Genomic DNA, 57,671 nt, shown 5'->3' with positions numbered 1-57,671 from the left:
TGCTACAGTAACTCTCTAAAAATAATAAATAAAAGTGTGACAAAAAAACCCATGAACTTACTGAGTAAAGTTAGAAAATATATGTTAGGGAATATTGATTATATTGAATTACTCTCAAGTAGTAATGAAAAAATCATTCAAACGATAGGAGAAAAAATAAAGGGATCAGGAATGGTTGCTCTACGAGGGCATGGGATCGCCAGAACTGACTCTGCTTATACTACACATCATGTTGTTGTTATCACGGATATTTTTATTTGTCATGGTCGAAAAATTGCCTTAATGATTGATACCGATGATACAGTAGAAAATAAATCTTGTGATAATGAAGAGAGTATCCGTCTCGTTGATTTAGAAAATATGATCACTGTTGCTCGTGCAGGAGCAATGAAATTTCTATCTGATAACCATATGAATAATACTGAAGGATTGTTGTCTATCTCATTTATTCATCCACATCTTGTCGCCGAAGAATACAGACTCGATCCTGTTAGCAAAGGATGTATTACGGATTATTTAGAAGAAAGTTGGAAAACCGGTAGTGTTTGTGTTGAATATGCGAATATTGGAGGCACTTTAAATACTTAATAAGAGTAAAAGAGGTGAGTTTTGAAAAAATGCTCACTTCGCTTCTGCCTATCTCCCAAGTGAACCAGTATACAGTTTTATTTATTAAATATTATATAATTTTATAACGAAACATTTTGTTACGGTGTCACTACTATTATCACCAAAGAAAATCCCATATACTGATAGAATTCATAGCCACTGATATGGACCTTTGTATGACTGGGGAAGGGCACTTGATTTTTTCTGTCGCCTGTGTTGTTTTTGCCCAAAAAGCCAGATTAACACCAGAACTTGCACAAGGCGATTGGTGGCATATAATCCCAGCAGCATTGCTGGCGTCTCTGTTACCTGATATAGATCATCCAAGTTCCATTCTTGGTCAGCGATTAAGATGGATTTCGTTGCCTATGGCCAGGCTTTTTGGTCATCGTGGTTTTACCCACAGCTTGCTGGCAATTATTGGTGGTATGGTCTTGTTTCGTTCGGATATTTCTGCTCATTGGTTTTTTCCACCAGATGTATTGCATGCTATGATTATCGGCTATTTCAGCCATCTGTTAGCAGATATGCTGACACCGGCTGGTGTCCCTCTACTTTGGCCTTGTCGCTGGCGTTTTTGTATTCCATTACTCAATACTAGCAAGAATAATCAGTCAGAACGTGTATTCTGTATATTGTTGCTGGGTTGCGCACTTTTTTGGCAATCTGATACCGTTACCTTGTTATTATCTTACATTGAGCAGCTAAGAAATTTTAGCTTCTAATTGCATCACAGAGTGCGACAATCCGACCGTCGTATCACATAAATTTTGGAGGTCTGGGGATGAATCCACCACTTGTGGTTAACGTGCTGGTATTTATTGCATTGTTATTGTTGTTGGCACAAACTCCGCGTAAGCAATTGTGGCATAAGCTTTTTCGACGCAAAACGTCTTATTACCGCCCCTGGAGTTTGGCCAAGAAAGTTTTAATTGGGCTTATTATAGGAACTTTCTTTGGTTTGGCACTCCAGCTTGTTTATGGTGCTGATAACCCGATATTAAAAGAATCAATGAGTTGGTTTAATATTGTTGGTAGTGGGTATGTTCAATTATTACAAATGATTGTAATGCCATTGGTTTTTGTCTCTATTTTAAATGCCATCGCTAAATTACAGGATGCTTCTTCTCTCGGTAAAATTAGCCTATTCACGATTACTACCCTGTTATTCACCACTCTGATTGCTGCTCTGGTCGGTGTGCTAGTGACCAATTTATTTGCTTTGACTGCTGCAGGTTTGGTACCAGGCACAGAAGAAACAGCGCAACTTAGTGTGATTACTCATCATTACATGAATAGGGTCGCTGATTTGACTGCTCCTCAGCTAATTCTTTCGTTTATCCCGAAAAATCCCTTTGCAGATCTGACGGCTTCTAGCCCCACTTCAGTGATTAGTCTTGTTATTTTTGCCACTTTTTTAGGGATTGCTGCTCTGGAACTACTGAAAAGTGATCGAGAAAAAGGCCAACGTGTATTAGTGGCGATTGATACTCTGCAAGTTTGGGTGATGAAATTGGTTCGATTGGTCATGAGATTGACACCTTATGGTGTTTTGGCATTGATGACAAAGATAGTTTCAGGTTCAAATATTCATGACATTATTAAATTAGGGGGCTTTGTTGTTGCTTCTTATGTGGGGCTAGGTATCATGTTTATCGTTCATGCCCTGCTATTATCTCTGAGCGGTGTCAATCCTTTTAGATTCTTTAGGAAAGTGTGGCCGGTATTGACTTTTGCTTTTACCAGCCGTTCCAGTGCCGCCAGTATCCCATTAAGTGTGGAGGTGCAAACCCGTCGCTTGGGTATATCTCAATCCATTGCCAGTTTTGCTGCTTCTTTTGGTGCCAGTATTGGGCAAAATGGTTGCGCGGGGCTGTATCCGGCGATGTTAGCGGTGATGGTGGCACCTACTGTCGGTATTAACCCTTTAGACCCAACTTGGATCCTAACGCTGCTTGCGGTGGTGACTATCAGTTCTGTCGGGGTCGCTGGGGTAGGGGGAGGAGCTACCTTTGCCGCGTTGATTGTGCTGCCGGCTCTCGGTTTGCCTGTCACATTGGTTGCGTTACTGATTTCTATCGAGCCACTAATCGATATGGGGCGCACTGCATTGAATGTCAATGGCTCTATGATCGCCGGAACCATAACCAGTCAATTGATGAAACAAACTGATAAATCCATCATGGATAGCGAAGACGATGTGACATTATCTTCGCATTAACCCTTCTCAGCACTCCGCGCTTTTAGCGCACGTAACCCTGAGAGAGAAGGGTCCACTGTCTTTTAATGGTCTTCCTGCTAGCTCGACATTTTTTCTCGTTTTTTTATTCGGCAGCCAGAATTACAGACTGCCTTTTGCATCAGCTATTAAGATCGATATTGGGTCACCAGTGCTTTTGCAATGGCTTCTGTTTCTATGTCTGGTATCCCAGAAAAATTGGTTGGTCTAAAGTGCATCTGGAACGCACTGATAACTCTTTTTGTTTCGGTATCCAATTTGCCAGTTTGTGGGATGGTATAGCCATATTGAGCCAATATTTTCTGTATGCTACTGACCGAGGTTATAGCGTATTTATTTCTGTTACCGATATATTGTGTGACTAGCGAATCATCCGGCCAAGCACCTATACCCTTTTTAGCCAAGCGGTGCCATGGAAAAAATGGACCCGGATCAAATTTTCTTTGTGGGGCGATATCACTATGACCGACAATATCCGTTGGTGCGATTTTATAACGCTTAACAATATCTTTGGCTAAATATTCGATAAGTTCAATTTGCTGTTCATTAAATGGATACCATTTTTTACCAAAAAAACTTTTTGTAAAGCCTAAATTAACGATTTCAACACCGATAGAAGTGTCATTCAAATTATTACGGCCTTGCCAATGACTCACGCCTGCATGCCAAGCTCTTTCATGTTCAGCGACAAGTTGTAATACCACAGGTTTACCCTGCTTTTTTTGCGGATGGCTAAGCACAAGGTAATGAGCACTGACCTGTCCTTGTGTCAGTATTTTTTTTGAAGCGGTATCATCAACAGCGGTGTAGTGTAAAACCAGGAAACGCACGCGATCATTTTGTGCGACGGCGGACGTATTGGTATCGACTTTGTATTCGCCGCGATCAATTAGCCGATGGCTGCATCCGGTGATAAGTAATGCGAGAACAATTACTGCTAATTTACTCATTATGTTACTTCCCCATTAACCGCTATTAGAACCTGTTCCAAATCTCTTCTCCAGCTGCCTTGACTTCACGTAATGAACTACGGTTTTACTAGAAATCTATTCAACGAAACCTTGATAACGAGTACGAGTAGCAAGTTATTTTAGATACTGACTTGAACGCAAAGCTTCGATACGTTTATCCAACGGTGGGTGTGACATAAACAATTCGCTGAAAGAACGAGATTTACCATTAATGCAAAAGGCCATCATACTACCGGCTTCCTCTGGTTCATGGCTAGTTTTTAATCGTTGCAACGCTGCGATCATCTTTTCACGCCCGACCAATTTCGCAGAACCGGCATCGGCATGAAATTCACGGTAGCGGGAAAACCACATAGTGATGATGCTAGCCAGAATACCGAATACCAGTTCTAACACCATAGATACAACAAAGTAAACTATCGGATTACCCGAACTATTTTCTTCTCCTTCCGCCCGATCACCGGAAAGAAAACCTGCCGCTGCTTGAGCAATCAGCCTCGAAATAAAGATAACAAAGGTATTCACAACACCTTGGAGCAGGGTCATAGTCACCATATCACCATTAGCAATATGACTGATCTCATGTGCAATAACCGCCTCGGCTTCATCACGACTCATATTTTGTAACAAACCGCTGCTGACCGCAACTAAAGAGGCATCCCTGCGTGCACCGGTGGCAAAAGCGTTAATATCCGGTGCCTGATAAATAGCGACCTGTGGCATTGCAATGCCGGCTTGTTGTGATTGTTGCAGAACGATATGCAATAACCAGCGCTCAGTTTCGTTACGCGGTTGTTCTATGACTTCGCCGCCTACTGAACGCAACGCCATCCATTTTGACATCAGCAGCGAGACAATCGAACCGCCAAAACCGAACAGTGCTGCCATAATCATCAGTCCTGGCACACTGCTTGACTGGATCCCTGTCAGGCTGAGAATCAACCCAAAAACTAGCATCACCGCCAAATTGGTGAGAAGGAAAAGAGCTATACGCATCATAAAAGTTATTTCCTTATTGTTTAGCTAACACAACTATTTGGTTAGCGCAATTGTTTGGTTAATAAGAGAGTGCAATTAATACGATCCTTTGGTAAGTACATGGATTTATTACACTCATCCTATGGGCATCTGGCAAATTTTCAAGCTTTTTTCCGTATTAACCCGCTAAATAGATATTCGATTTTTTGCAAAACCTACTATATGTTTGCAAACACGAGCCGCGAATTTTGCGTTACGTGGTGCTCGCAATCCGTACCCTGCAGTTACTTGCTCCAGGCGCTTGACTTCGCATACCAACTACGATTTTGCAAGAAGTCTATTATTTTAGCGTTGGCGGTGAGTTAACTGTGTTTAATACGGTGTTTTTAACCTGATTTTTTTCAAGTTGAGCCAGATCGAGAGCGATACGGACGCTTTCATCCAAATATGAATCGGGTCCCTGATAATTTTTGGGTAAATCCGTCAACATTTTTAGTGGTTTCTTGCCTTGTCGCTTAAAGCGTTCATTAAGGCGTGTCAAGCGGGTTGCATCGTCATCGTTATTTTCTTTTACACGTTGTGCATAATTTAAGGAAACGATATTTTTTTTGTCTTTTAAGCTATTGTAACGAGCAATATCTTTTTCAATATTCTGGAATTCAGGATCAGCAGCAATACGTTCGGCATGTTTCTTTAATAAAGCCGCTTCTAACGATTGCACATTGCCTATTTTCCTATAATTTGTAGCTTTAATGCTATCCCAAGGGAGCGCGTTATCTTCAATGTCTTCACCGCTTGCTGCCGGATCGGTACTTGTTGGCAGCACGATATCGGGTGTCACGCCTTTACGCTGTGTACTGCCGCCATTAATACGATAAAATTTTTGAATGGTATATTGCACTGACCCTAATATGGGCCATTCTGGGCGCAACATTTGATCGTAAATCCGGTTCAATGAACGATATTGCTGCACTGTTCCTTTGCCGAAAGTGGGTTCTCCGACGATGACGGCTCGACCGTAATCCTGCATCGCCGCGGCAAATATTTCAGAGGCTGAAGCGCTGTAACGATCTACCAGTACTACCAATGGATCTTTATAGTAAATTTTGTCATCAGTATCATTATCCTCACGCACTTTACCGTTGTTATCCTTCACCTGGACCACAGAGCCTTTTGGGATGAATAACCCGGAAAGTGACACTGCTTCAGTCAGCGCTCCACCGCCATTACCACGTAGATCAATGACGAGACTGCTGATATTTTTTTTCGCCAATTTTGCTAACTGAACTTTAACATCCTCGGTAAGGCCAACATAAAATCCTGGGATATCCAATACAGCAACTTTCTCTTTATCGACGGTTTTCAGCGACATTTTCACCGCGCGATCTTGCAAACGTATGTGTTCACGAACTAGAGTGACAGTGTTATGTTTACTGCCTTTACCTGCAGATAGTATGTCGAGACGTACCTTAGTGCCTTTGGGGCCTTTGATTAATGCGACAACATCGTCTAGACGCCAACCAATCACATCGATCATCGGTTTACCTGCCTGACCAATTCCGACGATACGATCGCCTACTGCAATCGCTTTACTTTTCATCGCAGGTCCACCCGCAACCATAGAATTGATTACCGTATAGTCGTCCTCCATCTGCAACACTGCCCCAATCCCTTCCAAAGACAGGCTCATCTCGGTATTGAATTGCTCGGTATTGCGCGGTGAAAGATAGTTGGTATGAGGATCGATCTCATGCGCAAAGGCATTAATAATCAGTTGAAATACGTCTTCACTGTTACTCTGTGTCAGACGCTTCATGACTGAATGATAGCGCTTAGTTAGCGTATCTTTAATTTCCTGGTCAGTCTTACCGGCTAATTTAAGATTAAGCTGATCAAATTTTACTCTGGCATCCCAAAGCGTATTTAATTCGGTTTTACTGGTTGCCCAGGGTGCTTTAGTACGATCGAGATCAATACTATCATTACCGTTAAATATCATAGGCTTATCAAGTACAGAGAGTGCATATTGATAGCGTTCAAACCGGCGTTTTTGTGCGAGATTAAATAACGCATAGGGGCTTTCTAGTTGACCAGATTTTAATTCGTTTCCCAAATCGTATTTTTTAGCGGCAAACTGAGCTATATCGGATGCCAGCAACACATTATGACTGTAATCCAACATATTGAGGTAGCGATCAAATATCTGTGCGGAAAATTTATCGTCTAGATAAAATTGCCGATAATGGGAATGAACAAATAATGAGGTTATACGCTCACTGAGTGTCGAGTGTTGACGTTCCTGATGCAATTGCGGCAGTTGATCAATACGATAACCATTATCGCCCGCGTAACCGATAGCCGTTGTAAAAAACAAGTAAGCAATGAGAGTTAGTTTGACTAATTTTTTCATGCGGAGCCTCGTATTAGAACTGTACATGCTCGGCGCGAACAATCATCGCCAGACCAGAAGATAATTGTACTCGTACGCCGTTTTTAGCAATTTCCAATATGATTGCATTCATTGCATTTTTGCCTGCTTTCACTTTAATTTCTTGACCAATTTTTAGGTTAGATATCTCTGTAGGCGGCATAGAATCTGGTAGGTGTGCTTTCGTCGTTGGGTTAGCTGAACTGAACTGCTGTGCAGGGTTTTTCTGCAATGACAGTTTGTTTTCAGCAACAGTGATTTTCTGGGTGTACGGCTCCGCTCTTTTCCCTTCGAAGTGTGCTCGCCGTGATTGCGGGATGTCACCTGTAGCCAATGCAGTTTCACGTTTTTTGACTTTTTGCCCGCGTTGTAACTGGACTCGAGCTTTAGCCTCTGTAAGCTGTTTGCGGGCATGGTCAACATGTTGTTGTTCCAGTACACCACAGGTTTTTCCATCTAGATCAATGCGTTCAGTGCCAACCTTGATTTCATAAAGATAGCGCCAGCTTGAGGTATAAAGCCGTAGCGCAGTACGTAATTTTGTTTTACTGAGCGGATCCAATTGCCGAATACGCTCGACCAAATCTTGAAAAATCCCGATCTTTAGTGGGAATGTTTTGCCTTCTGTAGTGAAACAAAGTGGAAACTGCTCGGCTAGAAAGGCGATGATTTCTTTGCTACTGTTCAACTTAGGTTGATTTTCCATGAAATTTCCTGATTACAACGAGTTTGCCAACCAGCGTAGGCGTGACAGACGCCATTATAATGGCACTATCAATAATTGCTATGTTATCCGAGTATCAACTTGCTGTCTGTTTGACAAAATGTAAACATAAAGGCGGTTATTGGGAGAGAAAGTGCTCCCACTGTGTGATGACATGCGACACGTCTTTACATAATGTGGATTTTTCGGCATGATCCCGCCGGTTAAAAATCGAGGTAGTGACATCTAGAGGATTCGATGGCAAAAAAAGAAGATAATATTGAAATGCAGGGTACCGTTCAAGATACGCTGCCAAATACTATGTTTCGTGTTGAACTGGAAAACGGGCATGTTGTGACCGCTCATATTTCCGGTAAAATGCGTAAAAATTATATCCGTATTCTGACGGGCGACAAGGTTACTGTAGAGTTGACCCCGTATGATTTGAGCAAAGGCCGTATCTCGTTCCGTAGCCGTTGATGAGCTAGTTTTTTGTAAAAGTCTAGACCTCCGTAGACAGCATAATTTCCTAACTGACTGTCGAAGGTCTGGGCGTTTATACTTCCAACGAAATTCCCCGTAGCAAATGTTCCCTCTGTTTTGTTTCTTTTTATAGAGACATTAGGATGCTATTTTGCAGCACATAATAGGTTTTGCAAGAAGTCTAATGAGTCGGAGGAGTTGTGGCCATTAATGTGTTTTATGTATTAGCGGGTTTTTTGCTTAGTGTGCTATTAGGTGGATTGTTAGTGGTCAGTATGACCAAGCTGCAACAACTGGCTCATTGGCGTAATCAGTGTGGGCAACTTAATCAGGAGCTACATACTCAACGTGAAGTGAATAGCACTCAAAAAGCCGAGTTACACGAGGCTAGGGTTCGTTTGGAAGAAACCCAGCTTGCCTCCGATGAAAAACAGCGTTTATTGTTAGACAGTGAACAACGCCTGATAATCCAGTTTGAAAATTTAGCTCATCGTATCTTTGAACAAACGGGGCGTCGGGTAGATGAACAGAATAAGCAGAGTTTAGACCGCCTTCTGCTGCCATTGAATGAGCAATTAAATAGTTTTCGTCGTCAAATTCAAGAGAGCTATGGTCAGGAAGCTCGTGAACGTCATACTTTGACGCATGAAATTCGTAGTCTGCAGCAATTGAACACACAAATGGCAAACGAAGCGATTAATCTGACGAAAGCTCTTAAAGGGGATAATAAAATACAGGGTAATTGGGGAGAAGTTGTACTGAGCAAGGTATTAGAAGCATCAGGGTTGCGAGAAGGTCATGAATACCAAACACAGGTGAGTATTAAGGTGGATAACAATAGCCGTATGCAACCTGATGTTATTGTGCGTTTACCTCAGGATAAAGATGTTGTAATCGATGCTAAAATGTCATTAGTGGCTTATGAACGCTACTTTAACAGTGAAGATGAAGCACAAAGAGAACTTGCACTTAATGAGCATATTGCCTCGTTACGAGGGCATATTAGGGTATTAGGCAAAAAAGACTATCAGCAGCTTCTTGGTTTACGTTCCCTCGATTATGTTTTGATGTTTATTCCTATTGAACCGGCATTTTTAGTTGCTATTGATCGACAACCTGAGTTAATCAATGAGGCATTGCAATCCAATATCATGTTGGTGAGTCCAAATACCTTGCTGGTGGCTTTACGTACCATCAATAACTTGTGGCGTTATCAATATCAAAGTGATAATGCTCAACGGATCGCTGAACGGGCATCCAAACTTTATGACAAATTGCGTCTATTTGTTGATGATATGGAATCAGTGGGGCAAAGCATCAATAAAGCCCAGATAACTTATCACCAGGCAATGAATAAGCTGGTTCAAGGCCGTGGTAATCTAATAAGGCAAGCAGAAAGTTTTCGTTCCTTAGGGGTGGAAATAAAAAAGCCCATTAGCCCAATATGGGTGGAAAAAAGCGGTGTAGAGTATGAGATCGAGAGCGATCCAGATTTATTGAGTTCAGAATAAAGTGTACAAATTTATTAAATAAATTTAACTTGATGTTATATAAGAGTAAATTTAAATTTTATCTAAAACGTTGCGCTGTTTATTAATCTTTTCACGTTGATAGCTCAAAGTTTGGCCTTTCATCTGAGAACAAAAATGCGTAACATACGCGGCCTTACGGATAGAGTATGGTTATCTTTTTTCTATGTATATTGGACACTTACAACTTAAAAATTGCTTGATTGCTACTCCGATGGCCGGTGTTACAGACCGGCCCTTCAGGGCGTTATGTCTTGCAATGGGGGCCGGCATGGCGGTATCCGAAATGCTTTCCTCCAACCCGGAAGTATGGTGGACAGATAAGTCACGTCTGCGTAAGGTTCATAACGATGAAGCCGGAATTCGTGCCGTGCAGATTGCTGGTAGTGATCCGGATGATATGGCGGAGGCCGCCAGAATCAATGTGGCAGATGGTGCCCAAATCATCGATATCAACATGGGATGCCCAGCTAAAAAAGTCAACAGTAAACTGGCAGGATCTGCGTTATTGCAATATCCCGATTTGGTCAAACAGATCATAGAGGCGGTGGTAAAAGCGGTTGATGTGCCGGTAACACTGAAAATTCGTACTGGCTGGGTGCCTGAAAAACGTAATTGTATAGAAATTGCTCATCTGGCCGAAGGCTGTGGTATAAAAGCTTTGACTATTCATGGCCGAACCCGTTCTTGCCTCTTTAATAGTGAAGCGGAATACTATAGCATTCGGGCAGTTAAGCAGAGTGTTTCCATTCCGGTGATCGCGAATGGCGACATTACTAACCCGCATAAAGCCAAAGCGGTACTGGACTACACTGGAGCTGATGCTTTAATGATAGGCCGTGCTGCCCAGGGAAGACCTTGGATCTTCCGGGAAATCCAGCATTATCTGGACACTGGGGAGCTGTTGCCACGGATGCCGCTTGGCGAAGTACAGCGCTTGTTAAATGGGCATATACGGGAATTGCACGACTTTTATGGTTCAAGCAAAGGATTTCGTATTGCTCGTAAGCACGTGTCCTGGTATCTCCGGGAACATGCCCCAAACGACCAGTTTCGGCGCACATTCAACGCCATTGAGGATGCTAGCGAACAGCTAGAGGCGTTGAAGGCATATTTCGAAAACCTTGCGTAAACAAAAAAAGAGCTGACAGAACTATGTATAAACAATCGGAAAATTCTGATGCAATCGCGACTGCAACCACGAATTCACAAAATCAAGTGACGACGAAGCCTTTAAAGTCTTTGCGTGATTCGGTTCAACAATCATTGAAAAACTATTTTTCCCAGCTTGATGGTGAGAATGTTACTGAGCTATATGAATTGGTATTGACTGAGGTTGAACAACCGCTGTTGGATAGAATGATGCAATACACTCGTGGCAACCAAACTCGTGCTGCTGGGATGTTGGGTATTAATCGTGGTACATTGCGCAAAAAATTAAAAAAGTATTCCATGGGCGGTTGATGCTACTTGGTTGATGTTTAAAAAAAAGGTGTTGTCCTCAAGGGGTAACACCTTTTTTATTGTGTTAGGATTAACAACGATAGGTTTTGATAATATATAATGATTTCCATTAATCTATTCTCTATGTTGATGAACTAGGCGAATTTCGTTACACCCATTTAGTGACACAAATTAAGAGTGTGAAAAATGAATAAAGAAACTGTACTGCCCTTGCAGTTTACTGATAAGGCGGCCAGTAAAGCTAAACTACTGATTGATGATGAAGATAATCCTCATCTGAAGCTGCGTGTTTACATTACCGGTGGCGGTTGCAGCGGTTTTCAGTATGGTTTTACTTTTGACGATATCGTTAACAACGGCGATATGACCATTGAAAAACAGGGGGTCTCCTTGGTAATCGATCCGATGAGTCTACAATATTTGGTGGGGGGTACGGTTGACTACACTGAGGGACTGGAAGGTTCACGTTTCATTGTCACCAATCCCAATGCCAAAACTACCTGTGGTTGTGGTTCCTCTTTCAGTATCTAAATTTAGTATTCTTCTGTATTTTTTTAACTCGATCCAGGAAAAAATCATGAATTCTCGTAAAGAGCTTGCCGATACTGTCCGTGTACTGAGCATGGATGCAGTGCAAAAAGCCGGATCTGGCCACCCTGGTGCCCCTATGGGCATGGCTGATATTGCCGAAGTGCTGTGGCGTGATTATATGAATCACAATCCTGGCAACCCTCATTGGGCTAACCGTGACCGTTTTGTGCTGTCTAACGGTCATGGCTCGATGCTGATATACAGCCTGCTTCATCTCACGGGTTATGATTTGTCGATAGGCGAGATAAAAAATTTTCGGCAGTTGGATTCTAAAACGCCAGGTCATCCTGAATACCTTGATACTCCGGGGGTTGAAACCACTACAGGCCCATTGGGGCAGGGGATTGCCAATGCGGTGGGTTTTGCCATTGCTGAACGGACGTTAGCTGCACAATTCAACCGTCCTAATCACACAATAGTGGATCATTATACCTATGTTTTTATGGGTGATGGCTGCATGATGGAAGGAATTTCTCATGAAGTTTGCTCGCTGGCGGGTGTGATGCAATTGGGCAAACTGGTAGCTTTTTATGATGATAACGGTATATCCATTGATGGAAATGTTAAAGGTTGGTTTGCCGATGATACCGCGGCACGTTTTGTTGCTTATGGCTGGCATGTTGTGGTTGTGAATGTTCATGATACTGATGATACCAAGAAAGAGGTTGACGCTGACGCTATTAAAAAGGCGATTGAAGAAGCGCGTAGTGTTACTGATAAACCTTCATTGTTGATTTGTAAAACTGTCATTGGTCGCGGCTCACCGAATAAGGCTGGCAGTCACGATATTCATGGTGCGCCATTGGGTGAGCAAGAAATCACGGCGACCCGCGCGGCATTGGGCTGGGAATTTCCGCCATTTGACATTCCGCCAGAAATATATGCTGATTGGGATGCTAAACAGGTAGGTAAAGCCAGGGAGACGGCTTGGAATGAAAAATTTGCCCGTTACAAGAATGATTATCCTGAATTGGCGGCTAAATTCACACGTCGTATCGAAGGCCAATTACCTGATGGCTGGGAAACTGAATCTAAGAAATTTATTGAAAATTTGCAAAACAACCCCGCCAATATTGCCAGCCGTAAAGCATCACAAAACACATTAGAAGCCTTCGGTAAAATTCTACCGGAATTGCTCGGCGGTTCCGCGGATCTCACACCCAGTAACCTGACGACTTGGTCGGGATCTAAGCCATTGAACGAGGATCACGCTGGCAATTACATCCACTATGGTGTACGCGAATTCGGGATGTCTGCCATTATGAACGGTATTGCTTTGCATGGCGGTTTTATCCCTTATGGTGCGACTTTTTTAATGTTTGTCGAATATGCTCGTAACGCAGTACGTATGGCGGCGCTGATGAAAATACGCAGTATCTTCGTTTATACCCACGATTCGATTGGGCTAGGTGAAGATGGACCAACCCATCAGCCGGTTGAACAAATGGCTAGTCTGCGTCTGACACCTAATCTGAGCACTTGGCGGCCTTGTGATCAGGTCGAATCTGCCGTTGCATGGCAGTATGCATTACAGCGCCAAAAAGGCCCGAGTGCGCTGCTTTTTTCCCGTCAAAACCTAAAGCAACAACCCCGTAATACGGAACAACTGGCTAATATCAGCAAAGGGGCTTATGTGCTGAAAGATTGTCTCAATCAACCTAAGCTGATTTTGATCGCGACCGGTTCTGAAGTCTCATTGGCCATGGATGCTGCTAATCGATTGACCAACGAGGGTCATCAAATTCGTGTGGTATCGATGCCCTCTACGGATGTGTTCGATGCTCAGAATGCAGCTTACCTTGAATCGGTGTTGCCATTTGCTGTCAGTGCACGTATCGCTGTAGAAGCGGGTATTGCGGATTATTGGTATAAATACGTGGGTCTTAACGGTGCCATCATTGGTATGACGACCTTTGGTCAATCCGCGCCCGCTGACAAGTTGTTTGAAAAATATGGTTTTACTGTCGATAATATTGTCACCACCGCCAAGGCACTGATTAGCAGGAAGTAAAATGGCAATCCGTATAGCGATAAATGGCTTTGGTCGTATTGGTCGTGGCGTTTTACGTGCTTTATATGAATCGAGGAGAGAATCACAAATTTCAGTGGTAGCGATTAATGACGTAGCGAGTGCTGAAGGCATGGCGCATTTACTGCAATATGATTCCAGTCATGGTCGCTTTGCTTGGCAAGTGAGCCAGGAAAATGACATTTTATCTGTTAGAAAGGATACTATTCGTCTGATTCATCGGTCTGAAATAAAATATTTGCCCTGGCATGAATTAAAAGTAGATGTGGTCCTGGATTGCAGTGGCGTCTTTGGTAGCCGTCAAGATGGTGAGGCACATTTGGAGGCGGGTGCTAAAAAAGTGCTATTTGCTCACCCCGGGAGCACTGATTTAGATGCCACTGTTGTGTATGGTGTCAATCATCGAGATTTGCGTGCCAAGCATAAGATTGTCTCTAACGCTTCCTGCACCACCAATTGCATCATCCCCATTATAAAAGTGCTGGACGATGCTTATGGCATTGAATTGGGTGCGGTCACCACCCTCCATTCATTAATGAATGATCAACCGGTTATTGATGCTTATCATCCAGACCTTAGGCGTACACGTGCCGCCGGTCAATCGATCATTCCAGTAGATACCAAATTGGCGGCAGGTATTAGCCGTATTTTCCCCAAATTTACGGATAAATTTGAAGCCATTTCAGTACGTGTGCCGACCATCAATGTGACCGCTATCGATTTAACTGTCATTGTTACTCAGGCAGTACAGGTCGCAGAAATCAACGAAGAGTTACAACGGGCGGCGGCAGATAAATTTCATGGTATAGTTGACTACACGACATTACCCTTGGTTTCAAGTGATTTTAACCATGATCCACACAGCGCCATCGTGGACGGTACACAAACACGAGTCAGTGGACAGCATCTGATTAAAATTTTGGTATGGTGTGATAATGAATGGGGGTTTGCCAACAGGATGTTGGATACCACATTAGCAATGGCGCTGAGTGGTTACTCAGTCGAATAGGTTCTTAACTTCGCAGCACTCGCTACGGTTTTACAAAAAGTCTAATATTCAACAGATTCAACGAGAGGTTGTACCATGTCTGTAATTAAGATGACCGATCTGGATTTGGCAGGTAAACGCGTGCTAGTCCGTGCTGATCTCAATGTACCGATAAAAGAAGGCAAAGTGACCTCTGCTGCTCGTATTCTCGCATCGATGCCGACGATTGAAATGGCACTACAACGGGGTGCATGTCTCATGGTGACATCTCACCTCGGGCGTCCGTCTGAAGGCGAATACGATGAAGCGTTTTCTCTCCTACCGGTGGTTCATTATTTACAAGAAAATTTTTCTTTTCCAGTTCGTTTAGTAAAGGATTATCTTGATGGTGTGGCTGTGGTGGCTGGAGAAATCGTGGTATTGGAAAATGTGCGTTTTAATCGAGGTGAAGAAAGGGACGATGAAGTCTTGTCGAAAAAATATGCGGATTTATGTGATATTTATGTGATGGACGCCTTTGGAACGGCTCATCGTGCACAGGCATCTACTCATGGTGTGGCTAAATTTGCCCCTGTTGCTTGTGCTGGGCCATTGTTATCTGCCGAATTGGCGGCCTTAGCGAAAGCATTAGACAATCCGGCGCGTCCTATGGTTGCCATCGTCGGCGGGGCGAAGGTTTCGTCTAAACTGACCGTACTGGGGCGTTATCGACTGTCGCCGATCAATTGATCGTGGGTGGTGGTATTGCTAATACCTTTATTGCCGCTCAAGGCCATAATGTGGGTAAATCGTTATACGAAGCCGATCTGCTGCCTGAAGCTAAAAAACTGCTGCAAACCTGTGATATTCCGTTACCGACTGATGTTCGTGTCGCCACCGAGTTTTCTGAAAATGCTCCTGCTGTTGTGAAAGCAGTAACTGACATCAAAGATGAAGAACAAATCCTCGATTTTGGTGACGTTTCTACTCAACGTTTGGTTGATATTGTAAAAAACGCCAAAACTATTTTGTGGAATGGTCCACTTGGTGTTTTTGAATTTTCTAATTTCCGCAAAGGCACGGAGATGCTAGCTAAGGCTATCGCCGATAGTACCGCCTTTTCTATTGCTGGTGGGGGGGATACCCTGGCTGCCATCGATCTCTTTGGCATTACTGATAAAATATCCTACATCTCTACTGGTGGGGGGCCTTTCTTGAGTTCGTGGAAGGGAAAAAACTGCCGGCAGTTGTCATGCTAGAAGAGCGTGCTCAACAGCAAGGTAATGAGTGAATGTAAGCGCGTTATTTTTATCGATTGATTGACAAAAATAGGACAAAGTAACATGTTAAAAATTTTTGATTTCGTAAGTCCAGGGGTCATTAGCGGTGATGACGTACAAAAAGTATTTTCTATCGCAAAAAAAAACGGCTTTGCATTACCAGCAGTAAACTGTGTGGGTACGGATTCTATCAACGCAGTATTAGAAACCGCTGCTAAAGTACGTGCACCCGTGATCATTCAATTTTCTAATGGCGGGGCGGCATTTATTGCCGGTAAGGGAATGCCGGCAACCGGTCAGAAAGCCGCGATTTCGGGTGCGATTTCAGGTGCTCATCATGTCCATCAAATGGCTAAAGACTATGGTGTGCCGGTTATTCTGCATACTGATCATTGTGCAAAAAAACTTCTGCCGTGGTTAGATGGCTTGCTGGATGCGGGTGAGGAACACTATGCTGCTGCCGGCAAGCCCCTGTTTTCTTCTCATATGATCGATTTATCAGAAGAATCCCTAGAAGAAAATATCGAGACTTGTAGAAAATACCTGACTCGTATGGCGAAAATGGGCATGACGCTGGAAATTGAACTCGGTTGTACCGGTGGTGAAGAGGATGGCGTCGATAACAGCCATCTGGATAACGCTTCGCTCTATACACAGCCCGAAGACGTGGCATACGCCTACGAAGAATTGAATAAGATTAGCCCAAATTTTACTATTGCAGCGGCTTTCGGCAATGTACATGGCGTATATAAACCCGGTAACGTAAAACTGACGCCGAAAATTTTGCGAAATTCTCAAGATCACGTCTCTAAAAAATTCAATCTGCCGCCTAACAGCCTGAACTTTGTTTTCCACGGCGGTTCTGGATCTAGTGCGGAAGAAATTAAAGAAGCAGTGAGCTACGGTGTGATTAAAATGAATATTGATACTGATACCCAATGGGCGACCTGGGAAGGTGTCCTAAAATTTTACCAACAAAATGAAGGTTATTTGCAAGGCCAGCTGGGTAATCCAGAAGGAACAGATAAACCGAATAAAAAATACTATGATCCACGTATTTGGCTGCGTGCTGCTCAGGTAAGTATGGTCACTCGCCTGGAACAGACATTTAAAGATTTGAATGCCATCAACGTGTTGTAATGGTAAAAAACTTGTCACGTCGAGTCGTTTTTTAAGGCTGCTAATTGAAAGAATAGCCACTTATGGTAGATAAATGGAACAATTAAACGTTGTTAACGGCATTAACAATGCGGGCAGTTGGTTGCTGAATAATGGAGATTTACTGATTCAATACACAGTTAATGTGATTGCTGCCCTGCTAATATTCATTATCGGTTCGGTTGTCGCCAAAGTGGTTTCACGCACGGTAAATCGGTTGATGAAACTGCGTGGTGTCGATATCACTGTTGCCGATTTTCTCTCTACCATCGTGCGTTACAGTATTTTTGCTTTTACTTTTGTTGCGGTCCTGGGGCGTCTCGGGGTACAAACCGCTTCGGTGATCGCAGTGATTGGTGCGGCCGGGTTAGCTGTAGGTTTGGCATTACAGGGATCATTATCTAACTTTTCTGCTGGTGTATTATTGGTGGCTTTCCGTCCTTTTCGCGCCGGTGAATATGTCGATCTCGGTGGTGTTGCAGGTACTGTGTTACAGGTACAGATTTTTTCTACCACATTACGTACTGTCGATGCCAAAATTGTGGTAGTACCTAACGGTAAAATTATTAGCGGTAATATTATCAATACGACACGTGATCCTGAACGTCGTACTGAAATCATCGTTGGTGTCGCTTATAATACTGATATTGATGTCGTTAAAAAAATATTAGGGGACATTGTTGCTGCCGACAAGCGCATCATGCATGACAAAGGGGTGACTATTCGTTTACACGAGATGGCGGCCTCTTCCTTAAATTTTGTCGTGCGTGTGTGGAGCAATAACCAGGATTCATTTGAGGTGTATTGGGATCTGATGGAGAACTTTAAGCGAGCGTTAGATGCTAATCAGATCGGCATTCCGTATCCGCAAATGGATGTGCATTTGTATCCGCAGGCTAAAGTAGAAATTAATCCGCTACAATAATAGATCTCACAAGAGATTTCGAATAAGAGATCTCGGACAGGTTCTTAGGGGGCATCGTGAAATTAAAGGCATTAGCTTTGGCTACCATGATAGGGTTGGGCACTTCAGCACCGAAAGCTGCCGAAGTGCCTGCGGGGCCGCACATTGTTACCTCGGGTAACGCCCGTTTGGATGTTATTCCAGATATTGCCATCTTGACGATTGAAGTTAGCGAGCTAACTAATGATGCCGCTGCGGCCAAAAAGCAGGTAGATCAGCGGGTAGCACAATATTTTGATTTTTTGCAGAAGCAGGGGCTTGAGAAAAAAGATATTAGTGCAGCCAATTTACGTACTCAAGAAGAGTATGATTACAAAAAAACGGGTGACGCCGTACTAAAAGGTTATCGGGCGGTGCGTCAGGTTCGGGTTACGCTGCGTCAGTTAGACAAACTTAATGATTTGCTCGATGGCGCGTTGAAGTTGGGGCTTAATGAGATCCGTGCAGTAGAATTAGACGTGGCTAATTCAGAAAGCTACCGTGAAAAGGTGCGTAAGCAAGCGATTGAGAATGCTATTGCGGTAGCAGGTTCTGTGGCAAAGGACTTTAAAAGCACCCTGGGGCCGGTATATAGCATTCGCTATCGTACAGCGAATTACCAGCCAATGCCAATGATGGCGAGGATGCAAAGAAGCGCAGATATAGCCGCACAAAGTGATGTAACGGAAACCTATAAGCAACAAAGTATTCGCTTTGACGATCAAGTTGATGTTGTATTTGAGTTGCAACGTTGATTTTAGTGCCTATTCGACATCGTCATGAGCGACACTCAGAAATTTCTCTTCCTTCTATTATGAGGGAAGAGAGAATGAATTCAGGCAAAGTGGGTGAATATTTTAATTTATTGATAAATAAATATTATATTTAAACAACGGTAGCCATTGCGAGTTTGAGCCTACTAAGCTGTTATTTCGTTAAATACTGTGTTTGCTTTGCTCTCTTCTACATAGCATTTTGTCACCAAAGATTCATAAAAGGGTTTCCAGTTACGTGACCATGTTGATTGAGTCAGTTTTGGCAGTAATACGGAAATAGCTGCATAAGCCACAGATGCGGGGACCCGTTTATAGCCACGACCGGCACAACGCTTACAGACTTTGATGACCAGATAACCGTTAGTCTTGGTTTTTTCTCTGTCCAGTACTTTCCCCGTCCCATTGCAACGACAGCGATTAGAAACACTACCTTTGCCATTACAGGGCTTACAAAGTCTTTTCATTCCTTCGTTATCGATTAAAAATCCACCACCTCGACAGTCAGAACAAGTATAAGTGCTCGCTGCTGAGCCACTGTATTCGGTGTAAGCTAATTTTGCCAGGATAGCCATACATTGAGCGAGGCGTTTACCGGCGGCCTTACCAACGTGTTTGGGAGCTTGTTGTTTTGCATACTGAGTGAGTTGTGCTACTGCGCGTATCCTGTCTTCGTTACTGACACCGTGTTTACCCAAATACGCAGATATTCCAAAGCTAGCCTGAGCTTCAGCGATTCCTAATGCTGCGGCAATATCGGAGCTGGTTAATGTATTCGATGAGGTGCTTCGTGGTGAGTCATTAATGATTTGGCTTTTTGGACTGAAATGTTTGATGGCTGCTTCCAGTTTCATACCATCGCCTCCTTGATTTTATAACCGGTTTTGATACCGTTGAGTGATCATAACATTAGACTTCTCACAAAGCCTACTGGGTGGAATGAATTACGATGAAAATAAACTATCCCAGAGTACTGATCATGTTTACATTGGTTTGTCTGGTGCTGGGTTACCAAATACTGTTGGGTTATCAAAAAATACAAAATTTTGCAGATACAAGTTTGGCGATTAAACAGGAAACCTTTTTCACCTTACCGGCGGGCAGCGGCAGAGTGGCATTGGAGAAACTGTTATTACAGGATCATCTGATAGCCGATCCACGATTATTTTCCTGGTTACTGTACACCGAGCCTGAACTGGCTAAATTTAAAGCCGGTACTTACCGTTTTACCCCGGGAATGACGGTACGGGGTATGCTGCAATTATTAGCCAGTGGCAAGGAAGCTCAATTTTTCATTCGCTTTATTGAAGGCACTCGCTTAACAGACTGGTTGAATCAATTACGGAGTGCTGATTATGTAAAGCAACACCTGCCAGGAAAAAATGACGCGGAAATTGCCCAATTGTTAGGGTTAAAGAAGAATCAATCCGCTGAAGGTTGGCTGTATCCGGATACTTACTTTTATACTGCGGGTGTCAGTGATTTGACCTTACTTAGACGAGCACATCAGCAAATGGCAAAAATAGTGGCGCAGGTATGGCAAGGGCGTGATGGATCTTTGCCGTATAATACGCCAAATGACTTAGTCATTATGGCGTCAATCGTTGAAAAAGAAACAGCCATCAATGACGAACGTAGTAAAGTGTCATCAGTCTTCATTAATCGCTTGCGGTTGGGTATGCGGTTACAAACCGATCCTACTGTGATCTATGGTATGGATAAAAATTACAAAGGAAAGATAACACGTAAAGATTTGGCGACAGCTAGTGCGTATAATACCTATATGATAAATGGGTTGCCACCTACACCGATAGCGATGCCAGGCCTCGCTTCACTCAAAGCGGCGGCTCATCCAGCCAAAAGCGAGTATCTTTATTTTGTAGCGGATGGCAAGGGCGGGCATCGGTTTAGCACCCGTTTGACTGATCATAATCATGCAGTACGTCTTTATCGTCAGTCGCTAAAAGATAACAATACAGAGTAAAACGATGATACACAGTAGAGCCATGCACAATAAATTTATCGTTCTTGAAGGTTTGGAGGGGGCAGGGAAAACTACTGCTAAAGATACCATAGTTAAGATACTGCATGCTCACGGAGTGAGTGATATTGTGTTTACTCGGGAACCGGGCGGGACGCCGTTGGCAGAAGAATTGCGCACACTGATAAAACAGAGTGCCAATGTCGATCCGCCGACTGATAAGGCAGAAGTTTTGATGTTATATGCTGCACGGGTACAGCTAGTCGAAAAGGTGATTAAACCCGCATTGGATCGCGGAGCCTGGGTGCTAGGTGATCGTCATGATCTTTCATCACAGGCCTACCAAGGTGGTGGGCGTGGCATTGATCCTCGGTTGATGGCATCGTTACGTGACAGTGTATTGGGATCTTTTCGTCCTGACTTAACATTATATCTCGATATATTGCCGCAACAGGGTTTAGAGCGGGTTGGTCTGCGCGGTGAGCTGGATCGGATTGAGCAGGGATCTCTGGCATTTTTTGAGCGTACGCGCGCGCGCTATCTGCAATTGGTGGCGGCTGATAATCGTATTAAAACTATCGATGCTTCTCAATCTGTCCAACAGGTCAGTGAGAGTATTAAAACGATACTAAATGAGTGGTTGTCAAAACAGGACAATATTATCTGAATGAACTGGTATCCTTGGCTCACTATTCCCTATCGTCAATTGATCAGTCAGTGTATGACTGGGCGTGGTCATCATGCGTTATTGTTACATGATGTCGGTGGAAATGGCGCGGATGCGCTGATTTATGGATTAAGTCGATGGTTAATATGTCAACAGCGGAAAAATGAAAAAAGTTGTGGTCAATGTCACAGTTGCCGGTTAATGCTGGCGAGTAATCATCCTGACTGTCATTTGTTAGCGGTAGAAAAAGGCAAAAACAGTTTAGGTATTGACTCAATCAGACAAATGATAGACAAGCTGCATTCCCATGCACAACAGGGAGGGAGCAAAATCGTGGTACTGCCTCATATCGAGTTGTTAACTGATATCGCTGCCAGTGCATTACTAAAAACTCTGGAAGAGCCTCCCGAAGAAACCTATTTCTTGCTACGCTGCCATCAGCCATATCGTATATTGCCAACGTTGCGTAGCCGTTGTTTGTATTACTATCTTGCCAGCCCCAATATAAGTTTGAGTTTGCCATGGTTAACTCGCAGGATTTCGGCGGAACCGGTTGCTATCTTGACGGCTCTGAAGCTGAGTGCGGGGGCGCCATTGGAAGCTGAACGACTGCTTCAACCAGAGCGTTGGCAGCGCCGATCAGCTTGCTGTACCATGTTGGTCGGCGCGCTTTCATCTGGTGATATGTTGTCATTGTTGCCGCAGTTGAATCATGATGATATCGATGAACGTTTACACTGGTTAATCTCATTACTGATGGATGCACTGAAATGGCAGCAAGGGGGCAGTGGATTTATCGTTAATCAGGATCAACAATCTTTAGTGCAGTTATTGGCACGCTGGGGATCCCTTCAAACACTATTAAAATTAACAGACCAATGGTTGCATTGTCGTCATCGATTGTTATCGATTGCTGGTGTTAATCGAGAATTGTTACTGACCGAGCAATTGCTTAACTGGGAGAATTCACGGTGATCTGTTAGAACCTATTCGAAATCTCTTGTGCTCGCCGTGTTTTGGTCAAGTAATTTGCCAAAAACGCGCTCAAAATGCTCATTTACTCCTTTTGTTGTATACAAAGAGTAAACTGCTTTGCGCTCATTTTTTCCTCCCTTGAGCGCAGCGAAAAAGATTTGGAACAGGCTCTTAAAACTTGTGTAACTTTATTTACTCTTTTGCAAAGAGTCTATTGTGGTTTTTTCTTCTTTTTTCTTAATTCACTACAAAACGAGTTTACCTATTATGTTATTAATTGATTCTCATTGCCATCTTGATTGTCTGGATTATCAGAACTTGCATAACAGTGTTGATGATGTACTGGCTAAAGCGGCGGCGCGTGATGTTGGTTTTATTTTAGCCGTCGCTACAACGTTATCTGGTTTTAAAACCATGACGGCTTTTATTGGTGAGCGTGAAAATGTTGCATTTTCTTGTGGGGTGCATCCACTTAACCTTAAAGAAAATTATGAATATCAACAATTACTAACACTTGCTGCTGCCAGCAACGTGCTGGCATTGGGAGAAACAGGGTTAGATTACCATTACCAAAAAGATAATGTTCGGCAACAACGGGAGTCGTTTTGTTGGCACATTGCCGTCGCGCGTCAGTTAAAAAAGCCGGTTATTGTACATACTCGCGATGCGCGTGAAGACACACTGGCTATTTTACAGAATGAGCGGGCTCAGGATTGTGGTGGTGTATTACACTGTTTTACAGAAGACCAGGCTATGGCGGAAAAATTGTTGGATTTGGGTTTTTATCTATCATTTTCAGGCATTGTGACTTTTCGTAATGCCCAATCATTACGAGATATTGTGAGCTATATTCCGCTGGATCGCTTGCTGATTGAAACGGATTCACCCTATTTAGCACCAGTGCCTTATAGGGGAAAAGAAAATCAGCCGGCTTATGTCCGTGAAGTGGCCGAATATATTGCCGAGCTTAAAGGTGTCACTGTGGAAAAATTGGCCGAAGTAACAACAGATAATTTCATTAAGTTATTTCATTTGGAAGGATTAAAACGGGATGTTATTTAAAATTAATCAATCACGTAAACTTTTTTTTATCCTGTAATTAATTACTGAAACCAGTAACTTTTCATGCCTGTTTGGGTAGGATAATCCGTATTTTCTACTATTTTTTACTCTTTATTTAGAGAAACGTGACTATCATCAAACATTAAAAAGGCGATTTATTTTACTCTCCGTAATAATTGAAAGGCACCGAAGATGCTTTAGTTAGCCCGTTTCCGTAACGAGGAATTAATGAAGAAACAATAAAAAATTATTTTATTGTCAACCAGGAGTGCATTTAACTATGTTCAAGAACGCATTTGCAAACCTACAAAAAGTGGGTAAATCGCTGATGCTACCGGTATCCGTATTACCTGTCGCAGGTATCTTGTTGGGCGTGGGGTCGGCTAATTTTAGCTGGCTACCTGCTGTAGTTTCTCACGTAATGGCAGAGGCCGGCGGTTCAGTATTCGCCAATATGCCGTTAATTTTTGCTATCGGTGTTGCGTTAGGTTTTACCAATAACGACGGTGTATCCGCATTAGCCGCTGTTGTGGCCTATGGCATTATGGTGAAGACTGTTTCGGTGGTCGCTCCCCTGGTTTTACATATGCCAGTAGAAGAAATCTCCGGCAGGCATTTGGCTGATACTGGAGTATTGGGCGGGATCATGGCTGGTGCGATTGCGGCCTATATGTTTAATCGTTTCTATCGTATCAAGTTACCTGAGTGCCTAGGTTTCTTCGCAGGAAAGCGTTTTGTTCCTATTATCTCTGGTTTTGTCGCTATCTTGTTGGGGGGATTTTATCCTTCGTCTGGCCCCGATAGGGGGAGCGGTGCAAGCTTTTTCACAGTGGGCGGCTTACCAAAACTCGGTAGCTGCATTTGCTATCTACGGTGTTGTTGAACGTGCACTGCTTCCTTTTGGTCTTCATCATATCTGGAATGTTCCTTTCCAAATGCAAATTGGTGAATATACCAATGCGGCAGGGCAGGTATTCCACGGTGATATCCCACGTTATATCGCGGGTGATCCGACAGCGGGTAAATTATCAGGGGGCTTTCTGTTTAAAATGTACGGTCTGCCCGCCGCAGCAATTGCGATTTGGCACTCCGCCAAGCCGGAGAACCGCGCAAGGGTGGGCGGTATCATGATTTCTGCCGCATTGACTGCGTTTTTGACTGGCATTACTGAGCCGATCGAGTTCACTTTTATGTTTGTGGCGCCCATTCTATATGCGATTCATGCGATCCTGGCAGGGTTGGCTTTCCCTATCTGTATTTTGCTAGGTATGCGTGATGGGACGAGTTTCTCTCATGGATTAATTGATTTTATTGTGCTCAGTGGTAACAGTAGCCGAATTTGGTTATTTCCTGTGGTGGGTATCTGCTACGGTTTTGTATATTACCTTGTCTTCCGCGTGTTGATTGCTAAATTGGATCTGAAAACACCGGGTCGTGAAGATGAATCGGATGAAGAAACGACGCGGAGTAGTAGTGAAATGTCAGCCGCACTGGTTGCTACCTTCGGGGGAAAAAATAATATCCTTAATTTGGATGCCTGTATTACTCGCTTGCGGGTGAGGGTAGTGGATATTACCAAAGTTGATCAATCTGGCCTGAAAAAACTGGGTGCTGCCGGCGTCGTGGTTTCAGGCTCTGGTGTGCAAGCTATTTTTGGTACTAAGTCTGATAATTTGAAAACGGATATGGATGAATATATTCGTGGTAGTTGATTGCATTTTAAAGAGGCTGTGGCCTCTTTAAATGAATATCCATAAATTCAAGTTGAATACAATAGAGTCTGTCGTTCATACTACATGTACCCTTTACTTTCTTGACAAAAAGGAAATGTTTTATGAATGAAGAAACGGTTTTCAGTAAAATTATACGAGATGCCAAGCAAGATGCTGAACGAGGCACCGGACTTGCTGGTGTGATTTACCATGATGAGCTGGTGACGGCATTTCGTGACATTAAGCCTCGGGCACCCACCCACATTTTGATTGTTCCTAATATTCTTATTCCGACTCTTAATGATGTTACCCACGAACATGAGGCAGCGTTAGGGCGGATGATCACTGTCGCTGCTAAAATTGCTAAAGACGAAGGTATTGCGGAAGACGGTTATCGGCTAATTATGAATTGTAATCGCCATGCTTGCCAAGAAATCTACCATATTCATGCGCATCTGGTTGGTGGCTGTCATCTGGGGGCCGCCATTAAAATCGATGAGGATGCCAAACGTCAAGTTACACTGTCACAATAGATCGCTGTGGGAGATAATTTCGCGACGGCTCTGATGATTTCTATCGAGGTGTCTTTATGCGCCATCTGACGGGGAATTTGCGCTACACAGCAGGTTTTGCAAGAACTTTAATGATATTAGTGCCTGTTGTGTTACTCGGTTGTGCTGATCTAAAAGGTATTGCTGTTAATCAGCAGCAAATGCTGGTTATGGATCCTTCGGTACTGACTACGGGTATTTTGGTGACGTCACCGATAGTGATTCGTCAGATTACTCTTAATAAGGGTGTTGTCTCTAATCGTTCTGTGTCTAGAACTGCCACTGTGGTTTTGAATAATACTCAAGCCAAGGCGGTGCAAATAATGTATCGTTTTTATTGGTATGATGCTGAAGGGTTGGATTTATTACCGTTCGCAAAGCCACAAACGATCACTATTGCAGCAAAATCTAAGGTAGTAATTCGATCAGATAATCAGCCATCAGGAGGCTTGTTTTGTGCGTGTTTATCTGTTTTTATAGGAAATAAATGGCATTTAAGGCTGATTTTTACACAATATCAGTGAGTACAGCATATTCTGAACCAGTTTTGGTTAGGGTGAAATAAATGAAAAGGTATTTCTTTGTGGCTCTGGCTACTTTGATGTTGACCGGTTGTCCATCACAACCACCGGATGTACCACAGCCGCCAGTGACGATAAAACCCTCAAAACCGTCACCTCTCCCTCTTGAAACTACACCATTTGAAACTACACCATCAGTCGTGGAGACTGTGCCGCAAGTGCCCAAAATTCAGTCGATAAATTGGGCTGCTAGTGTAGAACCGCTGGTGGCAAAGATGCTAAATGCAAATAATGTGACCGCAGGCAGCGTATTGTTGTTGGATAGTGTAAAAAATAACACCAATGGTAGGTTACAAACTAGTAAGGCGACGGAAGCATTACATCGAGTATTGGCCTCGAACAAAAAGTTTGTACTTGTTTCGAGCGATCGACTGGCAGAGGCCAAACGAACATTGGGATTGTCGGAGGAAGATAGTTTAGGATCACGCAGTAAGGCAGTGGGTTTGGCCCGTCATGTTAACGCACAATATGTACTTTATAGTGATGTGAGGGGTGATAGCAAAGCACCGACCATCGATATGCAATTGATGTTGGTACAAACCGGTGAGATTATTTGGTCAGATGATGGTTCCATTGACGGGGGAGTTTTTGATCATGCCTAAGAAAAAAATCGTCATTATTGGTGGTGGTGCGGGAGGCCTAGAACTTGCGACTCGTCTTGGCAGTAAACTGGGGCGTAGTAAAAAAGCGCAAATTGTCCTGGTCGACCGCAATCAAAGCCATTTGTGGAAACCTTTACTACACGAAGTGGCGACCGGCTCTTTGGATGGTGGGGTTGATGCCCTGAGTTACCTGGCTCATGCCCGTAACCATTATTTTAATTTCCAGTTTGGATCATTGACCGATATTAATCGTGAAGAGCGTAGTATTACGCTGGCAGATATTCGTGATGATCAAGGTGAGGTTCTCGTAGGTAAACGAAAATTGTCGTATGACATTTTAGTGATGGCTTTAGGCAGTACATCCAATGATTTTTCTACGCCGGGCGTGCAGGAAAATTGTATTTTTCTCGATAGCTCACAGCAAGCACATCGTTTCCATAATCAAATGCTGAATTTATTCTTGAAATATTCAGCGCTGCCAGGAGAAAAAGAAAGGGTTAATATCGCTATTGTCGGTGGTGGTGCGACCGGGGTTGAGTTGTCAGCAGAATTGCATAATGCGGTAAAACAACTCCACAGTTATGGTTTTGAAGGCTTAGATAATCAAGCGCTTAATGTCACCTTACTGGAGGCGGGTGAACGTATCCTTCCTGCTTTACCAGCACGTATCTCAGCGGCGGCAGAGCAGGAGTTGGTTAAATTGGGAGTGAGGGTGTTAACCAAAACGATGGTAACACGTGCTGATCCCGAAGGGTTATATACGAAAGATAATGAATTGATTAAGGCGGATCTTATGGTTTGGGCGGCAGGTATTAAAGCGCCTGATTTTATGAAAAATATTGCTGGATTGGAAACGAATCGTATTAACCAGTTAGTGGTTGAACCTACGTTGCAGACGACGCTTGATACTCATATTTTTGCTATTGGCGATTGCGCATCTTGTCCATTAACCAAAGGGGGTTTTGTCCCTCCACGTGCTCAGTCAGCACACCAAATGGCTAGCCGTTGTTATAGTAATATTTTAGCGTTGCTCAACGATCAGTCTTTAAAGCCCTATGTTTATAAAGATCATGGTTCCCTGGTTTCATTATCTAAATTTAGTACTATTGGTAGTTTAATGGGCAACCTGATGCGAGGTTCGATGATAGTGGAAGGCAGATTGGCACGTTTTGTCTATATCTCATTGTATCGTATGCATCAGGTAGCGTTACATGGTTATATTAAGACAAGCTTAATGATGTTGGTTGGTGGTATTAACCGGGTTATTCGTCCACGCTTAAAACTACACTAACCTGTATTTTTTTCATGGTGTTATTGAGGATTAACAATAAGGCATTGTATGGTTTTCCGTGATTAGATCAATGTTAGTGGGCGTTGCCCTCGGTATCGTAGTTGCATTAGGTATTGTTGTTGTCAGTATAAGTATTTTTTCAAATGATCCGCTGTATGCGCAAGTCGCCCCTCGATAACACTATAATAAGAACAGTTAAAAAATAGACTTCTTGTGTAATCTACTCTGTGGTATGAATTACGGTTTTGCAAGAAGTTTAATGATTATTAAGTCTTTTACATTTAATTAGCGTGAATGCTACTCGTGCTCTCATGTTATTATTTACGTATCATCATTGATATTTAATAGGAACATATAAAAGTGGTATTTTCTATCTCCACTGATATGTCATCCTTTACACCCAATATATTATTTTTTACTTATAAATATAATAATTTTGAATATTTTATATTTATAAAATTATTTTTAATAAATAATGGAGAATAGGTTTAAGTTCTATTTATAAAATAAAAAATCTAACCAGAGAATATAAATATATTATGACGTCTCCGCGTTAATATTCAATTTCAATCGATATAAAAATCGAGTTAAACGGAATTTTTATTTAAATTAGAGATAATTTCATGCCAACAGCTCATAGAGTTCACACAAATCCAGTAAGCACACCTCAGAAAAACGACCATTGGACAAAGAAGGTACAGGAAACATTCAGCTCCTTTGAAAACGGTGAGAAGCTTGCATTACAAAAGCTGAAAATATTATTTCCATTAAAGACTGAAAAAGAAATTGGAGATATATGGAAGAGCTTTAATATATCAGGTGAAATGCGGCAGCGATTGGTTTTTGAACTGGCCGGTGAGGGGAGCATTCCTTTATGGGCTGAAACGCATAAAACCGCGTCAATGGACGTTAACAACCTCCATCGATTTGATCACATTCGTAGTATCACCGATTCGATGATTGCTCAGCTTCAAAGGGGTAACAAAATTAACCCTCAGCACTCTGCTGTTTTCTATTTTAGCCCCCAATTTCTTGCCGACTATGCCCAAATAAGTGGCTATCAAACTAACGACAAAGGTGCTCTCTTTAGAACCGATATGAGCGGGGTATTTCGTGGCGATCATCGGACACCAGATGAATTGGCTATGGATGGAAAAATGTTGGCTTTCAATGGAGGACATTCCGATCAACACACCACGGAAACGACACTTTGTACCAGCACCGACTATCGAGATGGTGTCGATTATGGTCACACTCATGTGGGGGAAGCGGGACAATTCAACTACGGTTACCAGGATGCAGAAAGCCCTGATCCATCCGATTCAGATTCCATTGACTCACAGCCTTCTGAACGCTTGCGTGAGCATCAAACAGATGGGTTTGTCTATTTGATCGATACACGAGGTTTGGAGGCTGTACCCATCGCAGACAATCTTGTGCTTAATCCACACAAATCAGTGGAGGCGGGTGGTGTTATTCCCGCTGAGGTACACATTTCTGCTCTTAGCGGCACAGGGATTACGTCTGATCGCATATGGTTGGTTAACTCTTTGGGTACCAAAGCCGTCAAGATTGATGCACTGTATAAACATTTTCCTCAACAGCTTTCCGATCTCAATAGTCGGACGTTAAATGGTGAAAAATCATACATCTACGATGCCCTATTCGACGATGCCGCTTTAAAGGGAATCGCGGTTTTGGACATCAGTGAAATGACCCGATCCGGTGCCACACAAAATATTCGTGATTACCAACATCCTGACTATTCCCGTGTAGATGCTGGCATCACTCTTTCTTCCATCGTTGTGCCCACCGCCAGTACTTCCGTAAAATTGCCCACATCACAAGCAGTACAGAGATCAGAAGCTCATTCCGAGAGACATAGCTCACATGAACTCATTAATGTCACTATCGATGATTTTCTAGACAAATTAGTAAACTATTTTTTAAAAATAAAAAAATCGATTGATAACCATATTCAAATGGGCGCTTCTGATTCTTTAACTTGGGACAAAAAATTTTTAGCGCCAATTGTCGCATTGGCTAATGAAAAAAAACCGGGATTAGATCTGTTTTTATGTGATAACCCGGACGATTTTGTCAAAAAAATAAAAACATTAGTGGGGTCAGATCACCAGAATCAGGTAAAAACCGCGCGATTTATTGTACCCAGTTGTGATGGTGGGCACTTTGCTGCTTTTGATTGTAGGGTAACAACTGAAAATAAAATATCCATTATTGGCGTTGATTCGTCATCAAAAATGGGAGCAGGCATATTAACAATGCAATTATTAAAGATATTGTCTACAAAACTGCCCAATGCTTCATTTAAGATGATGTTGACTTTTCTACAAAGTAGCCATGGTGAGTGTGCTATTTTCAGTCTTGCATTAGCCAAAAAAATGTTTGAAGAACAGACAATCTTTCAGGAATTACATGAAAAAAATCTTGCAGGTCAATTGGTTTCTGTTGCTGATCCAAGCAGCCCTTATTTAGAGCCTAAGGATTCATACCGTTATCTTCCCGCGACCATGATGAAACATTTTCAGTCGCAAAGGGAGCTAAATGAATATCTCGCACAGAATCCAAAAGCAAGAGACTTGATAATTAACAACAAAAGGCAAACATTAGCGACTAGATTACAGCAGCATAGGACTTTCACCAGCAGTCATGGACCAGAAGGAGGAGTAATAACCTGTTCTAATTCTATTGAATTAGAAAGAAAAAAAATAATTCTCTCTCTTATTACTGAGCTCCTTAGCAATCCAGAAGATACGTCTAAAAAAATTCAACCATCGCAAGCCATTCCTCATCTAGGAAGTGAAGAAGAAATAAAAGAAATCTCATTTGCTTTTGATCAGCACAAAGATTTTATCGAGGTACTCGGAGACTTGATACCTGATAATCTCAAAGGCAGTTTGTCCAAGGCTTTTTCTAGACAAGTTATGCTGGAGACGCTTATTCGTGGGCCGAATGGCGTCAAAGAATTTATAACTTGGCTAGAAATTTTGGTTGACGACTATCTCGTTTATAAGGATTTGACTGAGTATCTTGATATTGATCGCTATCTCACTCCCAAAGACCAATATCGTCGCCATCATCGGGGAATCATCATCACACATCTAGGATTATTACAATCTGAAAATACAGAGATGTGGAGAGAAAAATTTGATAGTAGTGGTCTTCGGATAGCGAATAGTCATTTTACACAGGATCCTGCTGATGATGTGTTGAACGTTATTAAGCGTGCTAATTATAAAAATTTTATGGATCAATTAAGAACGCTTACTGAAAATAGTTACATTTTTATCGATGCAATCACCTCAGATACGAAAAATTATGGTGCGTCAGCGATTACAGTCGACGAAGAAGGGGGTAAGAAAATCTGGTCGTACTTCGATCCCGATAGCGGCTACCAGGTATTTGCTCATTACGATGATTTTCGGCAGTTTATGGATCACCACTTTACAGGCATTGATCAAAGAACACTCTCTATTCATTTTCAAAATTTTAGAGGTGTTGAGGGAGAAGGGCAGTCACCTCCTGATGATCTACCGGCTCAATACGAAAGCGGCAGCAGTAAGCAGCTTGAATATAATGATAAAATTCATGTCATAAAAGATGCGATACAGCGAAGACTCCCTATCTATATGGCTAAAAATGTTACCGCTACCATCACCTCATATTCTGAACCTGTAGAAGATAATGATAATAATAAAATTATTCCGTCCGTCACCGTTGACGTGGAAGTGAGAGGTTCAGCCCCAGAAATACAGACAAAAGTCGTCACTGTCGTGATCCCTGCGGGTGATATCGAAGAAATACAGAAAGCGCTGAAATCTAACCGTGATAAAATTGTCAAGTTCGAAGGTCACACATTGACGATGACCGAAGTTGACACCTGGAACCCACTGAATATTACGCCCATGCCCGATGGGGGAGAGAGTGACTATTCGTTACAATTGATTATGCAGCTTGAAAATGACTTGGCGTCGAGACAGGCGGCAACAGCATTAGCAAGCAAGCATGCGCGCGGAACGGTAGTATTTCAACTCGATAAGCAGGGTGGATCCCGTAACGTTTATGGTGAGAATGAGCTAACAATACCGCCAAGAGAAGCAAAAAAACAGCTACGTGTGCAGTTTCCAATGCACGGTAATCATGGCGAGTATCAGCAATATCTTGCCGGACAAACACCCGCAGAATTGGCGAAGAATTTCGCCGTTTTCATGCGTAAATTGAGACAACAATATCCACATCTCCCAGAGATTGACCATATCAGTTTGGTGGCCTGTGAAGCAGTGACCCCTGACAAGCGCTCTGGTCTTCTTTGGCAATTTGCCGACGAGCTTATTAAACAAGGGATAACACATAAGACCATTTCTGCCTATTCAACAAAAATCGGCGTCAGTCCGTTATCAACGGAAGAACAAACTATTTCTCCAGGCCGGAAAATAACACCATTATCTAAATTTGAAGGCTATTACTATCACCATGATAGTCGATTCAAGGCGACACTAGAATGGGATAGCGTTCAAAGGAAACATATTCTTCTTCATCCGGCAAAAGAGAAGGTATGGCAGTTAATCTATTGGATGACGGGAGAGCAGGCTGTGACCAGCTTGGGACAGCCAGGATCTTCCGAACGTAAAGTTTCTCAGCGGATTGAAGCGCATCGTGTGGCATGGAACGAAAAAATGCAGCGGGCGCAACAATGGTTAGACATGCATCCAGAGTTAGAAAATTCACCGTTATCTCAGGTGGCGGAGCAGGTGAGCGCATCCGAGAGTCTATTGTCCTCTCCTACCATCACACCCTATGACGAGGTGTTAATCAAACAGACAGATCGCGCGCGAACGGTCATGGAAGTTCAACGATTAGAGCAAGCAGTGTCTAATGAAATTGATCGACAGGAAAAGATGTTAACTCGCCAGGAAGGCAAGGCATATCGCTTTAAACGATTAGGTGCTACCGAGGAAGGTAAGACCTCGCTCATTTTTGTTCCCGTCGAGGAAGAACCAGAAGGAGAACTTAAGCAAGAAAAAAGGCTGACGGAGAAAACCCGTCTCAGCGAGAGCGATGTTTTTACCCACATGCGCAATAAAATGGCTGAGGTGGAACCCGGGATCGCAGAGACAGAAGGATATCTACCATGAATTTCGCCTTTCTGGCTATGCACCTATTTTCACAGCAGCATCAAAGCTATCTCTCGCCGTGGAAACAGTTTGTCGGCAATGCCAATTTTATTCAGATATTGCATGGTGTCGCACAGGATATCGGTAATATTGTCAAAACAGTAAAAATATTGAGCGGAGTAGGGACCCAAGCGGAAGGCATGTTATCCAAGCTCCTGGGTGGCACGGGGGTGGTCCATACAGGTAGCATAGTGAGTGTGGCGGTTGATATTATTAATCTTGTCAATGCTATTGATATGTTAGAGAGTATGCCTCCCGGCGCAAAAAAAGACATTGCCATCGCCCGGGTTGCTCTCGCGAGCACACAACTGGCCGTTGATAGCAGTTTTGCGGTATTAGGGGTGGTGGCGACATTTTCTCCGGCTGTTGCTAGCGCTATGGCGTTCGCTGGGCCTTTGGCTGTTCCTTTTGCGGGGTTGATGATAGGCGCAAATGCTTTGCTTGAGGCGATGGAGCATAATCATGAGCACCACCAAGTGGAGTTGGATCAGCTCCTCGCCCCTTTTCGCCATGCCATGTCGAAAACAGCCCTCACCCCCACGGGCATCGCGAAAATTGACCACAACAACCCTCATGTTGTTGCCCTTGAGCCGTATGTGCCACTTAAAAGGATATTGATAAAAGGGAATAACCTCTCGGTTCAAGTGTCTGATATAGGGATACCCCATTTCTATGCTGAGAGCGGTTTGCGAGAACATACATCGGATTATGGCTCCTCGCTGAGTGCCTATACGGCTTTCGGTTTTGATATGACGAAGTGCTACCTACAATCGGTTGCTTTGCCTTCATCTAGCACTTTGGTATTACCTGCTGCTCTAGACGGATATTATGATTTTTCACATGATGTTCAGATTTCTGGGGAGTTAGATGGCGTCGATACATTTAATACATTTTATGCACATTATGGCGATAAATTCTTCAATATTGAGCATCATTGGGATGGGTATCATGGCCCCAATAGCGTTAAATTCTACCCCCGTGACACGGCATACGTCATAACATTAGACAGCGGTACACGTCGGATTGTTTTCCAAGATACGTCAGAAGTGAAAAAAATTCCTGGCCAGAATCATGACGGGCTTACCAATACCGACATTCCAACGCCTTATACCATGAAGTTTTATCCGGATACACCTGTGTACGGTCATCTACCCACCCCGATGACCGATAGGGCACACGCAAAGCTGTTAACCTATACCTTTCAAGGGGGAGGGGGAACCACTTCTATCGATCTCCCTGATGACTCACGGCACATTACACTTGAATCGAGTACCGAACGTGTAAAACGAGAAAATGAATCCTGGGTATTGGATATCACCCCTGATAGGTTAGCGGACTTACTGGACTACCAAAAAGCTTGGCTTGTATTACAGCAACGTGTCGGCCAGCGCATTCCATTCAAAGCGTTACTGTCAGAATTAAGGAAAATGGGGCTGGATGAAAAGTCCATGGAGACTGTCAGAGAAACACTGATACGTGATTATGCTGATCATGGAAAAGCGGTAGTGTTATATGGAAAAACACACGCTCTTACAAAAGCACGCACGGATGAACTCGCACTGTGGAGCGATTTAGAAAGAATTAGAGAGCAAATAAATAGTAGCCATCCCTCTTTTTGGAAGGAATTATGGGGAAGGCTTAAAATAGGGGCTAGAGAAGCCTATGAAGTGCTGGCAGGCGACATGAGAGAACAATGGAATTATGTCGATTATGAGTTGCTTCACAGTCGTGTCCAGCGGGTCAACACGATTACCGAAGCGGAATTGCAAACATCCGTATTAGGTGATTATGAATTTGCTGTGAGCGATATTGTGGCTTTAGCTACACCCTGGGTGACGGCCACACAAGAGAAAAATAAAACGGCCATTATTGCATTGCAACAAGCACATACTGATCAATTGGCCTGGAATAAGAGCGTTGAACACGGGTACCTTCAATTAGGCAATAGAAGAATAGAGATAAAGAATGGCTCTCCTGGCGCGATCATGCTGACTATGCGCCCTGTAGAACTGCCTGGAGTGACGTTTCATCTCTCGGAAAGGGGAACATTAACGGCCCCCACCGCCGAAAAACCCACAAAATTTTTGTTGAAAGTGACCTTGGATAGCGATGATCTCAATGCATTATCCGACGAAAATCTCGCTAACATTCAGACGGTGGTACAGCAGTATTTCAACAGCGATAAGTTTACCCTTCATGGGCAATCGGATAACGGATTGTCTGACGTTTATCTTCGTTCCGTCACGTTGTCGGGGGTAGTATTCAAGCTGAGGTCGGTGTCAGTAAAAGAAAAGGCGCCAGTGGCCTCGGCAGCTTTACCTGATGAGGTCAAACACTCCTCTCCACGACAGGCGTCGACTGTCACCCAGAAATTTGCTGTTACCGTGGCGGCGGAGAGCCTAACGGCATTATCGAGCACGAGCCTGGCCGAGATCCAGCGTATCATGCAAAGCACTTTTAGTAATAAAAAACGTTTTATTGTCGACCCACAAATTCCCATCAGTGCTCAAGTTGCAGAGGGTGAATTGGCCACAGGGGTGCTAAATTTAGCGACTCAGCGTTGGCAAGCCGTTAGCACACATACAAATGCTGAGGGGGTTCTCGTTCCTATGCTTCATACCAGTGATGGAGGGGTAGTTACATTCCCGGCTTGTACTACTGCTCAAGTCGCTTACGATCCCGGAAAAGCACAGCTTTATGTTGAAAGTATTAGCACAGAGCCTCATGGCGTTATTAAAAAATTACGCGCCCGCTATGATTATGATGGGCCAGAAGGTCATCGCTATCAGCACATTGAAATCTACTTGCATAACCAGTACATGGAACGAGAGGCTATAGGTGCATCACCTTCACATTCAAGAAAAGAAGGTGATCGAATACGCTTGCCAGAGAGTGAGTTGATGGCATTCATCAATGATCCTAGCCAACACCTTTTGTGGGTGTCGGCTCTGCAAGAGCTTACCGTACCTGACTTTTGGTCCAGTGATACCAGACTAAAAATAAAATTCAACGGTTTAGCTGCAGATTTTATCTTTAATGATGAATACATCACCTCTGCTAACAGGAGAGAGTGGGACCCCAATAAAGATGTAGTCTTGTTTAAAAAAGCCCAGTGGGATTCAAAAACAAGCGGTCATCGATTTATTCTATCCCGTGACGGCCAAAATAACATGCTGACTATTATTGCAGGCAACACTTCTCAAACGGGTACGGTGACGTCGTTTGATGTGAGTAGCATCAGCAGAGACATTCCGTCAGAGGTATTAGGTTCACTCTCTTCTTTGACTCTCTCTGTTGGAAATAATACAAACACCGTCGACTTATCAGCCTTTCCTACGATCCCCTTCACTGTTTTTGCTCAAGCGGGCACAGACATCGTGGGTGCGCGGCCAGATACTACGGTTTTCTTACATGCACAGGGATTATCACATGTCACATTTAAGCTGAGTGCATTACCTCGGGTGCCCGGAGAAATGACCCCACGATGGACACTCGCCGGCCTGAACATAGATGATCGCATGGCACTACGAGAAGATAATCTCATAAAAATAGTAGGGACATTGAGACACCAAGCCACCGGCAAAACTCCTTTTCAGCTGAAACCCACTGTGCCACTTTATATCAACAGCCATAATGGTGAACAGGCAACAGGATCCTTTGATACTTCCCGCCAACGTTGGTTAGCGATGAGTCGCCCTATTATAGGGGCTCAGACTCAGTCATTACCTACGTTGTATAGCAGTGAAGGGGATAACTTCACCCTCCTCACCGACTCGAATCAAATCGGTTACGGGCATGATGGCCTCTATGTGAAGAGCGAGGTCACTTTGATGCGTAATAGCGCTAAAGAACCGTTGGTGCAGCTGAGCTACCGTTACTCCCCTTACCTACGGGAAGGAGAGCGTTATCGGCAGCTCATCGTGCGCCTGGGTGACAGTGATCACTATCGGACCGAGGCGTCCGATCAGCGCTCTCTACTACAGCAGTTTCGGGAGGGGAATAGCGGGGCGTCCCCCCCTTAATGGCGTGGTTGCGTAAACTGAATCCTTAAGAGCCAGTGATTATCATCGATACGATTAGAAATGACGCGGAATGCTTGTATTGGAACGGTCAAACCCTCCAGAAAAAAGCCGCTGGATCTGTTTTCACTCAGGCTGACGATGCTGACATAGAAAATTATATGTCGCTTGGCTTTGAAAAAAACGCTTATTATTCAGGTGGCATAACAGATGATACCTACGATTATACTCCTGAGGAGAGGAATATGATTATTCATGATGGCGGCGGCAATGACACACTGGTGTTAGCGGAGGAGATCAATGAAACTGAGATTCAGTTAAAAAGGGAAAGTAATCATCTTCGTGTCATTATTACGTCTGAAGAACACGCTGATGTGGCAGATAATCTCCGTGGTGTCGTTTTTGCCGATTATTTTACTCCGTCACCTGTGAATAAAATTGAGGCAATACAGGTTGGCGAAAATCGTTATGATACGGCTAAACTGGTGGAGGCGATGCATTCATTTCTCAGTGAAAAAGCCCGGACGGGCGATCCCGTCAGTCTGCATTCGTTAATCGAAGACCGAGGCAGTCGGCAACATTTGTTGGTTACGAACACCTCGACGTGATTTAACCGACGCGATAGAGAAGATCTCAGCATAACCAGACATCAAATAATTTTAATTGATTTGTGTTAAATTTAAGTTTAATTAATCTTAAAGATAAGTCTCAAAAAAGTTACTTGTTTTTTATGTAGCAAAAAAGAGATGAAAATTCATAGTGCTATGAATACACAATAAGATTATTTCAATAATTTTTTGTTGTCTGGGGGATTCTTCTACATTGCATGCTCCACGTATAAAAATTTTGAAATTTTCTCATTTTATTTGTCTGATCATTCATCTATACGGTAATAAGATGCTGTTCGAAGGTCGACAATAACTCCTCAACAAATTTTAATCGTTGTGTTCTGTCGCTCAGATCCTGCATAAATTTAAGTTTTGTGGGACCCTCTAACCGATAGATCTGTGGTTGATGTTGTAGTAATCCAATTAGATGACTCGGATCGATGTGATGGTTAGCACCAAATTCAATAAATCCGCCACATTCATTACTTTCGATCCGTTTTATCCCCAATTTTTGTGCTTGTTGCCGTAATGAGGCTGTCTGCAATAGATAGAGAGTGGCGTCAGGTAAAGATCCGAAACGATCGATTAACTCGACTTTTAATTCATTCAGCTCTGCGTTATTCGCTGCATTTGCAATACGTTTATAAAGTGATAAACGAATATTGACATCAGGGATAAACGTATCCGGCAGTAATACCGGCATGCGCATTTCAATTTCTGTTTGATAACGAAGCAGATCTTCTAGCGAGGGTTCACGCCCAGCTTTCAACGCATCAACCGCGTTTTCCAGTATTTCCATATAAAGAGAAAAGCCGATGGTTGTCATCTGACCACTTTGATCCTCACCCAATAATTCACCTGCCCCGCGAATTTCCAGATCATGTGTCGCCAAAGCAAAGCCAGCACCTAAATCTTCCAACAAAGCGATGGCTTCAAGGCGTTTCTGAGCATCGCCAGTCATTTGCTTTACATGAGGAGCTAGCAGATAGGCATAAGCTTGATGGTGAGAACGCCCCACGCGACCGCGTAGCTGATGAAGTTGTGCCAAACCGAAGCGATCGGCACGTTCAATGATGATGGTATTAGCGCAGGGAACGTCGATTCCGGTTTCAATAATGGTGGTACAGACTAAAACGTTAAAGCGGTGATGATGAAAATCATTCATGACTCGCTCAAGATCCCGTTCACGCATTTGCCCATGACCGATAGCAATCACGGCTTCGGGAACCAATTTTGCCAGTTTTTCTGCCGCTTTTTCGATGTTTTCGACTTCGTTATACAGATAAAAAACTTGCCCACCTCGTAATATTTCACGCAGAATCGCTTCACGTAGCACTAAAGCGTCATATTCTCGTACGAAAGTTTTTACCGCCAGACGCCGCGCCGGTGGCGTAGCAATGATCGATAAATCACGCATTCCACTCATTGCCATATTTAGCGTACGTGGGATAGGCGTGGCAGTCAGCGTAAGAATATCGACATCAGTGCGCATGGCTTTGATCCGTTCTTTATGGCGCACACCGAAACGATGTTCTTCATCGATAATCAATAACCCCAGATCTTTCCAGCGTAGATCCGCTTGCAATAATTTATGTGTGCCGATGATAATGTCGATTTTACCTTCGCTGGCTTGTTGCAAAATGGCTTGCTGTTCCTTGGGACTACGAAAGCGGGACAACATTTCTATCCGTACTGGCCAAGTAGCGAAACGATCACGAAAATTATCAAAATGCTGTTGTGCGAGCAGGGTTGTCGGTACTAATACTGCGACCTGTTTGTTATTGATAAAGGCTAAAAATGCAGCACGCATGGCGACTTCTGTTTTTCCGAAACCGACATCACCACATACCAACCGATCCATGACTAAGGGTTGGCACATATCGTTCAATACAGCATGAATAGTCTGTTCTTGATCGGCTGTGGGTTCGAATGGAAAACCTTGGCAAAATAGAGAGTACTGTTCATCATTCTGTTGAAATTTAAAGCCAGGTTTAGCGGCACGCTGGGCGTAAATGTCCAGCAATTCAACGGCAACATCACGTATTTTTTCCGCTGCTTTTTTTCGTGCCCGGTTCCAAACATCGCCACCAAGCCTATGTAACGGTGCATTTTCGTCTGTGCCACCACAATAGCGACTGATAAGAGACAGGGAGGAAACAGGGACATAAAGTTTATCTTCACCCGCATAGATCAGTATCAGGTATTCCGCTTGAATGCCGCCCGTTTCCAATGTTGTCAGCCCGAGATAACGTCCTACACCGTGTTCCAAATGCACTACAGGTTGACCTGGGTTTAATTCTGCCAGGTTACGGATCAGCGTGTCGGTATTAATAGTGCGTCGATTGTCTTGGTGTCTACGGTTAACCCTTTTACCGAGTAAATCACTTTCACAGATCAACGCACGTTGTTGTTCAGTATCAAGGAAACCGCATTCAGCGGCGCCAATCATCAGATAATGCCCGGGTTTTGTTGCTTGTGAGAGCTGACTAATTACGACTGGGTGGAGTTTTATTCGTGCCAATAGCGTTTGTAAGCTTTCTTTACGGCCTTCACTTTCTACTGAAAATACTAGGCTGCCGCTAAATTGTTCGCTAAAACAACGCAAATTATCCATAGGGGCTTTTTGCTGAGCCTGTATTGTCAATATTGGCAGAGGTTGATAAGACAAATTGGTATTAGTGCTTTTAGTTGTCAGTGTTTCACTCTTTAGCTGTATACGTGGCCACCGTTTCAGTTGAGAAAAAAGTGTGTTGATATCGAGCCATAATGCATCGGGTGCGAGTAAGGGGCGCATCGGATCCACTCGACGGCTCTGATAGCGTTGGTTGATATCTTGCCAGAAAGCGGTGGCAGGGGCGACCAAATCGCCGACATTAATCAACAAGGCATTCTCTGGCAAATAGCTAAATAATGTCGGTAGAGGTTGACTGAAAAACAGTGGCTGCCAATATTCGATCCCGACAGGCCAAATACCTTTACTAACTTGTTGATAAACATGCTCTACATCACGCCGTACTTCAAATTTTTCTCGCCATTGGCAACGAAACAATTCGATAGCCGCTTTATCGGTAGGAAACTCATGGGCGGGTAACAGGTTAATTTGTTTGACTTCTGATAATGTGCGTTGTGAATCAGTATCAAATAGGCGCAAACTATCGATCTCGTCATCGAAAAAATCAATACGATAAGGTTCTTCACTGCCCATTGGGTAGAGATCTAACAAGGCTCCACGGGTAGCAAATTCACCGTGTTCAATCACCTGATCAACACTACGGTAGCCTGCCTGTTCAAGTTGAGCACGTAATTTATCACGGGAAAGATGTTGCCCTTTTTTCATCAGCAGCGCATGACTGTGAAGAAATTCATGAGGACAAACACGTTGCATCAACGTATTGATCGGTAAAATAATAACACCACAATCCATTGTGGGTAATTGATAAAGGCAAGATAAGCGAGAGGAAATAATATCCTGATGTGGAGAAAAACTGTCGTAAGGCAAGGTTTCCCAATCGGCAAGGATAGAAATAGGTTGTGTAGAAAATTGCGGAATTTCATCACGCAATCGCAGTGCGCTTTGCATATCCGTAGTAATTAACACCACTAATCCGGTATGACGATCGATGATCTCTGCACATTCAATAGCATAAGCGGCGCCGACTAATTGACCTAACTGACGTGTACCGCTGCGGTGCTGGGGTAATGAGTAACGCTCTATTCGTGGTGACATAAGTAATTAAATAATTCCGGCTCGACAAAATTCGATAAAGTTCAATAAATGCTAACAGGAGGCTTATTCTAGCACGTAAGCGGGCAGGGGCGTCGATCTGTGCAATTTTTGCGATAAAACTCGCATATATAGAAGGTGGGTGGTTCCATAAAATTGATCTAGCCTTTACTATCAGCAATCACTTGGTGTTAGCAACGGGATCTTCGTCGATTTCATGTATCAACCTGTCGCATTATTTATCGGTCTGCGTTACATGCGTGGGCGGGCTTCTGACCGTTTTGGACGGTTCGTTTCGTGGTTTTCGACCATAGGTATCACGCTTGGAGTGATGGCGTTAGTTGTGGTGTTGTCTGTGATGAATGGGTTTGAGCGTGATTTACAAAATAATATTCTGCGACTGATGCCTCAAGCGTTGATCACCACCGAGCAGGGATCTCTTGATCCGCAAGAAATACCTGTTTCGGCACTGAAAGAGCTGCGAGGTGTCAGTGAGATTGTTCCGCTAACGACCGGTGATGTGGTTCTACAAAGTGCACGTAGCGTCGGGGTAGGGGTGATCCTGGGTATTGATCCACAGCAGTATGAGCCACTTGCCAATTATCTTATCAACGTACGCCAAGACGTTCTACAGCCGGGTAGATACAACCTTATTATCGGGGAAAAACTGGCGCAAGAACTGGATGTTGAGCAGGGAGACACCCTGCGTCTGATGGTACCCAGTGCTAGCCAGTTTACCCCAATGGGGCGTATTCCTAGTCAGCGTCTATTTAATGTTAGCGGTATCTTTGCTGCTAATAGTGAAGTTGATGGTTACCAACTATTGCTCAATCAACAAGATGCTTCACGCCTGATGCGTTATCCGTCGGGTAATATTACCGGCTGGCGATTATTCTTGCTGCAACCACTGCAGGTCGATCGCTTGCAACCACATCTACTCCCTGCAGGGACATTATGGAAAGATTGGCGAGCACGTAAGGGTGAGCTTTTTCAAGCGGTACGTATGGAAAAAAATATGATGGGGTTGTTGTTAAGTTTAATCATTGCGGTAGCCGCCTTCAATATCGTCACTTCGTTGGCGTTGTTGATAATGGAAAAACAAGGTGAGGTGGCTGTTTTGCAAACCCTGGGGCTTAGCCGTGGAAAAATTATGAGCGTATTTATGGTACAGGGTGCCAGTGCCGGTATTATCGGTGCATTGATAGGGGCAGGGATGGGCGTTTTGTTAGCCAGTCAGTTAGCGACTTTAATGCCTCTTTTGGGTTTGTTGATTGACGGTGCTTCTTTACCTGTCGCTATTGAACCGCTGCAAGTGGTGCTGATTGTTTTACTGGCAATTCTGATAGCACTGTTATCTACGCTGTATCCTGCTTGGCGTGCTGCTGCTGTTCAACCTGCGGAGGCATTGCGCTATGAATGATTGTCTCTCTCAGTATAAAAACGAGTTGCAATGTGAAAGTTCACCAGGATCCGAAAATTTGTTGCAATGTGAAAGTCTATGCAAAAGCTATCAAGAAGGCTCACTGCGTACCGATGTATTGCGTAATGTCACTTTTACTATGCAAACCAAAGAAATGATGGCGATTGTTGGCAGCTCAGGTTCTGGCAAAAGCACCTTATTACATCTACTCGGTGGTTTGGATTCACCGACCTCCGGTGAGGTTATCTATCAAAATCGTTTTCTTAATCGGCTGTCTTGCCGTGCGCGAGCGGAATTGCGTAATACTGAGCTTGGTTTTATCTATCAATTTCACCATTTACTACCGGATTTCACTGCACTAGAAAATGTGGCGATGCCATTGTTAATTGCGGGTAGTAAGAAGGCCGCCGCCCAGGATAAGGCAAGTGAGATACTGGTAGCGGTTGGATTGGAAAAAAGAAGTCAGCATCGCCCCTCTGCGTTATCTGGTGGTGAACGTCAACGGGTGGCGATTGCACGTGCTTTGGTTAACAGCCCCTCGTTAGTGCTAGCGGATGAACCTACAGGTAATTTGGATCAGTATAATGCGGACAGTATTTTCAATTTATTGGGTGAATTGAACGTGCATCAAGGTACGGCTTTTCTGGTTGTTACCCACGATTTGTCATTGGCAAAACGGCTCAGCAGACAACTTGAGATGCGTGATGGTCACTTGCAACTACCTCTTATTCTGGAAGTGTAATAATGCTTAATTTGCCACTGTCTCTTACCATTGCGCTACGTTTTAGCGCGGGTCGTCGTGCGAGTCGTAGTGGAAGCATGGTATCGCTGATTTCAGTGATATCCACTCTGGGGATTGCGTTGGGGGTAGGGGTATTGATCATTGGACTGAGTGCTATGAATGGTTTTGAGCGTGAGCTAAAAAATCGGATTTTGGCGGTGGTTCCACAAGGTAAAATTGCTTTTTTAGAACAATCAGTTAATACCTGGTCGGCTACTGTAAAAAAAATTGAGCAAGTGACTGGGATTATTGCTGCTGCACCCTACATTGATTTTACTGGCTTGATGGAGCATGGATCACAGCTACGAGCGGTACAGATAAAAGGTGTCGATCCGCAATCTGAAAAAAGACTGAGTGTATTGCCAAACTTTGTACTCAACCACGCTTGGGATAATTTTCACGCGGGTGGACAGCAAATTATTCTGGGAAAAGGTTTGGCTGATGTGCTGGCTGTAACACAAGGCTCATGGTTGACAGTAATGATCCCAAATCATGAGTCTACGATGAAATTACTGCAACCGAAACGCATTCGCTTACAGGTGGTTGGAATATTTCAGCTCAGCGGTCAGTTAGATCACAGCTTGGCATTCATACCTTTGGAGGATGCACAACAATATTTGGAAATGGGTGACAGTGTAACAGGGATCGCAATAAAAGTAGCCGATGTTTTTAATGCTCAGCAATTGACACGTAACGCCGCGGAGGCAACACATTCTTATGTTAATTTTAGTAGCTGGATTGGCACTTACGGTTATATGTATCGTGATATTCAGATGATCCGCTCTATCATGTACTTGGCTATGGTACTGGTTATTGGTGTTGCCAGTTTTAATATTGTTTCTACTCTAGTGATGGCAGTAAAAGAAAAAAGTTGTGATATTGCGATATTACGTACCTTAGGAGCGACAGACAACCTGATCCGTGCGATCTTTATTTGGTACGGTATATTGGCAGGGCTGGTGGGTAGCGTCAGTGGTGTTATTGTGGGCACCCTGGTTTCTTTGCAACTGACATCTATTATTAACGGATTGGAAAAATTGCTAGGTCATCAATTTCTCTCAGGAGATATTTATTTTATTGATTTTCTTCCCTCTGAATTGCGTGGGATTGATGTGATCTCTGTGCTGATGACCGCTCTATTACTCAGTTTATTTGCCAGTTGGTATCCTGCTAAGAAAGCCAGCGGAATTGACCCTGCACGAGTATTAAGTGGGCAATAATGAACGAAGAGAAGAGGTTAGTTGTATTTGGCGTTAATTTTAAATCATTTTAGTTACAACATACAGATAAAAGTTATTAAAAAAATCAGAGAAAAAGATAAACTACTTTTTTAAGCCTCATTTTCTAATATGTATCACCAATAGATTCAAATTAATAATGCATATAACAAAAAAAATTGGGGCGATATATTAGCAGTGCTAGTTCTTGCCATTCTTTCCATATAAAAAACTGATTTTTATAATTAAGTTACCCCATCGATACTATATAAACAATAATATATATGAATGAATAGATATAAAAAGATTAATTATATTTATAATAATTCTGATATATAGGTTAGCTGTCTTAATTCAAATTGAAAATGTATAAAACATCGAAACTGACCAAAGAAAAAATCAGGCAGCTCTATGGTGTTTTTAAACTCAATTAGTACCTATATAGGAAAAAAAATGTTGAAATCCAAAGAACCCATTGCAATTGTCGGTATCGGCTGCCATACACCAGGAAAAGTTTATGGACCCAATGATTTATGGAAAATGCTGTGCGCAGGTATTAACGGCATCACAACTGTTCCCAGCGAACGATGGAATATAGATGAATACTACGATCCTAATCCAGATAAACCAGGAAAAATAAAAACAAATCGAGGAGGGTTTATTGAAGGTATGAAACTCTTCGACAATGAATTTTTCAATATTTTTCCCAAAGAAGCAGTAGATATTGATCCTCAACAACGACTACTTCTCCAATGTACCTTTGAAGCCTTGGAAGACGCAGGAGAAAAACTTGAGAACTGCCAAGGCTCACAAACTGCTGTGTATGTAGGTTACTTTGAAAGTGACTATCAGGATATTCTGGCTGATCCCAGTAGCCGCTATAGTGTTACCTCTCACATGACTATGGGAACCCATCCCACATCATTAGCCAACCGAATTTCCTATCTTTACAACCTTAAAGGTCCCAGTATTACCCTCAATACCGCCTGTTCATCATCCTTAATTGCTGTACACCTTGCTTGCCAAAGTATTTGGAACCAAGAAGCATATGCAGCTATTGCAGGTGGTATCAACATTAACATCAACCCATTACCCACCATGGCATTGTCGAAAGGAAATTTTCTCAGTCCTGATGGTGCTTGTAAATCCTTTGATGAAAGTGGAAACGGTTATGTACGCGGCGAAGGCGTAGGCTTGGTCTATCTCAAACCTCTCTCACAAGCCTTAACTGATCAGAATAAAATCTATGGACTCATTTGCGGCAGCGCCTGTAATTCAGATGGCTACACTGCTGAAGGTTTTACCGTTCCCAGCGCTGACGCACAAGCAACTATGTTACAAGCAGCCTATCACAATGCTGATATTGATGTTGCTAACGTTCAATTCATCGAAGCACACGGAACGGGCACACCCAAGGGAGATCTTGCAGAAACTGAAGCTTTTGCCAAAGTATTTAGTCATAGACCTATCGAGCACCCTCTCTTGATCGGTTCAATCAAAAGCAATTTCGGGCATTTAGAGGGCGCTGCTGGTATCGTAGGATTAATCAAACTGGCTTTATGCTTACATCATAAGAAGATTCCAGGGAATCTCCATTTCAAAAAGGGCAATCCCAATATCGATTGGGATAATTGGCGCCTCAAGGTAGTAGACCAAACACAAGATTGGCCACCACAGAATGATGATTCAGTACCACGTACTGGTGGAGTGAATTCTTTTGGGGCGGGAGGAACCAATGCCCATCTCGTAATGAAGGAATATATTCCTGAAGTTCATCACAACACTAAGAAATTAAAATCCTATAATATTCAGCCATCAACCCAGAGAGTTGAACTTTTCACCTGTAGTGCACAAACAGAAAAAGCATTGAAAGCACTACTTGGATCCTACCAAAAATACCTTTCAACGTCTGAAGCCAATTTGAATGATATTTGTTTCAATGCTGGCAAACATCGCTCAGTCCTGAACCATCGTATCGCTATTGCCGCAACCAATAAGCAGGATTGTATCAACAAAATAAATGCTTTTCTCGAAGGAGATATATTAAGCGGTGTTGAATATTTTCCAAGCAGCAGGAAAACGCCACGTCTGGGGTTTATTTTCACAGGTCAAGGCCCTCAATGGTATGCCATGGGGCGTGAGCTTATAGCAAAAGAACCGCTATTTCGTGAAGTGATCGAAGAAATTGATCTGCTTTTTTCAATATTGGCAGGGTGGTCTTTATTGGAAGAGATGAACCGTTCAAAAGTTGAATCCAAGATCAGTGACACACGGATAGCACAACCTGCCATCATGGCGATTCAGATAGCTCTCGTCGAATTATGGAAGCAATATGGCATTGAACCGGCAGGACTGGTCGGGCATTCGATCGGTGAAGTCGCCGCAGCTTATGCCTCTGGTGCCTTAAACATGGAACAGGCAGTAACCGTAATCTACCACAGAAGTAGAGGCCAGCACCAAGCGGCAGGTAAAGGTGTTATGCTCGCGATAGGCGTAAGCAAAGTTGAAGCAGAGAAATTGATTGCTGATGTATCTGACGTAGTATCAATTGCAGCGGTAAATGGCCCAGAAAGTATCACTCTGTCGGGAGATAAAATACCTCTGGATGCAATAGCCAAGCAATTAACTGCTCGTGATATATTCAATCGTTTTCTTAAGGTTGATGTACCTTTCCACTCACACCACATGGATCCTCTCAAAGAAGAACTAATTTCTTCTCTGCAAGATCTACAACCTATAGAAACAAAAATACCTCTCTACTCGACCGTAACAGGAAAACAGGAAAGCGGGACACATTTAGATGCCAATTATTGGTATAACAATCTACGTGATCCTGTTTATTTTTCGCATGCTTTGGAACAAATGATTCAAGATGGCTTTGATCTTTACGTTGAAGTGGGGCCACATCCAGCACTAAGTAATGGAGCCGAAGAACTTTTTGCTAAATTAGGTTGCAGTGCCCGCATTTTCCCTTCTATTCGGCGTCAAGAAGATGAAGCACTGCGTTTCAAACAGACCCTGGGTGCATTACACGTTGCTGGCTTACCACTAGATTGGGATAAAATTTGCCCTAACACACATCGCCTACATGATCTGCCACGTTATCCATGGCAGCAACAACGTTTTTGGCGTGAAAGTCGTGCCCACCGTGAACACCGTTTACAACGTCGTCTTCACCCTCATATCACCCAGCATTGGGATTCAGGATTAAGCCAAGACTTAAACCTACACACTATTGATATTTTTCTGGATCACCATGCAGATCCCTATATCAACGATCACCGAGTAGATAACATCATCATTTACCCGGCTACAGGTCATCTTGAACTTGTTACTGCATCTGCACACCAAGCTTTCAATGACTCCTTCTGTTTTCTGGAAGATATCAATTTTGATAAAGCATTATTTTTACCCGATGAAGGAGAGGCACTCAAAATCCGTGTTGAAGTTTATTCAGACGAAGGCCGTTACTGTCTAATGAGTTATGATGACAACCAGGAAGGTGCAGAATGGATCAAACATTCGAACGGTAAAATAAATTGCATGGGAAACAAACCCAAACCAGAGAAACTATTATTATCTGAACTACAAGCACGGATTAATAATGAATTTTCAGTACAACCTATGTACCACGATCTCAAGCAAAGCGGGCTATTCTACGGTACAACTTTCAGAGCAGTCAGTAATCTTTGGACAGCCCCTGGAGAACTTCTAAGCAAAATTAGTTTACATGAAAGTCTAAAGTACGGAATTAATGATTTTCTACTGCATCCTTCCATGTTGGATGCCTGTTTTCACACAATTTTTGCAGTTAGGCCAAGTGTTCTTGATGGCGAGCAAGGGGTTTATTTGCCCGTTCATATCGACCGTTATACCTTTATTCAACAACCCAAAAGTGATCTTTTATGGAGTTACATTCGAATCAGTGAAGCCAGTGCCGATTTTATCCGTGGAGATATTTTCGTTTTAGACGAAAACGGAGAAACTGTTGCCGAAATAACTAACCTACAGCTCAAATATATCGTGGGTTCACGTAAACAAGAAGAAAATACAGCTTATAGCGGTTGCTATGAATATTGCTGGCAGCCAGCAGAAGATTTGAGTTTTCAACCTGAATCTAAGGTAAAAATATTGCTCATCGGCGATGCTTCGTATGATCACAGCACCTTGCTGAACACCTTATCCGATGCAAATATAGAAGTGGTGAAACTCGAAGAAGCAACAGGATTTGAACAGAAAACAGATTTACAAGATCGGCAGGCAACACGCAAAGCCATTCAAGAAATTAAATCAATCCATCCATCTTTAAACCGTATTCTCATCACCTTGCCATTAGGACAAAGTGATGAAACGGATTTGTCCCAGCGCATGGAAACACTTGTATGGAAAACGTTAAATATCAATAACGCCTTGATCGAAAACGAGATGTCAGCAGTGATGTGGACCTTAAACCAACACTCGGAACAAGTCGTACCTAAAGATGAACACATCAATCTAATCCAATCGTCGACATGCGCTTTGAGTAGAGTCATGACCAATGAATATCCAATGGTCGTTGCCAAAATCGTGGATCTAGGCTGTGGTGACAAACAGGAATTGCAATCCTTCGTGACTATCTTGGCTTCAACAACTCAAGGTGGGAATGAAACTGAATGGGCTATCCGGGGTGATAAACTATTCGTTAAACGCTTGGAAAAGGTCATTCCAGAGGAGGCACAAAAAGCCGCGTCTAAGACTCTTACGGAGAGTAATCTATCTGCTACAAATCGAGCTTATTACGAGGCGTTTTTTGCGGAACCCAGTGTCCTTAATTCTGTTGCCTTTCGCCAATTTATGCCACCAATTCTAGGTGAAGAGCAGATTGAAATCGAGGTTAAAGCGGCAGCTTTAAATTTCAAGGATGTATTAAACGGCAGAGGTGTACTCTCTGCTGAAAGTGTCGCCGGCGGCTTATGTGGTGATCAACTCGGGCTAGAGAGCTCAGGTGTCGTCACCCGTGTTGGAAAATCAGTAAAGAACTACAAGATAGGTGATGCTGTCCTGGCGATGGCACCACGCTCTATTGCTGGAATGACCGTCGCACCGCAACAAGCTGTGTTTCATAAACCGCAAAATCTGTCGTTTGAAGAGGCTGCTACAATCCCCATAGTGTATCTCACTGCCTACTATGGCCTACATGAATTGGCCTGCATGAATGAGAAAGACCGCTTACTCATTCATGCAGGCAGCGGGGGACTAGGGATAGCCGCCATTAATTTAGCGAGACACCTCGGTATCACAGAAATTTTTGTGACAGCAGGAAGTGAGGAGAAACGGCGGTTCCTAGAAAAAGAAATGGGAATCGAAACTTCTCGTATCTATGATAGCCGTACACTGGATTTTTACCAGCAAATCATGGCAGCCACAAATAACGAAGGTATAGACGTCGTTCTCAATTCCTTAAGCGGCAAAGCAATCACCCAAAGCTTAAAATGTTTGCGTCCATTTGGCCGTTTTATCGAGGTCGGAAAGAAAGATATTTATCGAGATGCGGCCTTATACCTAAAACGATTTGGAGAAAATATAAGCTATTTTGCTGTAGATACAGATCGCCTAATGGCACAAAAGCCAGCGCTAGGAAACAAACTTCTGACTGAAGTCATCGATCTTTTCAAGGGAGAGAACCCCTCTTTAAAACCTCATCCCATCACTGTATTTCATATCGACAAACTTAATTCGGCGTTAGATTACCTTTCCAAAAGCCAACACATCGGCAAAGTGGTCTTGAGCATGGAAAATAGGGAACCTATGCCACTTTTGCCAGCAACAAACTTGATACTCAATCCTCAAAAAGTATACATAATCACAGGTGGAGCCAGTGGGCTTGGGATCCAATTAGCTCAATGGCTCGTTGATAAAGGTGCGAGAAAACTCGTATTAGCCAGCCGTAGCGGGGCTAAAACAGAAGAGGATCGTGCATTGATCGCCGCCATGGAGAAACGCAAAGTAGAAATCAAACAGCATCAAGTTGACCTGATTCATTCTGTTGAAGTTGCCCATTTGATCACTGAGGCAAAAAAACTAGGGAACATCGGCGGTATTATTCATGCTGCAGCCTTTATGAAAAATGCGACCATACAAAATTTATATCGTGCAACCTTCAGTGAAGTTTTTGCTGCCAAAGCAATGGGTGCTTGGAACTTGCATCAACATTTGAAAAATGAAACGGTGGACTTCTTCTTATTGATTTCATCTATTGCTGCGGTATTTGGTTTTGGGGGGCAATCAAACTACGCAGTGGCTAACAATTTCCTCGATAAGCTGGTGTATTACCGCCATCTACAAAAAATGCCTGCTCACAGTGTAAACCTGGGTGTACTCGGACAGTTTGCCGGTATGTCTAGTGATGCTGCCTTTGTCGACACACTGGCCAATCAAGGATTACTCCCGATGACTTTTCAGCAAGTCACCGCAAAAATTGAACGTATTCTTCTCGACGAAAAAACGATACCTGTACGTATGGCGGCTAATATTAACTGGCTACGTTTTAGAGATTTTTTCACTTCTCTAAGTACCGATTTACGGTTTGCGCATTTGCTAACCGATGAAGCGTTAAACCTTAAAGGCAAAGCTTCTAGCGGAGGAAGTTTACGAGATACACTCAAAGACAAAGATGCTGATCAGGCAAAGCAAGAACTTGTTCAGTATCTTACAGGGTCTTTAGCAAAAATAGTGGGCACAACCCCTGATAAGATAGACCCGAATATACCGTTGACAGCACTTGGTCTTGACTCAATAACAATGACTCAAAAACGCCATAATATCCAACGGGATTTAAACATCAACTACCCGTTAATGCGTTTTGTCAAGGGGCCTAGCATCATAGAGCTGGCATCACAACTTCATCAGGAGCTTGTAAAAACCGAAGAACCCGTCCATGAGACTGGGGATAGCTCAGGAATTACTACCGAAGAAGATATCGAAGTGATCAACCGATGGTTTGTACGTCTTAAAAGAAAAGCAGGAGAACCCCCGAAGAAAACCAAGCTATTTATGATCCATTCGATGGGAGCGGCGGCATCGATGTTTGCTCATTTTATGTATCACCCTCCTTTTGAATGTGAAGTGTATGCGGTGCAACTACCTGGCCGCGAACACCGGATTAATGAAGAAGTTTATACTGAGCTTACGCCTTTATTGAGTAGTTTAGAAGAAGCACTGATCCCATTATTGGAGGGAGACTTCGCCATTTATGGCCATAGCTACGGTGGCATCATTGCTTTTGAACTGTGCCGATTGCTGCGTGAGAAATACGGCAAATTCCCCTTACAATTATTTATCTCGGCTACCATAGCACCTCAGCTGACGCCAGACTGGAAAGCACGTCAGGTGATGCGTGAAACGACCAATCGGAATTATTCAGATCAGCAGCTTATTGACATGATGCCACATATTATGAATCGTGAATATTTACTGACAATTCTAGAAGGCATGCGCCGCGACATGCCTTTGCTAAAAAATTATGATTACCAAGAGTGTGAGCCTTTCTCTTTTCCGATTAGAACGTTTTCCGCAATTGAAGATGATGTGACATTTACCCATGAAATGAAACCATGGGCACTGTTGACCCTATTTCCTAAAGATCAAATAGAACTCCATGGTGATCACTGGTCTCTAACCGGAAAAGAAAATAAAGAATTAGTTGGTAAACAAATATCTGATGATTTACGTAATCTGAAATAGTGTTTTTTCACACCTTAGCTGTCATTACTGACACAGTATTTATAGATACTATGTCAGTAAATAGTTTGTTAATACCGAAAGCAAGATGGATTGTATAATTATTTCGTGCTAAAAATGAGGATTCATTTCCTCCATTGACTTCAAGAGGTTCTTATGCGTAAATTTATTCTGTTATCTGTTCTATTGGTTTCTGCTGAAGTTGTTAGCAGCAATCCTGATAAAAATTTATTGGGAAATACTATTCTTTCAATAACGAGAACGGAGAATTCTTATTTAAATGCTAGTCATCACGCTATATCCTTGGTGTCAACAAACCAGGAGCACTGTAAAAGAATGAACAACCAAAAACATAATCGAAATCAATTTGATGTCGTTACCCCCCCCCCCCAATTAGAAAAAATACCTAGGCCCTTTAGTCACCCTATGGATAGACATGTAGAGCAATGGAGAAGATCGGCCTAATTCGATAAACCTGATTTCATATACCCAATGAATTTCGAGTTACGGCCAGGCGGCAATCAATCGAATCCCAGAAGTGTACAGGTAGTACATGACTGGGATGAGTGCAAGCAGCCAACGCCGCCGTCACTTAAAAGGCGAAGGATATATCTAGCTAACGATTCGCTAACCAGGCTAAATCGCTGGCTAGATCCTGATCAGAATGTAAACGCTTTTTATATCGTAACTCTATAAATTTTCTGTCTTTAGCCGTCATGCTGCCGCCCGAAACTGACCAATACCTTCGTCCCTCCGAGTCGGCTATCTGCAATAGTTATTTTTCCTTGATACTGCTCAATAATTTCTGCTGCGACCGATAAACCTAATCCTTGACCGGGACTCAAGGTATCGACACGTTGACCACGTTGAAATATAAGTGCCCGCTTGCTTTCTACAATGCCAGGTCCATCATCATCAATGACAATGATTAATTTTTTTTCTGAGTGCAGAGCAGTGATTTCAACAAATTCCAGGCAATATTTACAGGCATTATCCAAAATATTACCCATAATCTCTATTAAATCATTTTTCTCTCCGAAGAAAGTCACCTCTGGTGAAATATCGAGCGTCAATACCACGCCTTTACGTTGATAGACTTTATTCAATGCACTACAGAGGCCATCGAGTAAAGCAGGAACGGAATGGATCTCTCTACTTAATACATTATGTTCTGAGCGTACGCTGGCACGATGGAGAAAATAACCGATCTGCTGCGAAATACGACTAATTTGCTCCAACATGATAGGTTCTACCGTTTCAATCGTGATTTTTTTATCGGTCCGCAGTGATCGTAATGTCGTCTGTAACACTGCCAGAGGCGTTTTTAAGCTATGAGTAAGATCGGCAAGTGTAGTTTGGTATTTGGTATAACGCTGACGCTCATGTCTCAGCAAAATATTTTTAAATTCCTTACCAGACTAAACAGTTCTTGTGGTGGATTTTCATCCAACTGTTCACGTTCCCCTTTTTCTAACTGACTAATTTGACTAACCAATGCTTTTATCGGACGCAGGCTCCAATAAGCTGCCAACCATAGCAACGGCACCACTAAAAATAGATTCGCCAATAAGACGTAGCTAAACCAGTTCCATACCAGATCTGAACGTTGTAATTCCTGAGGGATAACGTCGACTACCACAATGGTGAGCCGAGGCAATTTACTGGTAGCGGGATAAATATTGACTGAAACCGAATGGGTGAGGGCATCAATATCAACATCAGTGTATTTTTTTAGCTTATTTTGTGCTTTAGAATTATCGCCAAGTATTGTACTACTTATCTTTTTTCCGGGATTCAGCTCATAAAAGCCCGATTTTTTTAGCCAGTTTTTTTCAATATGTAATTCCAATTCGGCTATATATCGTTCACGCCACAATATATTGCCATGATCATCATAAATGAGTGCCAAGGTAGGAATATTGAGTTCCAGATCAGAAGGAATAGAAATAGTCAACTTATCATCTTGCCATTGAGCGAGGCTGAAAAACAGATTGCTTTCTCCCCGATGAACCCTGAAAGTATTTTTATTAAAATTGATAATATAACCGACTACCGCAACGACTCCGTAAGAAAGTGATAGTGCAAAGATAACACCCGCGGTTGCCATAAGGAAACGGGATCGAAGGGAAAAAGGTTTGCTATTCTTGTTGAACATATTATTTTTTAAACGTTTTTTAACAACAATGTTCAATTGGCATCAAAACGATAGCCTTGACCACGGATAGTAGTAATGACATCACGATCATGCTCGGCTAATAATTTTTTCCGCAGCCTCCCCATCAATACATCAATAGTATGGCTTTCTCGCAATTCTGCATCAGGATAAAGTTGTAACATCAACGTGGATTTGCTCACAACTTTACCCGCATTACGGATTAACGTTTCAATAATGGTATATTCAAATGCTGTAAATTTTATCTGCTGTTGATTGATACTGAGTTCACGGCGTGAAAGATCAATCTGAAAAGGCGGAAATTTGATGATTTGAGAAGCCAGGCCAATATTACGCCGCATGAGTGCTTGCATTCGGGCAACCACTTCTTCTAAATGAAACGGCTTAGTAACGTAATCGTCAGCACCGGCTTCTAATACTGCAACTTTATCCTGCCAGCTCTCTCGCGCAGTTAAGACCAGGATAGGTAAATTTGACTGATGACCACGCCAACGACGGATCAAGCTTAAACCATCCTCACCGGGTAATCCAAGATCGACAATTGCGATATCAGGGGCATGTTCTTGTAAGAAATAGTCTGCTTCTTTGGCATTTTCCGCTGCATCAACTTGATGACTCATCTCTCGCATTTGTACTGTTAGATGATGCCGCAATAATGCATTATCTTCCACCACCAAAACTCGCATACTACATCCCTCAAGCAAATTTAAATTGGGTAATAAATTACCTGTAAAAGATAAAAATATATAATTATCTAACATATTATTAACTATATAATATGTTAGCAATCCATTCCATATACTTTTATTATTAATGTAATTATTAGCGTGATAAGTTAAACCTTAATTAAACTAACTTAAATTAATAAGTAAATTTATTTTATTTATGATTAAAATCAACCAATTATATCTAATTAATTTAATTGGTTGAACAAGAATACCAACCGATTGTGAGAGTTCTAAAGCTATTTTTCCAAATAATGACAGCGAGTTGAGTAAAAATAGGCCAGCTTGAAACCGCAGAAGAAAGTTGAATGGTGATAGGCAATTTATTGATAAATAGTGAAGGAAAAATCATTTTTTGTTGCCTATCATTTAATCTAAAATAATATATTCATTTGCTTAAAATGATTTATTTTTCTCCGTGTAACTCACCTAAACTTAAGACTTAAGCTCATCAACAAAAGCGACGGCGCGCCCAATATAATTAGCGGGTGTCATCTCCTTTAGACGTACTTTCTCTTCTTCAGGTAATGCCAAATTTTCAATAAATTGTTTAATATCAGCGGCACCCATTTTTTTACCACGGGTCAACGCTTTTAATTTTTCATAAGGATTAGCAATAGCATAACGGCGCATCACTGTTTGGATCGGCTCAGCCAAGACTTCCCAATTATTATCCAACTCCTTTTGCAAGTGAACTTCATTCACTTCTAGCTTGCTGATGCCTTTTAAGGTCGCTTGATAAGCGATCAGAGCATAGCCTAAACCGACACCCAGATTACGCAATACGGTGGAATCTGTCAGATCACGTTGCCAACGTGATACGGGCAATTTATTAGCTAAATGACCTAATACAGCATTAGCCAATCCAAGATTACCTTCGGAATTTTCGAAATCGATCGGATTCACTTTATGAGGCATAGTTGAGGAGCCTACTTCATTGGCGATAGTTTTTTGTTTGAAGTGATTGAGGGCGATATAACCCCAAATATCACGGTCAAAATCGATCAAAATCGTGTTAAAACGGGCAATACAGTCAAATAGCTCGGCGATATAATCATGCGGTTCAATTTGCGTGGTATAGGGATTCCAACTGATGCCCAGAGACGTGACAAATTCGTTGCTAAATTGATGCCAATCAACATTTGGATAAGCCGCAATATGTGCATTGTAGTTACCGACAGCGCCGTTTATTTTCCCGAGAATTTCTACTTTCTCTAATTGATCAAGTTGCCGCTGCATACGGTAGACAACATTAGCAAATTCTTTACCAAGAGTAGAAGGAGTGGCCGGTTGACCGTGCGTGCGTGATAGCAGAGGTATTGTGCGATATTGTTTCGCCAGCGAGGTGATTACGGCAATAATTTCCTTCCAGATAGGCACAATTTCATCATTACGAGCACGGTGTAACATCAAGGCATGAGACAAATTATTGATATCTTCAGAAGTACAAGCGAAATGGATAAATTCAGACACATTTTGCAACGCCGGAATAGCATCTATTTTCTTTTTCAGAAAATACTCAA

Annotated in this window: 36 protein-coding genes and 3 pseudogenes (2 of these 39 cut by a window edge); 30 read left to right on the top strand and 9 right to left on the bottom strand. The window is 42.8% G+C overall.

Annotation, left to right across the window (positions count from 1 at the left end; all coding sequences use genetic code 11):
• The 3 genes from CCS41_RS15655 to CCS41_RS08115 form a co-directional block, all read left to right on the top strand.
• Positions 1 to 588, top strand: the 3' portion of a protein-coding gene (locus CCS41_RS15655; RefSeq protein ID WP_119963657.1) for a hypothetical protein. It extends 204 nt beyond the left edge of the window; 588 of the gene's 792 nt are visible here — the last part of the coding sequence; its start codon lies beyond the left edge, outside the window; the stop codon is at positions 586 to 588.
• A gap of 197 nt (positions 589 to 785) precedes the next feature.
• On the top strand, positions 786 to 1,334 hold the full coding sequence (locus tag CCS41_RS08120; RefSeq protein ID WP_072549692.1) for a metal-dependent hydrolase: 549 nt from the start codon (positions 786 to 788) through the stop codon (positions 1,332 to 1,334).
• Between the two features lie 59 nt (positions 1,335 to 1,393).
• On the top strand, positions 1,394 to 2,830 hold the full coding sequence (locus CCS41_RS08115) for an L-cystine transporter (protein ID WP_072549691.1): 1,437 nt from the start codon (positions 1,394 to 1,396) through the stop codon (positions 2,828 to 2,830).
• 146 nt (positions 2,831 to 2,976) lie between these two features.
• Here the strand turns inward: CCS41_RS08115 and CCS41_RS08110 are convergent, their stop codons facing one another.
• From CCS41_RS08110 to proQ, 4 genes are all read right to left on the bottom strand, one after another.
• Positions 2,977 to 3,798: an N-acetylmuramoyl-L-alanine amidase gene (locus CCS41_RS08110; protein WP_072549690.1), complete on the bottom strand. Its 822-nt coding sequence runs from the start codon at positions 3,796 to 3,798 to the stop codon at positions 2,977 to 2,979.
• A 135-nt stretch (positions 3,799 to 3,933) separates the two neighbouring features.
• Positions 3,934 to 4,818 carry a protease HtpX gene (gene htpX, locus CCS41_RS08105; protein WP_072549689.1) on the bottom strand — a complete coding sequence of 295 codons (885 nt, stop codon included), beginning with the start codon at positions 4,816 to 4,818 and terminating at the stop codon, positions 3,934 to 3,936.
• Positions 4,819 to 5,137: 319 nt separating this feature from the next.
• The gene (gene prc / locus CCS41_RS08100) at positions 5,138 to 7,207 is read right to left on the bottom strand and encodes a carboxy terminal-processing peptidase (protein WP_072549688.1); all 2,070 of its coding nucleotides are present in this window, start codon (positions 7,205 to 7,207) and stop codon (positions 5,138 to 5,140) included.
• A 13-nt stretch (positions 7,208 to 7,220) separates the two neighbouring features.
• A complete protein-coding gene (proQ, locus tag CCS41_RS08095; RefSeq protein WP_072549687.1) occupies positions 7,221 to 7,931 on the bottom strand; it encodes an RNA chaperone ProQ in 711 nt (236 codons plus the stop codon).
• A gap of 255 nt (positions 7,932 to 8,186) precedes the next feature.
• On the opposite strand from proQ, the gene infA reads away from it, so the two are divergent.
• From infA to CCS41_RS08040, 11 genes and pseudogenes are all read left to right on the top strand, one after another.
• A complete protein-coding gene (gene infA, locus CCS41_RS08090) occupies positions 8,187 to 8,408 on the top strand; it encodes a translation initiation factor IF-1 (protein WP_072549686.1) in 222 nt (73 codons plus the stop codon).
• 239 nt (positions 8,409 to 8,647) lie between these two features.
• A complete protein-coding gene (gene rmuC, locus CCS41_RS08085; RefSeq protein WP_240313905.1) occupies positions 8,648 to 9,922 on the top strand; it encodes a DNA recombination protein RmuC in 1,275 nt (424 codons plus the stop codon).
• A 184-nt stretch (positions 9,923 to 10,106) separates the two neighbouring features.
• The gene (dusB, locus tag CCS41_RS08080; RefSeq protein WP_072549684.1) at positions 10,107 to 11,072 is read left to right on the top strand and encodes a tRNA dihydrouridine synthase DusB; all 966 of its coding nucleotides are present in this window, start codon (positions 10,107 to 10,109) and stop codon (positions 11,070 to 11,072) included.
• 23 nt (positions 11,073 to 11,095) lie between these two features.
• Positions 11,096 to 11,404, top strand: coding sequence for a DNA-binding transcriptional regulator Fis (fis, locus tag CCS41_RS08075; protein ID WP_072549683.1), 309 nt, complete (start codon positions 11,096 to 11,098; stop codon positions 11,402 to 11,404).
• Positions 11,405 to 11,590: 186 nt separating this feature from the next.
• Positions 11,591 to 11,935 (top strand): iron-sulfur cluster insertion protein ErpA, encoded by a 345-nt coding sequence (gene erpA, locus CCS41_RS08070; protein WP_072549682.1) that lies wholly within the window; start codon positions 11,591 to 11,593, stop codon positions 11,933 to 11,935.
• A gap of 46 nt (positions 11,936 to 11,981) precedes the next feature.
• The gene (tkt, locus tag CCS41_RS08065; RefSeq protein ID WP_072549681.1) at positions 11,982 to 14,006 is read left to right on the top strand and encodes a transketolase; all 2,025 of its coding nucleotides are present in this window, start codon (positions 11,982 to 11,984) and stop codon (positions 14,004 to 14,006) included.
• 1 nt (position 14,007) lies between these two features.
• Entirely contained in the window at positions 14,008 to 15,033 is a 1,026-nt protein-coding gene (gene epd / locus CCS41_RS08060) for an erythrose-4-phosphate dehydrogenase (RefSeq protein WP_072549680.1), read from the top strand.
• 75 nt (positions 15,034 to 15,108) lie between these two features.
• Positions 15,109 to 16,282 (top strand): annotated as a pseudogene (locus tag CCS41_RS08055) (phosphoglycerate kinase).
• 52 nt (positions 16,283 to 16,334) lie between these two features.
• Positions 16,335 to 17,411, top strand: coding sequence for a class II fructose-bisphosphate aldolase (gene fbaA, locus CCS41_RS08050; RefSeq protein ID WP_072549678.1), 1,077 nt, complete (start codon positions 16,335 to 16,337; stop codon positions 17,409 to 17,411).
• Positions 17,412 to 17,484: 73 nt separating this feature from the next.
• Entirely contained in the window at positions 17,485 to 18,354 is an 870-nt protein-coding gene (gene mscS, locus CCS41_RS08045) for a small-conductance mechanosensitive channel MscS (protein ID WP_072549677.1), read from the top strand.
• 56 nt (positions 18,355 to 18,410) lie between these two features.
• Positions 18,411 to 19,127, top strand: coding sequence for an oxidative stress defense protein (locus CCS41_RS08040; RefSeq protein ID WP_072549676.1), 717 nt, complete (start codon positions 18,411 to 18,413; stop codon positions 19,125 to 19,127).
• Positions 19,128 to 19,291: 164 nt separating this feature from the next.
• Here the strand turns inward: CCS41_RS08040 and CCS41_RS08035 are convergent, their stop codons facing one another.
• Positions 19,292 to 19,999, bottom strand: coding sequence for an antitermination protein Q (locus CCS41_RS08035; RefSeq protein WP_072549675.1), 708 nt, complete (start codon positions 19,997 to 19,999; stop codon positions 19,292 to 19,294).
• Between the two features lie 95 nt (positions 20,000 to 20,094).
• Between CCS41_RS08035 and mltG the strand changes: the two genes are divergently transcribed.
• The 12 genes and pseudogenes from mltG to CCS41_RS07975 all read left to right on the top strand — a co-directional run bounded on the left by mltG (position 20,095) and on the right by CCS41_RS07975 (position 38,389).
• The gene (gene mltG / locus CCS41_RS08030) at positions 20,095 to 21,129 is read left to right on the top strand and encodes an endolytic transglycosylase MltG (protein ID WP_072549674.1); all 1,035 of its coding nucleotides are present in this window, start codon (positions 20,095 to 20,097) and stop codon (positions 21,127 to 21,129) included.
• Positions 21,130 to 21,151: 22 nt separating this feature from the next.
• Positions 21,152 to 21,793: a dTMP kinase gene (gene tmk / locus CCS41_RS08025; protein ID WP_072549713.1), complete on the top strand. Its 642-nt coding sequence runs from the start codon at positions 21,152 to 21,154 to the stop codon at positions 21,791 to 21,793.
• Entirely contained in the window at positions 21,794 to 22,768 is a 975-nt protein-coding gene (holB, locus tag CCS41_RS08020; RefSeq protein ID WP_072549673.1) for a DNA polymerase III subunit delta', read from the top strand.
• 267 nt (positions 22,769 to 23,035) lie between these two features.
• Positions 23,036 to 23,830 carry a metal-dependent hydrolase gene (locus tag CCS41_RS08015; RefSeq protein ID WP_072549672.1) on the top strand — a complete coding sequence of 265 codons (795 nt, stop codon included), beginning with the start codon at positions 23,036 to 23,038 and terminating at the stop codon, positions 23,828 to 23,830.
• 280 nt (positions 23,831 to 24,110) lie between these two features.
• Positions 24,111 to 25,542: pseudogene (gene ptsG / locus CCS41_RS17175) on the top strand (PTS glucose transporter subunit IIBC).
• Positions 25,543 to 25,664: 122 nt separating this feature from the next.
• Positions 25,665 to 26,075 (top strand): HIT domain-containing protein, encoded by a 411-nt coding sequence (locus CCS41_RS08005; protein WP_072549670.1) that lies wholly within the window; start codon positions 25,665 to 25,667, stop codon positions 26,073 to 26,075.
• A gap of 56 nt (positions 26,076 to 26,131) precedes the next feature.
• Positions 26,132 to 26,617: a DUF1425 domain-containing protein gene (locus tag CCS41_RS08000; protein ID WP_240313737.1), complete on the top strand. Its 486-nt coding sequence runs from the start codon at positions 26,132 to 26,134 to the stop codon at positions 26,615 to 26,617.
• Between the two features lie 41 nt (positions 26,618 to 26,658).
• Positions 26,659 to 27,276, top strand: a complete 618-nt coding sequence (gene lpoB, locus CCS41_RS07995) for a penicillin-binding protein activator LpoB (protein ID WP_119797459.1) — start codon at positions 26,659 to 26,661, stop codon at positions 27,274 to 27,276.
• A complete protein-coding gene (locus CCS41_RS07990) occupies positions 27,269 to 28,567 on the top strand; it encodes an NAD(P)/FAD-dependent oxidoreductase (RefSeq protein WP_072549668.1) in 1,299 nt (432 codons plus the stop codon). Before lpoB ends, CCS41_RS07990 begins: the two co-directional genes overlap by 8 nt.
• Positions 28,568 to 29,190: 623 nt before the next feature.
• Positions 29,191 to 33,723 carry a YopJ family acetyltransferase gene (locus CCS41_RS07985; RefSeq protein ID WP_072549667.1) on the top strand — a complete coding sequence of 1,511 codons (4,533 nt, stop codon included), beginning with the start codon at positions 29,191 to 29,193 and terminating at the stop codon, positions 33,721 to 33,723.
• Positions 33,720 to 37,784, top strand: a complete 4,065-nt coding sequence (locus CCS41_RS07980; RefSeq protein WP_119797457.1) for a TcdA/TcdB pore-forming domain-containing protein — start codon at positions 33,720 to 33,722, stop codon at positions 37,782 to 37,784. Before CCS41_RS07985 ends, CCS41_RS07980 begins: the two co-directional genes overlap by 4 nt.
• A 35-nt stretch (positions 37,785 to 37,819) precedes the next feature.
• Positions 37,820 to 38,389, top strand: coding sequence for a hypothetical protein (locus CCS41_RS07975; protein ID WP_072549665.1), 570 nt, complete (start codon positions 37,820 to 37,822; stop codon positions 38,387 to 38,389).
• Between the two features lie 274 nt (positions 38,390 to 38,663).
• Here the strand turns inward: CCS41_RS07975 and mfd are convergent, their stop codons facing one another.
• Positions 38,664 to 42,116, bottom strand: coding sequence for a transcription-repair coupling factor (gene mfd / locus CCS41_RS07970; RefSeq protein WP_072549664.1), 3,453 nt, complete (start codon positions 42,114 to 42,116; stop codon positions 38,664 to 38,666).
• A gap of 214 nt (positions 42,117 to 42,330) precedes the next feature.
• Here mfd and lolC point away from each other — a divergent pair, with 214 nt between their 5' ends.
• The 4 genes from lolC (at position 42,331) to CCS41_RS07950 (ending at position 53,253) form a co-directional block, all read left to right on the top strand.
• Positions 42,331 to 43,533, top strand: a complete 1,203-nt coding sequence (lolC, locus tag CCS41_RS07965) for a lipoprotein-releasing ABC transporter permease subunit LolC (RefSeq protein ID WP_072549663.1) — start codon at positions 42,331 to 42,333, stop codon at positions 43,531 to 43,533.
• Positions 43,526 to 44,275 carry a lipoprotein-releasing ABC transporter ATP-binding protein LolD gene (gene lolD / locus CCS41_RS07960; RefSeq protein WP_083429565.1) on the top strand — a complete coding sequence of 250 codons (750 nt, stop codon included), beginning with the start codon at positions 43,526 to 43,528 and terminating at the stop codon, positions 44,273 to 44,275. The genes lolC and lolD overlap by 8 nt, the downstream gene beginning before the upstream one ends.
• Before the next feature lie 2 nt (positions 44,276 to 44,277).
• Entirely contained in the window at positions 44,278 to 45,534 is a 1,257-nt protein-coding gene (lolE, locus tag CCS41_RS07955) for a lipoprotein-releasing ABC transporter permease subunit LolE (protein WP_072549662.1), read from the top strand.
• A 450-nt stretch (positions 45,535 to 45,984) separates the two neighbouring features.
• Positions 45,985 to 53,253 carry a type I polyketide synthase gene (locus CCS41_RS07950; RefSeq protein ID WP_072549661.1) on the top strand — a complete coding sequence of 2,423 codons (7,269 nt, stop codon included), beginning with the start codon at positions 45,985 to 45,987 and terminating at the stop codon, positions 53,251 to 53,253.
• A 704-nt stretch (positions 53,254 to 53,957) separates the two neighbouring features.
• On the opposite strand, the pseudogene phoQ reads toward CCS41_RS07950, so the two are convergent.
• From phoQ to purB, 3 genes and pseudogenes are all read right to left on the bottom strand, one after another.
• Positions 53,958 to 55,405 (bottom strand): annotated as a pseudogene (gene phoQ, locus CCS41_RS07945) (two-component system sensor histidine kinase PhoQ).
• Positions 55,406 to 55,437: 32 nt separating this feature from the next.
• Positions 55,438 to 56,109 carry a two-component system response regulator PhoP gene (gene phoP, locus CCS41_RS07940; RefSeq protein WP_072549711.1) on the bottom strand — a complete coding sequence of 224 codons (672 nt, stop codon included), beginning with the start codon at positions 56,107 to 56,109 and terminating at the stop codon, positions 55,438 to 55,440.
• A gap of 474 nt (positions 56,110 to 56,583) precedes the next feature.
• Positions 56,584 to 57,671 carry the 3' portion of an adenylosuccinate lyase gene (gene purB / locus CCS41_RS07935; protein WP_072549660.1) on the bottom strand. The gene runs 286 nt beyond the window's last position, so the window shows 1,088 of its 1,374 coding nt (coding positions 287-1,374); its start codon lies off the right edge, out of view; the stop codon is at positions 56,584 to 56,586.

Source organism: Candidatus Fukatsuia symbiotica (genome assembly GCF_003122425.1).
Taxonomy (GTDB): Bacteria; Pseudomonadota; Gammaproteobacteria; order Enterobacterales; family Enterobacteriaceae; genus Fukatsuia; species Fukatsuia symbiotica.
This window is presented reverse-complemented; position numbering and strand designations above follow the sequence as displayed.

Bases quoted from the DNA above. Each gene is read 5' to 3' on its own strand.
- htpX (WP_072549689.1), bottom strand. From the start codon at position 4,818: ATGATGCGTATAGCTCTTTTCCTTCTCACCAATTTGGCGGTGATGCTA.
- mscS (WP_072549677.1), top strand. From the start codon at position 17,485: ATGGAACAATTAAACGTTGTTAACGGCATTAACAATGCGGGCAGTTGG.
- CCS41_RS07980 (WP_119797457.1), top strand. From the start codon at position 33,720: ATGAATTTCGCCTTTCTGGCTATGCACCTATTTTCACAGCAGCATCAA.
- holB (WP_072549673.1), top strand. From the start codon at position 21,794: ATGAACTGGTATCCTTGGCTCACTATTCCCTATCGTCAATTGATCAGT.
- lolE (WP_072549662.1), top strand. From the start codon at position 44,278: ATGCTTAATTTGCCACTGTCTCTTACCATTGCGCTACGTTTTAGCGCG.
- erpA (WP_072549682.1), top strand. From the start codon at position 11,591: ATGAATAAAGAAACTGTACTGCCCTTGCAGTTTACTGATAAGGCGGCC.
- CCS41_RS07985 (WP_072549667.1), top strand. From the start codon at position 29,191: ATGCCAACAGCTCATAGAGTTCACACAAATCCAGTAAGCACACCTCAG.
- CCS41_RS08015 (WP_072549672.1), top strand. From the start codon at position 23,036: ATGTTATTAATTGATTCTCATTGCCATCTTGATTGTCTGGATTATCAG.
- lolD (WP_083429565.1), top strand. From the start codon at position 43,526: ATGAATGATTGTCTCTCTCAGTATAAAAACGAGTTGCAATGTGAAAGT.
- lpoB (WP_119797459.1), top strand. From the start codon at position 26,659: ATGAAAAGGTATTTCTTTGTGGCTCTGGCTACTTTGATGTTGACCGGT.
- fis (WP_072549683.1), top strand. From the start codon at position 11,096: ATGTATAAACAATCGGAAAATTCTGATGCAATCGCGACTGCAACCACG.
- epd (WP_072549680.1), top strand. From the start codon at position 14,008: ATGGCAATCCGTATAGCGATAAATGGCTTTGGTCGTATTGGTCGTGGC.
- CCS41_RS08110 (WP_072549690.1), bottom strand. From the start codon at position 3,798: ATGAGTAAATTAGCAGTAATTGTTCTCGCATTACTTATCACCGGATGC.
- CCS41_RS08120 (WP_072549692.1), top strand. From the start codon at position 786: ATGACTGGGGAAGGGCACTTGATTTTTTCTGTCGCCTGTGTTGTTTTT.
- phoP (WP_072549711.1), bottom strand. From the start codon at position 56,109: ATGCGAGTTTTGGTGGTGGAAGATAATGCATTATTGCGGCATCATCTA.
- mfd (WP_072549664.1), bottom strand. From the start codon at position 42,116: ATGTCACCACGAATAGAGCGTTACTCATTACCCCAGCACCGCAGCGGT.
- proQ (WP_072549687.1), bottom strand. From the start codon at position 7,931: ATGGAAAATCAACCTAAGTTGAACAGTAGCAAAGAAATCATCGCCTTT.
- infA (WP_072549686.1), top strand. From the start codon at position 8,187: ATGGCAAAAAAAGAAGATAATATTGAAATGCAGGGTACCGTTCAAGAT.
- CCS41_RS08000 (WP_240313737.1), top strand. From the start codon at position 26,132: ATGCGCCATCTGACGGGGAATTTGCGCTACACAGCAGGTTTTGCAAGA.
- CCS41_RS07950 (WP_072549661.1), top strand. From the start codon at position 45,985: ATGTTGAAATCCAAAGAACCCATTGCAATTGTCGGTATCGGCTGCCAT.
- dusB (WP_072549684.1), top strand. From the start codon at position 10,107: ATGTATATTGGACACTTACAACTTAAAAATTGCTTGATTGCTACTCCG.
- prc (WP_072549688.1), bottom strand. From the start codon at position 7,207: ATGAAAAAATTAGTCAAACTAACTCTCATTGCTTACTTGTTTTTTACA.
- CCS41_RS08115 (WP_072549691.1), top strand. From the start codon at position 1,394: ATGAATCCACCACTTGTGGTTAACGTGCTGGTATTTATTGCATTGTTA.
- CCS41_RS08035 (WP_072549675.1), bottom strand. From the start codon at position 19,999: ATGAAACTGGAAGCAGCCATCAAACATTTCAGTCCAAAAAGCCAAATC.
- fbaA (WP_072549678.1), top strand. From the start codon at position 16,335: ATGTTAAAAATTTTTGATTTCGTAAGTCCAGGGGTCATTAGCGGTGAT.
- tkt (WP_072549681.1), top strand. From the start codon at position 11,982: ATGAATTCTCGTAAAGAGCTTGCCGATACTGTCCGTGTACTGAGCATG.
- CCS41_RS08005 (WP_072549670.1), top strand. From the start codon at position 25,665: ATGAATGAAGAAACGGTTTTCAGTAAAATTATACGAGATGCCAAGCAA.
- mltG (WP_072549674.1), top strand. From the start codon at position 20,095: ATGAAAATAAACTATCCCAGAGTACTGATCATGTTTACATTGGTTTGT.
- tmk (WP_072549713.1), top strand. From the start codon at position 21,152: ATGCACAATAAATTTATCGTTCTTGAAGGTTTGGAGGGGGCAGGGAAA.
- CCS41_RS07990 (WP_072549668.1), top strand. From the start codon at position 27,269: ATGCCTAAGAAAAAAATCGTCATTATTGGTGGTGGTGCGGGAGGCCTA.
- lolC (WP_072549663.1), top strand. From the start codon at position 42,331: ATGTATCAACCTGTCGCATTATTTATCGGTCTGCGTTACATGCGTGGG.